This is a genomic window from Pseudomonas sp. GW456-12-1-14-TSB6 (assembly GCF_059424205.1).
Window position 1 is genome coordinate 71,384 of sequence record NZ_JBWKZE010000018.1, and the last position, 57,671, is coordinate 129,054.

Genomic DNA, 57,671 nt, shown 5'->3' on the forward strand with positions numbered 1-57,671 from the left:
CGCTGACTTCCCAGGTGCGGGCGAATTTCGGTGTGCCGAGCGGGTCGTCCAGCAAGGTCGGGCCCAGATAGAGGGTCTGGTTGAACGACAGCGTCCAGGCTTTGTTCGGCTGATCGGCGCGGATGAGCAATGACGGCATTCCATCGATATTCATCGGCAGATCGCATTGATCGCCGGACAGGCCCCAGCGGTTGTCGGTGACCAGATTCTTCAGGGCGGCGATCAGGTCACAGGCGGCAAACGCCGTGGCGGACAGCGCCGGAATGACTTGCAACGACAGCGTCAGCACATGGGCGATGCGCCCATTGGCGGCGCGCTCTCCCGGTGCATTTCGCTCGATGTCGATCAGCACCCAGGCCTTGTCGCCGGGGGCCGTGAAGTCATCGTGACTGCCGACCTGCACGTTCAGCTCGGAGCTGTTGCGCAAGGCTGTCGCCATCGCCATGAACAGTTGCGAAGGCTGCTGGATCGGTGCGGGCATGCTTGACCTCCTTTTTCTGATGTCCACGCGAAGTCCCGCCGCACGGCGTGCAGCGAGACAGGAAAGTGAGGGGTTATTGCGGATCGCGCGGCGGAACTTCGCAGACGCCGATGCGCTTGGCGGCCCAGCGTTCGTAAAGACCGATGGCCACGTCGGCACCGGCCATTGCGGTGAGACAACCAAATGCCCCAGCGGCCCAGATCGACAGCCCGGCGGCATACAGCAGCATGATCGCCGAGACACCGCAGATCATGCAGGCGCCGGAGCGCAAGGCCAGGCGCCGCAACAGTGACCAGCCGCGAGCGCCCTCCTTGTCGGCACGCCACATTTCGCCGGACACCCCGCCCACGACGGCCAGGAGGATGACCAGCCAGATCGGCATGTCCGCCAACGCTTGTTGCTCGTTTGTCATGTCACGCCTCCGTGGGTGATTGATGAGTGATGTGTGTGGGGTTCAATCGATTTCTCTTGAGGTAGGCATTCCAAAAAGCCCGGCAACTCGCCGGGCTTTTCAGTAATGCGCTCCTTCGCCTTCCTTCAATCCTGTGTACGAGAAGGAAGCTGACTTTTCGGCGCTACTGGCGCGGTACGAGTCCATTCAAATTGTTTTTCCGACCGCGGTCCCTGCCCGCCGGATAACTGCTTCTGGTGCTTTACGCTGCACACCCGGGTCAGTTGCCAACCCTCTGAACCGTTGAGGCCGGTTCATCGCTGCCTGTTCTTGTGGAACTAAAGAGCTGTTGTTGCCAGCCGCTTTGTCGAGCGGCTTGGTGGCAAGAATATGCATGGATGCATATACAGTCAATGCGTAAATGCATTTATTTATGCACAAGAAATGCGCGAATGCATGAAAGCCCCGCCATTCAAGGGTTAGCCGGTTTTCTACAGGCGAAAAAAAACCCGCCGAGGCGGGTTTTGTCAGCGAGGAATCCGGTTACCGGGCGTACATGCCCCACCAGAAGACGTGACCGAGGATGACGATCTGCTCTTCCTGCATGTCCTGAAAGCTGTAGTCCTCATCCGGGTGTTCATCGCGGTTGAAGCTGCGCAGACGGATACCGGTAGGCAGGCGATAGAGCTGCTTCACCCGAAGTTGACCGTTGTGGTTGATCGCATAAAGGTCGCCATCAATGATGTCGCCGATCCCGCATTTGCCGGCATTGACCCCGACCGTGGCGCCGTCGCGCAGCACCGGCAACATGCTGTTGCCCCGCACTGTCACGCATTTGGCCTGATCGAACTGCACACCGTTATGGCGCAGGCTGCGCTTGCCGAAGCGCAGGCTGGAGCGTTCGCTCTCTTCGATGACGAATCTTCCTGATCCAGCAGCCAATTCAACCTCGCGAAGAAAGGGCACCGACACCTCGTCGTCATCGACTGGCGTGTCGTCGTCCCACAGGCTTATGTCCTCGAGTTCGGAATGTAACTCGTCGCGTCCGCCGTTGGCGGCGGGCGCAACATCCGCGCGCCCGCGCAACTGATCGGTGCTCACGGCAAAGTACTCGGCGATCTTCGAGATGTGTTTATCCGAAGGATCGACGATCTTCCCGCTGAGAATCCGCGAGAGCGTGGATTGAGGCACGCCGGTGCGACGGTGGAGCTCCGTGGGGGAGATCCCGTGCTGGTCGAGCAGTGCTCTTAAGACGGTAGATACGTTGCGTTTTTGCATAACGCGCATAGTGCTTGAAGTTTTTCGCGAAGACAAATGCTGATTTGCATAAATCGTGCATGCTCGAGCTTTTGCGCCACATAGCTGTCACCCGGCCGCGATGCCTGCGTCCGACAGACCGCCCATGGTAACCTTGCGCCCATCGCGGAAAAGCCCGGCCACTGCCGCGCTTTTGCCCCACACCTTTGAACGAGTTGCCTGACAATCCGATGAATAAAGCCGTCTCCGACCTGTCCTCCCACACTCCGATGATGCAGCAGTACTGGCGCCTGAAGAATCAGCACCCGGACCAGCTGATGTTCTACCGCATGGGCGACTTCTACGAGATCTTCTACGAAGACGCGAAGAAGGCGGCCAAGTTGCTGGACATCACCCTGACCGCGCGCGGGCAGTCGGCGGGTCAGGCGATTCCGATGTGCGGGATTCCGTATCACGCGGCGGAAGGTTATCTGGCGAAGCTGGTCAAGCTCGGCGAGTCGGTGGTGATCTGCGAGCAGGTCGGTGATCCGGCCACCAGCAAGGGGCCGGTGGAACGCCAAGTGGTGCGGATCATCACCCCCGGTACGGTCAGCGACGAGGCGTTGCTGGATGAGCGTCGCGATAACCTGATCGCGGCGGTGCTGGGCGATGAGCGCCTGTTCGGCCTGGCTGTGCTGGACATCACCAGCGGCAACTTCACCGTACTGGAGATCAAAGGCTGGGAAAACCTGCTGGCAGAGCTGGAGCGGGTCAATCCGGTTGAGCTGTTGATCCCGGATGACTGGCCAAAGGATTTGCCGGCCGAAAAACGCCGTGGGGTACGTCGCCGTGCACCGTGGGATTTCGAGCGCGACTCGGCGCTGAAAAGTCTCTGTCAGCAATTCTCCACCCAAGACCTCAAAGGCTTCGGCTGCGAAACCCTGACCCTGGCCATCGGCGCCGCCGGTTGCCTGCTGGCGTATGCCAAGGAAACCCAGCGCACCGCCCTGCCCCATCTGCGCAGCCTGCGTCATGAACGGCTGGACGACACCGTGGTGCTGGACGGCGCCAGCCGCCGCAACCTGGAACTCGACACCAACCTGGCGGGTGGCCGCGACAACACCCTGCAATCGGTGGTCGACCGTTGCCAGACCGCCATGGGCAGCCGTTTGCTGACTCGCTGGCTCAACCGTCCGCTGCGCGACCTGACCGTGTTGCTTGCTCGTCAGACCTCGATCACTTGCCTGCTCGACCGCTATCGCTTTGAAAACCTGCAGCCGCAGCTCAAGGAAATCGGCGACATCGAGCGGATTCTGGCGCGGATCGGCCTGCGCAATGCCCGCCCTCGCGACCTCGCTCGCCTGCGTGATGCGCTCGGTGCGCTGCCTGAACTGCAAGTGGCGATGACCGATCTCGAGGCGCCGCACCTGCAACGTCTGGCGACCACCACCAGCACTTACCCGGAACTGGCGGCGCTGCTGGAAAAAGCCATCATCGACAACCCGCCGGCGGTAATCCGTGACGGCGGCGTGCTGAAAACCGGTTACGACAGCGAACTCGACGAGCTGCAATCGCTGAGCGAGAACGCCGGTCAGTTCCTGATCGATCTGGAAGCCCGGGAAAAGGCCCGCACAGGCCTCGCCAACCTGAAAGTCGGCTACAACCGTATCCACGGTTACTTCATCGAGTTGCCGAGCAAACAGGCTGAATCGGCGCCGGCAGATTACATCCGCCGCCAGACCCTCAAAGGCGCCGAGCGCTTTATCACCCCGGAGCTGAAAGAGTTTGAAGACAAGGCACTGTCGGCCAAAAGCCGTGCCCTGGCCCGCGAGAAGATGCTTTATGAAGCATTGCTGGAAGATCTGATCAGCCAGTTGCCCCCATTGCAGGACACCGCTTCGGCTCTCGCCGAACTGGACGTGCTGAGCAACCTCGCCGAGCGTGCACTGAATCTCGACCTGAATTGCCCGACGTTCGTCAGCGAACCGTGCATGCGTATCACCCAGGGCCGTCACCCGGTGGTCGAGCAAGTGCTGACCACGCCGTTCGTGGCCAACGACCTGAGCCTGGATGACAACACTCGCATGCTGGTGATCACCGGCCCGAACATGGGCGGTAAATCCACCTATATGCGCCAGACTGCACTGATTGTGCTGCTGGCGCACATCGGCAGCTTCGTGCCGGCAGCCAGTTGCGAACTGTCGCTGGTGGACCGGATCTTCACCCGGATCGGTTCCAGCGACGACCTCGCCGGCGGGCGCTCGACCTTCATGGTGGAAATGAGCGAAACCGCGAACATACTGCACAACGCCACCGAGCGCAGCCTGGTGCTGATGGACGAAGTCGGTCGCGGCACCAGCACCTTTGACGGTCTGTCCCTGGCGTGGGCGGCGGCGGAGCGTCTGGCGCAATTGCGGGCCTATACTCTGTTTGCGACGCACTATTTCGAACTGACCGTACTGCCGGAAGCCGAACCGCTGGTGGCCAACGTGCACCTCAACGCCACCGAGCACAACGAACGCATCGTGTTCCTGCACCACGTGTTGCCGGGGCCGGCAAGCCAGAGTTATGGCCTTGCGGTTGCGCAGCTGGCCGGTGTGCCAAGCGAAGTGATTGTGCGTGCTCGTGAGCACCTGAGCCGCCTGGAAGATACCGCGCTGCCGCATGAGGCGCCAAAACCGGCCGCCAAGGGCAAACCGGCGACACCGCAGCAGAGCGACATGTTTGCCAGCCTCCCGCATCCGGTGCTGGATGAATTGGCCAAACTGGATCTGGATGACGTCACACCGCGTCGTGCACTCGAAATGCTCTATGCACTAAAGAACCGGATCTAAGCACCGACGAACCGGATATAACGCAAACGGCTTCAAGCTGTTAGAATCTCGCGCGGTTTGGGATGCTGCTGGCTAATAGCCTGGCTGGCAGACATCGCTCCCGAACCTGGCGACCCCAACCGTGAAGGGGCAACGCTGCCGCCGCCTGAGGAGAAAATTAGAAATGACCTTCGTCGTCACCGACAACTGCATCAAGTGCAAGTACACCGACTGCGTAGAAGTCTGTCCGGTGGACTGCTTTTACGAAGGCCCGAACTTCCTGGTGATTCACCCGGACGAGTGCATCGACTGCGCCCTGTGCGAACCGGAATGCCCGGCCGTGGCCATTTTCTCCGAGGACGAAGTTCCGGAAGAAATGCAGGAATTCATTCAGCTGAACGTCGAGCTGGCCGAAATCTGGCCGAACATCACCGAGAAGAAAGAATCGCTGCCGGATGCCGAAGAGTGGGATGGCGTCAAAGGCAAGATCAAAGACCTCGAACGCTGATCTGTCCCGCGTTCGAATGAAAAGGCCCCTCGCGGGCCTTTTTGTTTTTGCGGGTTTGGCTTTTCTTCAGGCAAAAAAAGGGGCGGTTTGACCCGCCCACATTTTTTCCCTATTCCCTGTGTTCCTTTTCATCGTCCTGATGAATCGCGTCCTGCGATGTCCATTCCCCTCTTCCTTGAAGGGCGTGTCTATCCGTCGACACAACCCAGATACTAAAGAGTTCCCCGATACGGGCAACCGGTCGGATCCAGTAAAACCTCGTGTCATAAGCATTTAATAATTAAAAATATTCATATAAATCAAAATCTTATAAATGACTCAACAGACCAATGGATGTCTTCCGCAGTGTAAAAATAACGAACACTTACGAAAGAGTAAGCCAGGGCTTACACCGCGAGACTACAAAACCGGGAAATGACGACCGGTCGTCAGATCCCAGGCCGTACTCCAGAGCCGGGCAACAAAAAGCCCCGAACGGGTCGGGGCTTTTTATTGGTTGGCATGCAGAACGCTTACTGGAACAGCGACTCGCTCGACAGACCGTTTTTCTCGAGGATTTCCCGAAGGCGCTTGAGGCCCTCCACCTGGATCTGTCTCACCCGTTCCCGGGTCAGGCCGATCTCCAGACCTACATCTTCCAGCGTGCTGCTCTCGTGACCGCGCAGGCCGAAGCGACGTACCACCACTTCGCGTTGCTTGTCAGTCAGCTCCGAGAGCCACTGATCGATGCTCTGCGACAGGTCGTCATCCTGCAGCAGTTCGCACGGATCGGTCGGACGGTCATCCGTCAGAGTGTCCAGCAGGGTTTTATCCGAATCCGGACCCAGCGAGACGTCGACCGAAGAAACCCGCTCGTTCAGGCCCAGCATGCGCTTGACCTCGCCCACCGGTTTTTCCAGCAGGTTGGCGATTTCTTCGGGTGAAGGTTCGTGGTCGAGCTTTTGCGTCAGCTCCCGTGCAGCCCGCAGGTACACGTTGAGTTCCTTGACCACATGAATCGGCAACCGGATGGTCCGGGTCTGGTTCATGATCGCGCGTTCGATGGTCTGACGGATCCACCAGGTCGCGTAGGTCGAGAAGCGGAAGCCGCGCTCGGGATCGAACTTTTCCACCGCGCGGATCAGTCCGAGGTTGCCCTCTTCGATCAGATCCAGCAGCGACAGCCCCCGATTGACGTAACGCCGGGCGATTTTGACCACCAGCCGCAGGTTACTTTCGATCATGCGCTTGCGCCCGGCAGGATCGCCACTTTGCGACAAGCGCGCAAAATGAACTTCTTCTTCCGGGGAGAGCAGAGGGGAAAAGCCGATTTCGTTGAGGTACAGCTGCGTGGCATCGAGTGCCCGAGTGTAATCGATGTACTTATGTTGTTTAAGTGAAGCGGAGTGTTTGGATTTGGCACGAACGGAAGGTGGAGCAGCCCCTTCATCATTCGACATCGAATCCGAATCGATGCCGGTCTCCATCAGGAGAACCTCATCGTCGATGTCAAACTCCGGCACTTCTTTACTGAGAGCCATTGTTATAGTCCTTTGGTGAGTTCGACCCCAAGCTCAAGCGACGCCTTTATCCTTGGCAACGCTGGAGCCTGTCCCCTCTACGTGACGGAACAGGCTGGTCTGCAAATCAACGTCTTGGCAGGAACTGCAGCGGATCTACAGGTTTACCTTGTCGGCGAATCTCAAAATGCAGTTTCACCCGGTCTGTACCCGTTGACCCCATTTCGGCAATTGTCTGTCCGACCTTGACCTGCTGCCCCTCCCGTACCAACAGCCGACGGTTGTGTCCGTAAGCACTGACGTAGGTTTCGCTGTGTTTGATGATGACCAATTCGCCGTAGCCCCTTAAGCCACTCCCGGCGTATACCACCGTCCCATCAGACGCAGCTAAAACAGGCTGTCCCAAATCTCCGGCGATATCAATTCCTTTATTCAAACTACCGTTTGAAGAGAATTTTCCAATGAGAATGCCATTAGATGGCCATCCCCAGCCGGTCGGGGCCGGGCCCGCTGGAGGCAGTGGAGCGGGTGTTGGCTTGTTGGCGACGGACGGTACAACCGTCGTCGAAGCCGCACCGGAACCCGTGGTTGTGGTGGTGGTCGTGCCATTTGCCTGGCGCCGGATAACCGTGGTTTTGCTGGACGAAGACGCTGAGGAACCGGAGTTGCTGACGGCCGCCGTCGACGTTGAACCGGTGCGCCCGTCAAAGCGAATCGTCTGACCCGGATGTATCGTATATGGCGTAGGAATATTGTTCCGGGCGGCGAGGGCTTTGTAGTCCCAGCCGTAGCGAAAAGCGATGGAAAACAACGTATCGCCCGGACGGACTACATACTGCCCGGTCGTCACGACCGGACGCTGGGCCACCGTATTGTTGCGATCGACGACCCGAACGTTGCTCGATTTTGTGCTGGAGCAACCGACCAGCAAGGTGCTCAAGACAAGGCCAGTCACCAGGCGCTGAAAGCTCGTGTTACCCATACGCTGCGCAATGACTGTGAGACTCACCCGCCGCTCCCTTTGTGGTGGCTGAAAAATGTGGAATACCGATTCCGGCATGAAACTTCGCAAGTATAACGGGCGCAACCGGCTTTACCTTTATAGAAGCGCTATCGCTCGGCGCACACGTTTGCTTGTAGACGATCCATCCTGTTTAAACACTCGCTGCCGCTGTAAGACAGGCACGCGCGAAAGGAATTCAGCGGCCTCGAACAAATGCTCAGGCCAGCGGGCCATTAAGCAATGGCACGAAACGCACCGCCCCCAGAACGTGTCGGGAGAAGCCGTTTTCTTCACGCACGATCAGCATCAATTGCTGCACTTCGCCCGAACCGACCGGGATCACCATCCGCCCGCCCGGTGCCAGTTGATCAAGCAAAGCCTGAGGCACATCGGTGGCGACTGCCGTGACGATGATGCCGTTGTACGGCGCCAGCGCCGGCCAGCCTTCCCAGCCATCGCCCCAGCGAAACACCACATTGCGCAGGTTGAGCTCGACCAGGCGTTCCTTGGCCCGATCCTGAAGCACCTTGATGCGCTCGACCGAGAACACCCGCTCGACCAGTTGCGATAGCACCGCTGTCTGGTAACCGGAACCAGTGCCGATCTCCAGCACTTTATCCAGCGGCCCGGCCTCCAGCAGCAGCTCGCTCATGCGCGCCACCATATAAGGCTGGGAAATGGTCTGGTTGTTGCCGATCGGCAGCGCGGTGTCCTCATAGGCCCGGTGCGCCAGCGCTTCATCGACGAACAGGTGCCGCGGGGTGCGACGGATCACTTCCAGCACGCTGGCGTTGGAAACGCCCTCTTCATACAGACGCTGGATCAGGCGCTCACGGGTTCGCTGGGACGTCATCCCGATGCCGCTGCGCAGCCTGTCGTCTTGTTCACGAGCCATTAATTGAGCCCCTCCAGCCAGCCGTCGAGACTTCTGAAGGCATCATTGAAGGTGCGATCGAGCTGCAACGGAGTGATGGATACGTAACCCTGCATCACCGCGTGGAAATCGGTGCCCGGCCCGCCGTCTTCCGCATCACCTGCAGCAGCGATCCAGTAACCGGCCTTGCCGCGCGGATCCACGACCTTCATCGGTGCCGCCGCACGGGCGCGATGGCCGAGACGGGTCAATTGAATGCCGCGAATGTGATCGATCGGCAGATTGGGAATGTTCACGTTCAGCACCGTGCGCGGTGGCAGGTCGAGCCCGGAATGGGCTTCGACCAGTTTGCGCGCAAAGTAGGCGGCCGTAGGCAAGTTGTCGACCTGCCGCGAAGCCAGCGAGAAGGCAAACGACGGGCGCTCGAGAAAGCGGCCCTCGAGGGCGGCTGCCACCGTCCCGGAATACAGCACGTCATCACCCAGGTTGGCGCCCAGGTTGATCCCCGACACCACCATGTCCGGCTCGCGTTCAAGCAAACCGTTGAGGCCCAGATGAACGCAGTCGGTCGGCGTGCCATTGAGGCTGATAAAGCCGTTGGCCAGGTATTGCGGGTGCAATGGACGGTCGAGTGTCAGCGAACTGCTGGCACCACTCTTGTCCTGTTCCGGGGCGATAACCACGCACTCGGTGTAATCCGCCAGCGCAGCATAAAGCGCGGCAAGACCGGGCGCAGTCACCCCATCGTCGTTAGAAATCAGAATACGCATGGGCTGTCCGTCTGCCCCACCGGCACCAGATCAACGAGTTCGCGCACCAATACGGTGGCGAAGCATCCGGCCGGCAGGACGAATTCCAGTTGCAGAATGTCAGGCTCGGGATAATGCCACGTCAACCCGCCAATGGGCAGCCGCAGGATGCGACGTTCGTGGCTCATACCGGCATTAATCAACCAATCGCGCAGATCCGCCTCGCGTGCGGCAATCCCCTGCTCCAGATCATGGACAACCCCGGCCGCCGGCGAGTCACCTTCGCCCCACTGCGGACCGGTCGGGTGCAGGTCGAGAATCGCCAGACGCGGATCACTGCATTCGGCTTCCCCGGCCGGGAAAAAGCTGCGGCTATCGGTGAACGCCAGCAGATCGCCGACCTGGGCACGCTGCCAGGTGCCATCGGCGACCCGTGCTGCGAGCACCTGATTGAACAGAAAACTGCGCGCGGTCGACAGCAGTCGCGAACGCACATTGCGCTGCTCCGGCAGCGCCTTGCGCGCAGCCCACGAACGGGCATCGACCACGTTGCCACCGTCATGGCCAAAACGCTGGGCGCCGAAGTAATTCGGAATACCTTGTTTGGCGATCAGTTGCAGACGCTCGTCGATGGCAGCCTTGTCGCCTTTGAACTGGGTCAGGCGCAACGTGAAACCGTTGGCCGAATGCGCGCCACGTTGCAGCTTGCGCTTGTGGCGGGTGGTCTTGAGGATTTTCAGCGTGTCGTTTTCCGCCGCCGACAGATCCGGATCGGCCTTGCCCGGCAATTGCACGCTGAACCACTGGCGGGTCAGCGCCTGACGGTCTTTCAGACCGGCATAGCTCACCGTACGCAACGGTATACCGGCAGCCTTGGCGATACGGCGTGCAGCCTCTTCGGTATTCAGGCCGCGCTTTTCCACCCAGATCCACAAGTGCTCTCCGTCTCCGCTGAACGGAATGTCGAGCACTTCATCGACCTGAAAATCTTCGGCGATAGCTTTCAGTACCGCGGTGCCGAGGGCGTCACCATAGGCCCGCGGGCCGAGCAGTTGCAGTTCGTTCATGCGCGCAGCAACAAGGCAACGGAATGCACGGCGATGCCTTCTTCGCGACCGACGAAGCCGAGCTTCTCGGTGGTGGTGGCTTTCACGTTCACTTGATCCAGCTCTACTTGCAGATCCGCGGCAATCAGCGCGCGCATCGATTCGATATGGGGGGCCATTTTCGGGGCCTGGGCAACGATGGTGTTGTCGACATTGCCGACCTTCCAGCCCTTGGCGTGGATCAGACTGACCACATGACGCAGCAGCACACGGCTGTCAGCGCCCTTGAATTGCGGGTCGGTGTCCGGGAAATGCTTGCCGATATCACCCAGCGCAGCCGCGCCGAGCAAGGCATCGCTCAAGGCGTGCAGCAGGACGTCACCGTCGGAGTGAGCGAGCAGCCCGAAGCCGTGTGCGATTCGCACGCCGCCCAGAGTAATGAAATCGCCTTCAGCGAAACGGTGCACATCATAGCCGTGGCCAATACGCATAAAAAAACGCCCCGAATTTTGTCAGGGCGTGATTCTACCTGCATTAACCCGGGGGGTGTTCTCAATTAGTTTCCCCTCCGCGTTGTCGCCTTAAAGCGTGCCAGGCAAGGCGCAGGCCGCTGGGAATGGTTGTTCCCTTCCCAAGGCATGCAACGCAGCATGGCACGCTTTAAGGCACAACCCGAAGGGCCGGGCCTGCTGTTTTGCAGGGCTGCGTTGCTCGAAGCTTATTTGGAACAACCAAACCACGCTTCTCGCGCCTTGCCCTGCAAAACAGCAGACCCGGCGCGGAGTGGAAACTAACTGAGAACCCCCCCCAGAGCGCGTGCGTGATGCTGCAAGTGGTCGTCAATGAAGCTGGCGATGAAGAAATAGCTGTGGTCGTAGCCCGGTTGCAGACGCAACGTCAACGGATGACCCGCTTGTTTTGCCGCTTGTTGCAGGGCTTCGGGTTTTAGTTGGGTGGCGAGGAAGTCGTCGCGATCACCCTGATCGACCAGCAGTGGCAGTTTCTCGTCCGCTTCGGCGATCAGTGCACAGGCATCCCACTCGCGCCACTTCGAACGGTCTTCGCCCAGATAGCGGGAGAACGCTTTCTGGCCCCACGGACAATCCATTGGATTGTTGATCGGCGAAAACGCCGACACCGACTGATAACGCCCCGGATTGCGCAACGCACAGACCAGCGCACCGTGACCGCCCATCGAGTGGCCGCTGATACTGCGTTTGTCCGACGCCGGGAAATGCGCTTCAACCAGTGAAGGCAATTCCTGCACAACGTAGTCATGCATCCGATAGTGCCGCGACCAGGGTTCCTGCGTGGCATTCAGATAAAACCCGGCACCGAGACCGAAATCCCAGGCCCCGTCGGGATCACCCGGTACATCCGGGCCGCGCGGACTGGTGTCAGGTGCAACGATGATCAGCCCTAGTTCAGCCGCCATGCGCATGGCACCGGCCTTCTGCATGAAGTTCTCGTCCGTGCAGGTCAGGCCCGACAGCCAGTACAGCACCGGCAGCTTGCCGCCCTGCTCTGCCTGGGGCGGCAGGTACACGGCGAACACCATGTCGCAGCCCAGTACTTCGGAACGATGGCGATAGCGCTTGTGCCAACCGCCGAAACTTTTCTGACAGGAGATGTTTTCCAGACTCATGTAGGACTCCTACGCAACCACGGCCGCGCGGTGGCGGCCATGGCATCGGGATTGATCAGAAATGAATGACGGTACGGATGCTCTTGCCTTCATGCATCAGATCGAAGGCCTTGTTGATGTCTTCCAGGCCCATGGTGTGGGTGATAAAGGTATCCAGCGGGATTTCGCCGCTTTGCGCCATGTCGACATAGCTTGGCAGCTCGGTACGACCACGCACGCCACCGAACGCCGAACCGCGCCAGACGCGACCGGTCACCAGTTGGAATGGACGGGTGGCGATTTCCTGGCCGGCGCCGGCAACACCGATGATCACCGACTCGCCCCAGCCCTTGTGGCAGCACTCGAGGGCTGCGCGCATCAGCTGCACGTTGCCGATGCATTCGAAGGAGAAGTCGACGCCGCCATCGGTCATGTCGACGATCACTTCCTGGATCGGACGATCGAAATCTTTCGGGTTCACGCAGTCGGTGGCACCCAGTTGCTTGGCGATTTCGAACTTGGCCGGATTGATGTCGATGGCAATGATGCGCGAAGCCTTGGCTTTCACCGCACCAATCACGGCCGACAGACCGATGCCGCCGAGACCGAAGATGGCCACGGTGTCACCCGGCTTGACCTTGGCGGTGTTGATCACCGCACCGATACCGGTAGTCACGCCGCAACCGAGCAGGCAGACCTTTTCCAGCGGCGCATCCTTGGAGATCTTGGCCACGGAGATTTCCGGCAGCACGGTGTATTCGGAAAAGGTCGAAGTACCCATGTAGTGGAAAATCGCTTGGCCCTTGTAGGAAAAGCGCGAAGTGCCGTCCGGCATCAAGCCCTTGCCCTGGGTGGCGCGAATCGCCTGACACAGGTTGGTCTTGCCCGACTTACAGAATTTGCACTGACCGCATTCCGGGGTGTACAGCGGAATCACGTGGTCGCCGACGGCCACGGATGTCACGCCTTCGCCGATCGCTTCAACGATTGCGCCGCCTTCGTGGCCGAGGATCGACGGGAAGATACCTTCCGGGTCAGCGCCGGACAGCGTGTACGCATCGGTATGGCAAACGCCGGAAGCCACCACGCGCAGCAATACTTCACCGGCCTTGGGCATGGCGACATCGACTTCTACGATTTCCAGCGGCTTCTTGGCCTCGAAGGCAACGGCGGCGCGCGACTTGATCATGCTGACTCTCCAGTGAATCCAATGAATAAAAAACCAGACAGTCAGTGTAGTCCAGCGCTGCTTGATGAATAATCCGGGCAAAAGCAAAACATTATTGCCATACAGGGATAATCCCGATGTCCGAAAACCGCTGGGAAGGCATCGACGAGTTCGTCGCTGTTGCCGAATGCAGCCAGTTCACCGCGGCTGCCGAACGCCTCGGCGTTTCTTCCTCGCACATCAGTCGACAAATCGTACGACTGGAAGAGCGTTTGCAGACGCGACTGCTGTATCGCAGTACCCGACGCGTCACGCTGACCGAGGCCGGCCAGACCTTTCTGCAACATTGCCAGCGCCTGCAGGACGGTCGCGAAGAAGCGTTGCGTGCGGTCGGCGACCTGACCAGCGAACCCAAAGGCATGCTGCGCATGACCTGCGCCGTGGCCTATGGCGAGCGCTTCATCGTGCCGCTGGTGACGCGGTTCATGGGGCACTACCCGCAACTGCGCATCGACATTGAACTGACCAACCGCCAACTCGATCTGGTGCATGAAGGCCTGGACCTGGCGATCCGTCTTGGTCGGCTTCAGGATTCACGGCTCGTAGCGACTCGCCTGGCACCGCGGCGCATGTATCTGTGTGCGTCGCCGTCCTACCTGGAACGATACGGGCGCCCACACAGCTTGTCGGAACTGGGTCGGCACAATTGCCTGATCGGCAGCTCGGACATCTGGCAGCTTGAACAAAACGGGCGAGAATTTTCCCAGCGAGTACAAGGAAACTGGCGCTGCAACAGTGGGCAAGCGGTGCTGGATGCCGCACTGCAAGGCGTCGGGCTGTGTCAGTTGCCGGACTATTACGTGCTGGAGCATCTGCACAGCGGTGCGTTGATTTCTTTGCTGGAGGCGCATCAACCGCCGAATACGGCGGTGTGGGCGCTGTATCCGCAGCAACGGCACTTGTCGCCCAAGGTGCGCAAACTGGTGGATTTTCTCAAGGAAGGTTTGGCCGAACGGCCGGAATATCGGGCTTAACGGCGATTGGCCCAGCGCTGGCGCAACCATTCGAGGTCTTCGGGGCGGGTGACTTTTAGATTGTCCGCGCGGCCTTCGATCAGGCGCGGCGCCATGCCGGACCACTCCATTGCCGAGGCTTCATCGGTGATCACAGCATCAGCCACCAGACTGTCCGCCAGTGCGCGGTGCAAGGCACCGAGGCGGAACATCTGCGGCGTGTAGGCCTGCCAGATCACGCTGCGATCAACGGTTTCCACCACACGACCGTGTTTGTCGACCCGCTTCAGGGTGTCCTTCGCCGGTACGGCCAACAGGCCACCGACCGGATCGTTCGCCAGTTCAGTAAGCAATTTGTCGAGATCATCACGGCTCAGATTGGGCCGCGCCGCATCGTGCACCAGCACCCAGTCCTCGTCGTCCGCGCCTTGGGCGTGCAGATGAAGCAAGGCGTTGAGCACCGAGCCGGAACGCTCGGCACCACCGTCAACCCGTTGAATTCGCGGATCGCTGGCGCTGGCCAGGTTCGGCCAATAAGGATCATCGACAGCAAGACTGACCACCAGGCCCTTGAGGCTCGGGTGATCGAGGAAACAGCCGAGGCTGTGTTCGAGAATTGTGCGCCCGCCCAGTTGCAGGTATTGCTTGGGACGGTCCGCGGCCATTCGGGCACCGACGCCCGCGGCAGGAATCACGGCCCAGAAGGCCGGCAGGGAATCGATCATTGGGCCAACTGGTAAAGGGTTTCGCCGTCCTTGACCATGCCCAGTTCGTGACGAGCCCGCTCTTCAACGGTCTCCATGCCCTTCTTCAACTCGCTGACTTCAGCGTCCATCACCCGGTTGCGCTCCAACAAGGCTTCGTTCTCGGCGTGTTGATCAGCAATCTGCTGATTCAGTTCGGCGACTTGCGCCAGACTGCCATTGCCCACCCACAGGCGGTACTGCAGACCGGCCAGCAGCAAGAGCAAAACGAGAAACAACCAGTAAGGACTGCGCATCGAATATCAGGTATCCAGTGAAAAAAGACAGCCACGCCAAAACTTTGAAGCATCTGATAGCACGAAGCCTGGAATATCCAGGCTTGTGCATATAAGGCATCAGATTAGTGGCAAATCCATCGCTGTCACGACTTTTCCGACACAATCCGGTGTCTTTTTACCATTTACAACTTAGCCGCGGAACTCGGAGCGACCGTTGTACTTGGCCTTGCCATTCAACTGCTCTTCGATACGCAGCAGTTGGTTGTACTTGGAAACACGGTCGGAACGGCACAGCGAACCGGTCTTGATCTGGCCAGCCGAAGTACCCACGGCCAGGTCGGCAATGGTGGAATCTTCGGTTTCGCCCGAACGGTGCGAGATCACGGCGGTGTAACCGGCAGCCTTGGCCATCTGGATGGCTTCCAGGGTTTCGGTCAGGGTACCGATCTGGTTGAACTTGATCAGGATCGAGTTGGCGATCTTTTTATCGATGCCTTCTTTCAGGATCTTGGTGTTGGTCACGAACAGGTCGTCGCCGACCAGTTGGGTCTTCTCGCCGATCTTGTCGGTGAGGATCTTCCAGCCAGCCCAGTCGGACTCGTCCAGACCGTCTTCGATCGAGATGATCGGGTAACGCTCGGTCAGACCTTTGAGGTAGTCGGCGAAACCTTCAGCGGTGAACACTTGGCCTTCGCCGGACAGGTTGTACTTGCCGTCTTCGAAGAATTCGCTGGCCGCGCAGTCCAGAGCCAGGGTCACGTCGGTGCCCAGCTTGTAACCGGCGTTGGCGACTGCTTCGGAGATCACTTTCAGTGCGTCTTCGTTGGAAGCCAGGTTCGGCGCGAAACCGCCTTCGTCACCGACGGCAGTGCTCAGGCCACGGGCCTTCAGCACGGCTTTGAGGTGATGGAAAATCTCGGTGCCCATGCGCAGACCTTCCGAGAAAGACTTGGCGCCAACCGGCTGAACCATGAATTCCTGGATGTCGACGTTGTTGTCGGCGTGTTCGCCACCGTTGATGATGTTCATCATCGGAACCGGCATCGAGTACACACCCGGGGTGCCGTTCAGGTTGGCGATGTGTGCGTACAGCGGCAGGTCCTGATCCTGTGCAGCCGCCTTGGCCGCAGCCAGGGATACGGCGAGGATGGCGTTGGCGCCCAGGGTCGCTTTGTTTTCAGTACCGTCCAGCTTGATCATCGCGTGATCCAGCGCTTTCTGGTCGCTTGGGTCGGTGCCCAGCAGCAGATCGCGGATCGGACCGTTGATGTTGGCTACCGCCTTGAGCACGCCCTTGCCCAGGTAACGGCTCTTGTCGCCATCACGCAGCTCGAGCGCTTCACGCGAGCCAGTGGATGCACCGGACGGCGCACAGGCGCTGCCGATGATGCCGTTGTCGAGAAGCACGTCCGCTTCCACGGTGGGATTGCCACGGGAGTCGAGAACTTCACGACCTTTGATGTCGACGATTTTTGCCATTGTTGTAAACACTCCAAAGTTGACGAAAACGACGCAGCTAGAGGAAATCTTTTTACCGTCGGCAAGTGGTGTGCAGCGGGCAGCTTGCAGACGACAACGCTCATACCCGAGGGCATGAGCGACAAATCGTGCGGTACTTTACCGGAGAATTGAGGTTTACGCGGTTTCTACCGTCGGAAAACTCTTCACCAGTTCGTCCAGGGCTTTGAGCTGGGCCAGGAATGGCTCCAGTTTGTCCAGACGCAAGGCGCAAGGGCCGTCGCATTTGGCGTTGTCCGGATCCGGGTGCGCTTCGAGGAACAGGCCCGCCAGCGACTGGCTCATGCCAGCCTTGGCCAGGTCGGTGACCTGGGCGCGGCGACCGCCGGCAGAGTCGGAACGACCGCCAGGCATTTGCAGCGAATGGGTCACGTCGAAGAATACCGGGTACTCGAACTGCTTCATGATGCCGAAGCCGAGCATGTCGACCACGAGGTTGTTGTAGCCGAAGCTCGAACCGCGCTCGCAGAGGATCAACTGATCGTTACCCGCTTCCACGCACTTGTTCAGGATGTGTTTCATTTCCTGAGGCGCGAGGAACTGGGCTTTCTTGATGTTGATCACAGCGTTGGTCTTGGCCATCGCGACGACCAGATCGGTCTGGCGCGACAGGAAGGCCGGCAGCTGGATGATGTCGCAGACCTCGGCGACGACCGCGGCCTGGTCAGGCTCGTGGACGTCAGTGATGATCGGCACGCCGAAGGCTTGTTTGATGTCCTGGAAGATGCGCATGCCCTCTTCCAGGCCAGGACCGCGATAGGAGGTCACAGAAGAACGGTTGGCCTTGTCGAAGCTGGCCTTGAACACGTAAGGGATACCGAGTTTTTCGGTGACCTTCACGTACTCTTCGCAAACCTGCATGGCCATGTCACGGCTTTCCAGCACGTTCATGCCGCCGAACAGCACCATGGGTTTGTCGTTGGCAATCTCGATGTCGCCGACGCGGATGATCTTCTGTGCCATCGGGGTTACGCCTTCTTCTGGTGTTGAGCCAATGCCGCTTTGACGAAGCCGCTGAACAGCGGATGGCCATCGCGTGGCGTCGAGGTGAACTCAGGGTGGAACTGGCAAGCGACGAACCATGGATGATCCGGTGCTTCGACCACCTCAACCAGCGCTGCATCGGAAGAGCGACCGGAAATTTTCAGGCCGGCCTCGATGATTTGCGGCAGCAGGTTGTTGTTCACTTCGTAACGGTGACGGTGACGCTCGACAATCACATCCTTGCCGTAGCAGTCGTGCACCTTGGAGCCGGCTTCGAGCAGGCATTCCTGAGCGCCGAGGCGCATGGTGCCGCCCAGGTCGGACGCTTCGGTACGCACTTCAACGGCACCGGTGGCGTCTTCCCACTCGGTGATCAGACCGACAACCGGGTGGCCGCTGGCACGATCGAACTCGGTGGAGTTGGCGTCTTTCCAGCCCAGCACGTTACGGGCGAACTCGATGACCGCCACTTGCATGCCCAGGCAGATACCCAGGTAAGGAACCTTGTTTTCGCGAGCGTATTGAACGGCGGTGATTTTGCCTTCCACGCCACGCAGACCGAAGCCGCCCGGTACGAGGATCGCGTCGACGCCTTCCAGCAGCGCGGTGCCCTGGTTCTCGATGTCTTCGGAATCGATGTAGCGCAGGTTGACCTTGGTGCGGTTGGTGATGCCGGCGTGACTCATCGCTTCGATCAGCGACTTGTAGGCGTCCAGCAGTTCCATGTACTTGCCGACCATCGCGATGGTGACTTCGTGCTCTGGATTCAGTTTGGCATCGACGACCTTTTCCCACTCGGACAGGTCGGCGCCATTGCATTGCAGGCCGAAACGCTCGACGACGAAATCGTCCAGACCCTGGGCGTGCAGCACGGCCGGGATCTTGTAGATGGTGTCGACGTCTTCCAGGGAGATCACCGCACGTTCTTCAACGTTGGTGAACAGCGCGATCTTGCGACGCGACGACACATCCACCGGATGGTCGGAGCGGCAGATCAGCACGTCTGGCTGCAGGCCGATCGAACGCAGTTCCTTCACGGAGTGCTGGGTCGGCTTGGTCTTGGTCTCGCCAGCGGTGGCGATGTACGGAACCAGGGTCAGGTGCATCAGCATCGCGCGCTTGGAGCCGACTTCCACACGCAGCTGGCGGATGGCTTCGAGGAACGGTTGCGACTCGATGTCACCCACGGTACCGCCGATTTCCACCAGCGCCACGTCGGCATCGCCGGCGCCCTTGATGATGCGACGCTTGATTTCGTCGGTGATGTGCGGAATCACCTGGATGGTTGCACCCAGGTAGTCACCACGGCGCTCTTTGCGCAGCACGTGCTCGTAGACACGGCCGGTGGTGAAGTTGTTGTTCTGGGTCATGGTCGTGCGGATGAACCGCTCGTAGTGGCCCAGGTCCAGGTCGGTCTCGGCGCCGTCGTGGGTGACGAACACTTCACCGTGCTGGAACGGGCTCATGGTGCCCGGGTCGACGTTGATGTACGGATCCAGCTTCAGCATGGTGACCTTAAGCCCCCGCGCCTCCAGGATGGCCGCCAATGAAGCCGATGCAATGCCTTTCCCCAAAGAAGAAACAACACCGCCCGTGACGAATATGTAGCGCGTCATGAAAAACCCTAGAAGTCTGCGTTAAAGCGGTCCGAGCCGCCGGGGAAAGCGAAGGAAGGCCGAAGCCCCCGATCACCTGCATTAATCACAGTGCACCTTTCAAAAAAACCGCCGCGTTGGGACAGACCGGAAGTGAAAACACCGGTACGTTGCTCGCTACACATTTTTTGGAATCGCCCAGCAAAGACTGCTTGGTAATCGGCAACTCCTGCAATTCAGGCGAATCCACAGAAGTTGTATCAAGAAGGGAGCGTAGTCTACCGGAATGCCCCCTTCATCTCAAACCTTGATCTTCGTCCAAAGGCTGCCAATGCAATCGCCAGCCTTCCAATGCATTGCCGTCGAGCCCCGGCAGGTTCGCCACGGCGAGCAATTCTTCACCGCGAAACAGCAGCGGCAATCTGCCACGCACAAAGCCCGGCACCGCGCGCTCATTGAGCAGGCGCTTGAGATCGCGATGGCCGCGACCCGCCAGTTCCATCACCTCGCCGCCCTGCCGGTAGCGGATGTGCAGCGGCCCGGCGGGAGTCTGACCGCTGAACATGACACGTCCGTTATCGGGCAAGCGTAGCGCCAGTGATGGCTCGTGCCAGTCGCCGCTGACTACCGGCGCGCGCAACCATTGCCCGCTGAGCCACCACAGGCGACCGGCGCTTCGGTGCAGCTCGCCATCCGCCAGACGCCAGATCGGCGAGGCATCGTTGCCGGCGTCACGCACATCGACCCAACCCGACCAATGGTCGGTATCCGGCAGTCGGGTCAAAGGTTCAAGCCAGTGGCTGAGTGCATTTCGCTGACGGGCATCGGACAACCCCGCAACGGCCGCAAACTCCAACGATGGCAATCCCGCCCACTCGAACTCAGCGGGCAAGCTCGCTTGAGCCAGGTCGATTTGCGCCAGTTCATCTAGCAAGCACTGCGCCTCACTCAGATGCGCCGCACTGCGGGCCATGCTGGCGTGTGCCTGGGGCCAGCGGCCGGTCAGTAGCGGCAGGACCTGATGGCGCAGATAGTTGCGCGAGAACTGCAGATCCTGATTCGACGGGTCCTCGATCCAACGCAGACCATGATCCTGCGCATAGGCTTCCAGCTCGGCACGTGTGACGTCGAGCAACGGCCGAACCAGACTGCCCTGCCCCAGCGCTCGCGTGGCCGGCATTCCGGACAACCCACGCACGCCGGCGCCACGCAGCAGACGGAACAACAGCGTTTCAGCCTGATCGTCGCGATGCTGCCCGGTCAGCAGCACATCATTGGCCTGAGTCGCCGCACTGAACGCCGCATAGCGCGCATCCCGTGCCGCGCGCTCTACACTCGCCCCCGGCTGCACCTGCACACGCACCACTTGCAACGACACCGCCAGTTCATCGCAAACAGCCTGACAATGCGCAGGCCATGCGTCGGCCGCAGCCTGAAGGCCGTGATGAACATGAATGGCGCTTAGCGCCGGAAGGGATTCGGTTTTGGCGAGATTGGCCAGGAGGTGCAGCAGAACGGTGGAGTCAAGGCCGCCGGAGAAGGCGATGCGCCAATGGGAAGCACCGAGCCAGGGCTTGAGATTGCGCAGAAGCCTGGAAGGCAAATCAATCGTCGACTGATCCATTTCTTTCCCTTGGCACAAATCAAATGTGGGAGCGAGCCTGCTCGCGATAGCGGTGCAACAGCCAACTCAATGGTTGAATGTTACCCCTCATCGCGAGCAGGCTCGCTCCCACATCGGGTATTGCGCGGTCGACTTAGAGACCGTAGCTCATCAGACGATCATAACGACGCTTGAGCAGCGCTTCGTTGTCGAACTTCTTCAGCATCGCGAGTTGCGAGCTCAGCTCGGCGCGGATCGAGGCAGCGGCAGCGGCCGGATCACGGTGGGCGCCGCCCAGAGGCTCGCTGATCACCTTGTCGACGATGCCCAGGCCTTTCAGACGCTCGGCGGTGATGCCCATCGCTTCAGCAGCATCCGGCGCCTTCTCTGCGGTTTTCCATAGAATCGAAGCGCAGCCTTCCGGCGAGATCACCGCGTAGGTCGAGTACTGCAGCATGTTCAACTGGTCGCACACGCCGATCGCCAGTGCACCGCCGGAACCACCTTCACCAATCACGGTGGCGATGATCGGGGTTTTCAGGCGGGCCATGACGCGCAGGTTCCAGGCAATCGCTTCGCTCTGGTTGCGCTCTTCAGCATCGATACCAGGGTACGCGCCCGGGGTGTCGATAAAGGTCAGGATCGGCATCTTGAAACGCTCGGCCATTTCCATCAGGCGGCAGGCCTTGCGGTAGCCTTCCGGACGCGGCATGCCGAAGTTGCGGCGTACCTTTTCACGCACTTCACGGCCCTTCTGGTGACCGATCACCATCACTGGCTGGTCTTCCAGACGTGCCACGCCGCCCACAATGGCCGCGTCGTCGGAGAAGTGACGATCACCGTGCAGTTCGTCGAACTCGGTGAAGATGTGCTCGATGTAGTCCAGGGTGTAAGGACGTTTCGGGTGACGCGCCAGACGTGCGATCTGCCAGCTGGTCAGCTTGCCGAAGATGTCTTCGGTGAGCGTCTTGCTCTTGTCCTGCAGGCGGGAGATCTCATCGCCGATATTCAGCGAATTGTCATTACCGACCAAGCGCAACTCTTCGATCTTGGCTTGCAGGTCGGCGATCGGCTGTTCGAAATCTAGAAAATTCGGGTTCATAGGCGTCCGTCTTGGGTCGTGTCCCAAATGAGCTTGGGCCGGCCGGTTGTCTATTCGCGCCCTACCTTAAGGGAGAGGCGCGCTGAGGTCGAGATTAAAAATTCAGGTTGTGGGCAGGCGCTTTGATGGCACCTCCCGGTCAACGGTATTGGAGGAAGACGTTGTCTCGCCCGAACTGGTCACGCAGGGCTTGAATCAAGGCATCCGCCGGGTCAATCCGCCAGGTCTCGCCAAACTGCAGCAAGGTCTTCGCATCGGGACTGGTGTATTCCATGGTGATCGGGCACGCACCGCGATGACGCTTGAGCAAATCACCCAACCAGCGTAGCTGATCGCCTTTCAGGTCCTGGGTCTGCAACTTCAGGCGCAGGCTCTCGGCGAGGTTGGTGCGTGCATCTTCCATGCTCATCACCCGCTTGACCCGCAGGCGCAGGCCGCCGGAGAAGTCATCGTTGCTGACCTCGCCTTCGACCACCACCATTGCGTCGGTCTGCAGCAGCGACTGCGCGGAGTGGAACGCATCGGCGAACAGCGACGCCTCGATCCGCCCGGATCGGTCGTCGAGGGTGATGAAGCCCATCTTGTCGCCCTTTTTGTTCTTCATCACCCGCAGGGCGATGATCATGCCCGCCACGGTCTGGGTGTCCCGTGCCGGTTTCAGGTCGATGATGCGCTGGCGGGCGAAACGGCGGATTTCACCTTCGTATTCGTCGATCGGGTGACCGGTCAGGTACAGGCCCAAGGTGTCTTTTTCACCTTTGAGCCGCTCTTTGAGCGTCAGCTCTTTCGCCTTGCGGTGAATCGCGTAAACGTCCGCGTCCTCCTCAACGAACAGCCCGCCGAACAGGTCGGCGTGGCCGCTGTCACGGGTGCGCGCGGTCTGCTCGGCCGACTTGATCGCCTCTTCCATCGCCGCCAGCAGCACGGCGCGGTTGCGGTCGATGTTGGCCTGATAGGCCTTCTGCTCGTCATGGAAGTACGGACCGAGGCGATCCAGCGCGCCGCTGCGGATCAGACCGTCCAGCGTGCGCTTGTTGATGCGCTTGAGGTCGACCCGGGCGCAGAAGTCGAACAGATCCTTGAACGGGCCGGCCTGACGGGCCTCGGTGATCGCTTCCACCGGACCTTCACCGACACCTTTGATCGCGCCCAGGCCGTATACGATGCGGCCTTCGTCGTTCACCGTGAACTTGAACTCCGAAGTGTTCACGTCCGGCGCGTCGAGGCGCAGCTTCATCGTGCGCACTTCCTCGATCAAGGTCACGACCTTGTCGGTGTTGTGCATGTCCGCCGACAGTACCGCGGCCATGAACGGCGCCGGGTAGTGGGCTTTCAGCCAGGCGGTCTGGTACGACACCAGGCCGTAGGCGGCGGAGTGGGATTTGTTGAAGCCGTAGCCGGCGAATTTTTCCACCAGGTCGAAAATGTTACCGGCCAGATCCGCGTCGATATTGTTCGACGCACAACCCTCAATGAAACCGCCGCGCTGCTTGGCCATTTCCTCGGGTTTCTTCTTGCCCATCGCCCGACGCAGCATGTCCGCACCACCGAGGGTGTAACCGGCCATGACCTGGGCGATCTGCATCACCTGTTCCTGATACAGGATGATGCCGTACGTCGGCGCCAGCACCGGTTGCAAACCTTCGTACTGGTAATCCGGGTGCGGATACGCAAGTTCAGCGCGACCGTGTTTACGGTTGATGAAGTCATCCACCATGCCCGACTGCAGCGGGCCCGGACGGAACAGGGCCACCAGTGCGATCAGGTCTTCGAGGCAGTCGGGCTTGAGCTTTTTGATCAGTTCTTTCATGCCGCGGGATTCGAGCTGGAACACCGCGGTGGTTTCAGCTTTTTGCAGCAGTTGATAAGTCGGCTTGTCATCCAGCGGGATGAACGCGATGTCCAGCGGCGGCTCGTTGACCTTGGCGCGGTCACGGTTGATGGTCTTCAGCGCCCAGTCGATGATCGTCAGGGTCCGCAGGCCGAGGAAGTCGAACTTCACCAGACCGGCCGCCTCGACGTCGTCCTTGTCGAACTGGGTCACCAGACCGTCGCCGGCCTCGTCGCAATAGATCGGCGAGAAGTCGGTCAGCTTGGTCGGCGCGATCACCACACCACCGGCGTGTTTACCGACGTTACGCACCACACCTTCGAGCTTGCGCGCCATCTCCCAGATTTCCGCCGCTTCTTCATCGACCTTGATGAAGTCGCGCAGGATTTCTTCCTGCTCGTAGGCTTTTTCCAGGGTCATGCCGACTTCGAACGGAATCATCTTCGACAGGCGATCGGCCAGGCCGAACGACTTGCCCTGGGCCCGCGCCACGTCGCGGACCACAGCCTTCGCCGCCATGGAACCGAAGGTGATGATCTGGCTTACGGCATTGCGGCCGTACTTTTCGGCCACGTAATCGATCACCCGGTCGCGACCATCCATGCAGAAGTCGACGTCGAAGTCGGGCATCGATACCCGTTCCGGGTTGAGGAAACGTTCGAACAGCAGGTCATATTCCAGCGGGTCGAGGTCGGTGATCTTCTGCACATAGGCCACCAGCGATCCGGCACCCGACCCCCGGCCCGGGCCCACCGGCACACCGTTGTTCTTGGCCCACTGGATAAAGTCCATCACGATCAGGAAGTAACCGGGGAACCCCATCTGGATGATGATATCCAGTTCGAAATTCAGCCGGTCAACGTAGACCTGACGCTTGGCCTCGTAGTCCTCGGTGGTGTCCTTGGGCAGCAGCACGCTGAGGCGCTCTTCCAGGCCATCGAAAGAGACCTTGCGGAAATACTCGTCGATGGTCATGCCATCGGGAATCGGGTAATCCGGCAGGAAGTGCTTGCCCAGCTTCACATCAATGTTGCAACGCTTGGCGATCTCGACGGTGTTCTCGATCGCATCCGGCAGGTCGCTGAACAGCTCGGCCATTTCCTCGGCGCTTTTCAGATACTGCTGGTCGCTGTAGTTCTTCGAACGCCGCGGATCGTCGAGGGCCCGGCCCTCACCGATGCAGACGCGGGTTTCGTGAGCGGCGAAGTCTTCCTGCTTGATGAAGCGCACGTCGTTGGTGGCTACCAGCGGCGCACCAAGCTTGTCGGCCAGGGCCACGGCACCGTGCAACTGTTCTTCGTCGTTCGGACGATTGGTACGCTGAATTTCCAGATAGAAGCGATCCGGGAACACTGCCATCCATTCGCGGGCAAGCGCCTCGGCTTCGGCGGGGTTGCCGCCGATCATGGCCATGCCGATCTCGCCTTCCTTCGCGGCGGACAGCATGATCAGGCCTTCGTTGGCCTCGGCGACCCACTCGCGCTCGATGATGACCATGCCGTTGCGCTGACCGTCGATGAAGCCACGGGAAATCAATTCGGTCAGGTTGCGATAGCCCTGGGCATTCATGACCAGCAGGCTGATGCGGCTCAGCGGACCATCCGGGTCCTTGTTCGACAGCCACAGGTCGGCGCCGCAGATCGGCTTGATCCCGGCACCCATGGTGTTTTTATAGAATTTGACCAGCGAACACATGTTGTTCTGGTCGGTCACCGCAACGGCCGGCATGCCCATGCCGGTCAGGGCCTTGACCAGCGGCTTGATCCGCACGAGCCCATCGACCAGGGAGTATTCAGTGTGCAGGCGTAGATGAACGAATGAAGCCGGCATAGTGATCCTGTCCAGTTACATAGAGACAACAAGGCCCGGATTGTACCGGGCCCCGAACAAAACATCAGCCTTGCCGCTAAACCTGCGTCAAGCCTTCCAGCGCTTCGTAAGCCTGACGCACCGGGGCAAACGAACGCCGGTGAATCGGCGTCGGCCCGAGGCGTGACAGCGCTTCCAGATGAACGGGGGTCGGATAGCCTTTATGGCCGCCGATGCCGTAACCCGGGTAGATCAATTCAAACGCCGCCATCTCGCGGTCGCGGCTGACCTTGGCCAGAATCGATGCCGCTGCAATCGCCGGCACCTTGCCGTCGCCCTGCACCACCGCTTCGGAACGCATCGGCAGTTTCGGGCAGCGGTTGCCGTCGATCATCGCCAGTTTCGGCTGGATGTGCAGGCCAGCGACTGCGCGTTGCATCGCCAGCATGGTGGCGTGAAGGATGTTCAGCTCGTCGATTTCTTCGACCTCGGCGCGGGCGATGCACCAGCTGAGCGCCTTCTCGCAGATTTCATCGTAGAGCTTTTCGCGCTTGGCTTCGGTGAGTTTTTTCGAGTCGTTCAGACCGAGGATCGGCCGATTCGGATCGAGGATCACCGCTGCGGTGACGACCGCTCCGCACAACGGACCGCGACCGACTTCATCCACGCCGGCCACCAGCTCTTCGACTTCGGCGACCAGTGTGAAATCCAGGCCCATCTGCATGCTTGTCTTGCTCATCGTGTTTGCCCGATCAGGTTCAGAACGGCGTCAGCCGCCTGATTGGAAGCGTCCAGGCGCAGGGTGCGATGGATCTCGTCGAAGCCACGGGTCTGCTCTTCGCCACCGTCGATCAATGGCGACAGGGTCTGGGCAAGCGCCTCGACCGTCGCATCATCCTGCAACAATTCCGGCACCAGCAGTCGCTGGGCCAGTAGGTTCGGCAGTGAGACGTACGGACTCTTGACCATACGTTTGAGAATCCAGAACGTCAGCGGCGCAAGACGGTACGCCACGACCATCGGGCGCTTGTACAGCAGCGCTTCGAGGGTCGCTGTACCCGACGCGATCAGGACCGCATTGCACGCCGCCAGGGCCAGGTGGGATTTGCCATCGAGCAGGGTCACTGGCAGATCGCGGCCAGCCAGCAATTCTTCAAGCTGGGCACGACGCTCGGGGCTGGCGCACGGGATGACGAAACGCACACCCGGGCGCATGGCCCGCAAGCGTTCGGCGGTATCAAGGAACAACGCACCCAGACGGCTGACTTCGCCGCCCCGGCTGCCAGGCATCAATGCCACCAGCGGACCGTCCGGCAGACCGAGTTCGGCCCGCGCAGCAGAGCGATCGGCCTCCAGTGGAATGGTGTCGGCCAGTGTATGGCCGACGAACCGCACCGGTACGCCCTTCTCTTCGTAGAATCTGGCTTCGAACGGCAGCAGCGTGAGCATCAGGTCGCAGCCTTCGCGGATCTTCAGCACCCGCTTCTGCCGCCACGCCCACACCGACGGGCTGACGTAGTGCACGGTCTTGATTCCGGCCTGACGCAGCTTGAGTTCGATATTGAGGTTGAAATCCGGTGCGTCGATGCCGATGAACACATCCGGTTTTTCAGCGATAAGCGTGGCGATCAGGTCTTTGCGGCGCTTGAGCAGTTCACGCAAGCGTCCCAGGACCTCCACCAGGCCCATGACCGACAGACGCTCCATCGGAAAATAGGAAGTCAGGCCTTCGGCCTGCATCAGCGGGCCACCGACACCGATGAACTCCACCGCAGGGTGCTGTGCCTTGAGGGCCCGCATGAGGCCTGCGCCCAGAATGTCACCGGAAGCCTCCCCCGCCACCAGCGCAATACGCAGATTGGCCATGGTCAGCGGGTGATGCCGCGGGTCGACGACTGGATGGAGTCACGAAACATCGCGACCTCCGGGAACTGGGCGGACGGCTCGGCCAGTTCGGCCAGCGCCTGCTCGACGGTCAGGCCCTGGCGATACACCGTTTTGTACGCACGTCGCAGCGCGTGAATGGCGTCTTCGCTGAAACCGCGACGACGCATGCCCTCGAAGTTCATGCTGCGCGCTTCGGCCGGGTTGCCGAATACGGTGACGAACGCCGGGACGTCCTTGCCGATCGCAGTGCCCATGCCGGAAAAGCTGTGGGCGCCGATGTGGCAATACTGATGCACCAGGGTGAAACCGGACAGGATTGCCCAGTCATCAACGTGCACATGGCCGGCCAGCGCGGTGTTGTTGACCAGAATGCAGTGGTTGCCGATGACGCTGTCATGTCCAATGTGGGCATAGGCCATGATCAGGTTGTGATCACCCAGGGTCGTTTCGGAACGATCCTGAACGGTACCACGGTGAATCGTCACCCCTTCGCGAATGACGTTGTGGTCACCGATCACCAGACGGGTTTCTTCGCCCTTGTATTTCAGGTCCGGCGTGTCTTCGCCTACCGAGGAAAACTGGTAGATGCGGTTGTGCTTGCCAATACGGGTCGGACCTTTGAGGATCACGTGTGGCCCGATGACCGTACCCTCGCCGATTTCCACACCTGCACCGATGATCGACCACGGGCCGACCTCGACGCCTTCAGCCAGGACGGCCGACGGATCGATGATTGCGCGAGGGTCAATCAAACTCATAGCTTGCGTTCCGCACAGATGATTTCAGCAGAGCAGACCGGTTTGCCGTCGACCGAAGCCTGGCATTCGAACTTCCAGATCTGACGCTTGCAGCTGATGAACTTGGCTTCGAGGATCAGCTGATCACCCGGCAGCACTGGCTGGCGGAAGCGCAGCTTGTCGGAGCCGACGAAGTAATAAAGGGTGCCATCGGCCGGTTTCACGTCAAGCATCTTGAAACCGAGGATCCCGGCAGCCTGAGCCATGGCTTCGATGATCAGCACGCCCGGCATGATCGGGTGCGCAGGGAAGTGACCATTGAAGAACGGTTCGTTGATGCTGACATTCTTGTAGGCGCGAATGCGCTTGCCTTCCGTATCCAGCTCCACTACCCGGTCCACCAGCAGGAACGGGTAACGGTGAGGCAGGTATTCGCGAATCTCGTTGATGTCCATCATTTCGGGGGGAAGCCTATGTAAAGATTGGGAGCGCGACTGACGCGCACTCCTCTAGCAAATCAAGGAGGCAGTCCAGAGGCTGTGCACACTTGATATGGAAATGGTATCAGCCTTCAGATGAAGCATTACCGTCGGGGGTCACTTCCCCGGACCGCTTTTCCAGCTGTTTCAAACGTCGCGCGATGTCATCGAGCTGACGAATACGGGCCGCGCTTTTGCGCCATTCGGCCGCGGGTTGCATAGCTGTGCCGGAAGAATAGGCACCCGGCTCGGTAATCGAGTGGGTCACCATGGTCATCCCGGTCAGGAATACGTTGTCGCAAATATCGATATGCCCTACCAGGCCAACACCCCCGGCGAGCATGCAGTGCTTGCCGATTTTGGTGCTGCCGGAAATCCCCACGCACGCGGCCATGGCGGTGTGGTCACCGACCTGCACGTTGTGGGCGATCTGAATCTGGTTGTCGAGCTTCACGCCATTGCCGATCACGGTATCGGCCAACGCACCGCGGTCGATGGCGGTATTCACGCCGATCTCCACATCGTCACCGATGGTCACGCCGCCGATCTGGGCGATCTTCTGCCAGACACCCTTCTCGTTGGCAAAACCGAAGCCTTCACCACCAAGTACGGCGCCGGACTGGATCACCACCCGCTTGCCGATCCGCACATCGTGATACAGCGTGACTCGCGGGGCCAGCCAGCCGCCCTCGCCGATTTCACTGCGCGCACCGACGACGCAATGCGCGCCGAGTGTCACGCCAGCACCGATTCGCGCACCCGCTTCGATCACCACGAAGGGACCAACACTGGCGCTCGGATCGACCACGGCGTCCTCGGCGATCACGGCAGTCGGATGAACGCCGGCAACAGCCTTGGGTTTCGGATCGAACAGATGGGAAATGCGTGCGTAAGCCAGGTAAGGATCCGGCACCACCAGCGCATTACCGGCATAACCTTCCGCGTCGGCAGCCTTGAGCAACAGGGCTGCGGCCTGCGAGCCAGCCAGGTATTTACGGTATTGGGGGTTTGCCAGAAAGCTCAACTGAGCTGGGCCAGCCTCCTGCAAGGTGGCTAGCCCAGTAATTTGCTTCTCGGGGTCGCCACTCAAGGTGGCGCCGAGGAACTCGGCCAACTGGCCGAGCTTGATAGTCACGGTCATGGGTTACTTCAGCTGATTCATGCGCTCGATAACCTGGCGCGTGATGTCGTACTGAGGTTTGACATCGATCACTGCGCCACGCTCGAACACCAGGTCAAAACCACCTTTCTTGATGACTTCTTCCACTGCGCTATCCAGTTTCGGCTTCAGTTGCTTGAGCATTTCACGGTCGGCAACAGCCTTGGCTTCGTTCAGCTCCTTGGACTGGAACTGGAAGTCACGAGCCTTTTGCTTGAACTCAAGCTCCAGACGCTCGCGCTCGCCCTGCTGCATCTTGTCGCCACCGGCCATCAGACGATCCTGAATGCCCTTGGCGCTGCTTTCCAGGGTCTTGAGTTTGGTCAGTTGCGGGCCGAACTTCTTCTCGGCGTCCACGGCGTATTTCTTGGCTGCGTCGGATTCCAGCAGGGCCATCTGATAGTTCAGAACGGCGATTTTCATGTCGGCAAATGCCGGGCCTGCCACCAGTACGGAGGCCAGGAGAACCAATTGAGTCAACTTACGCACGATGCACTCCTACAAAATCCATTGTCGTTGTCTTGGGTCAGACGCTTAGAACGTCTGGCCCAGGGAGAATTGGAACACTTGAGTTTCAGCTTCATCCGGTTTCTTGATCGGCATCGCCAGTGCAAAGCTCAGCGGGCCCAGTGCGGTGACCCAGGTCACACCGACACCGACGGAGCTGGCCATGTTGCTGAGGCTGATGTCGTTGCACTGAGTGGAAGAAGTCGAACCGACAGTCGCGTTGGTAGTCTTCTCGCACTTGGAGTCAAATACGTTACCCACGTCCCAGAATACCGAAGTACGCAGGGAACGCTGATCCTTGACGAATGGCAGCGGGAACAACACCTCGACACCACCCTGGATCAACACGTTGCCACCGAACGGCAGCGGATCCTGATCCGGGTCGGCAAGCGTACCGGCGTTACCGGTTACAGCCTGACCACGGCTTGGGGTACTGCGAGGACCCAGTGTGCTGTCTTTAAAGCCGCGAACCGAGTTGAAACCACCAGCATAGTAGTTTTCATAGAACGGCAAGCCATCGGTCGAACCGTAACCGTCGCCATAGCCCAGCTCGGTGTGCAGGCGCATGGTGTAGTTTTCGCTCAGTGGCTGGAACAACTGACCACGGTAGTCGAGCTTGAAGAACGACAGGTCGCTGCCCGGAATGGTAGTTTCCAGGGTCAGGCTCTGGGAACGACCACGGGTTGGCAGCACACCCTTGTTCAGGGTCGACTCGGACCAGCCGGCCGAAGCCTTGAAGTTCAGGTAGTTGTCGCCTTCACGCTTAACGAAGTCGAAAATCTCGTCAACGGTGTACTGGCCGGTCTTGATCTTGTCCTGCTGAGCGGACAGGCCGAAGGTCAGACGCGAAGTCTCGCTGATCGGGTAGCCCACGTTCACGCCGGCACCCAGGCTGTCTACCGCATAGCTCGCTACGTCGACGTCGAGGTCTTTGTAGTCGGTGGTGCGATAGAAAGCGTTGTAACCCAGGCTCACGCCATCGGCGGTCCAGTACGGGTCAACGTAGCCGAAGTTGTAGCGGCTCTGGTATTCGCTGCGGGTCAGGCCGACGCTGACGCGATTACCGGTACCAAGGAAGTTGTTCTGGGTGATCGAACCACCGAGGATCAGACCGGCGCTCTGGGCGAAACCCACGCTGGCGGTGATCGAACCGGAAGCCTGCTCTTCCACGCTGTAGTTCACGTCAACCTGGTCGTCGACACCTGGCACGGCCGGGGTCTCGACGTTGACTTCTTTAAAGAAGCCCAGACGCTCCAGACGGGTCTTGGACTGGTCGATCAGGTAGGTAGAAGCCCAGCCACCTTCCATCTGACGCATTTCACGACGCAGCACTTCGTCCTCGGACTTGGTGTTGCCACGGAAGTTGATGCGGTTGACGTAGGCACGCTTGCCCGGATCGACAGCGAACAGGATGTCGACGGTGTGATCTTCGTCGTGCGGTTGTGGCACGCCGTTGACGTTGGCGAAGGTGTAACCCTCGTTACCCAGACGACGGGTGATCAGTTCGGAAGTGGTGGTCATCAGCTTGCGCGAGAACACCTGCCCCTTCTGCACCAGCAACAGCGACTTGACCTGGTCCTCAGGGACTTTCAGGTCACCGCTGAGCTTGACGTCACGAACGGTGTACTTCTCGCCTTCATTGACGTTGACGGTGATGTAGACGTGCTTCTTGTCTGGGGTGATGGACACCTGGGTCGAAGCGATATCCATGTTGATATAGCCACGGTCCAGGTAGTAGGAACGCAGACGCTCCAGGTCACCGGACAGTTTTTCACGGGCATACTTGTCGTCGTTCTTGAAGAACGACAGCCAGTTGGTGGTTTTCAGTTCGAACAGGTCGGTCAGGTCTTCCTCGGGGAAAACCGTGTTGCCCACCACGTTGATGTGCTGAATGGCGGCGACGGTGCCTTCGTTGATCTTCACTTTCAGGCCGACGCGGTTGCGCGGCTGCGAGACCACTTCGGTATCGACGGTGGCCGAGTAACGACCTTGTGCAACGTATTGACGTTGCAGCTCGTTACGCACGCCTTCGAGGGTCGCACGCTGGAAGATCTCGCCTTCGGCCAGACCGGATTGCTTGAGGCCTTTCATCAGGTCCTCGGTGGAGATCGCCTTGTTGCCTTCGATCTCGATGCTGGCGACCGAGGGACGCTCGACGACAGTGATCACCAGAACGTTGCCTTCGCGGCCCAGCTGGATATCTTGAAAGAAACCGGTTTTGAACAGCGCACGAGTGGATTCCACCAGGCGACGGTCATCCGCCTGCTCGCCGACGTTCAACGGCAAGGCACCAAAGACGCTACCCGCGGAGACCCGCTGGAGGCCATTGACGCGAATATCAGAGATAGTGAAGGACTCGGCGTGAACTTCGGCGATCATCAATACGGTGAGAACCGCAGTTAGCAGCAGACGTTTCATGAAGTCCTTTCTTATTCCAACTGGCAATAAACAAACTGCCGCAAAATGCGGCAGATTCGCAATTCAGCGAAGCGTTACAGACGACCCAGATCGTTGACCAGAGCAAGCAACATCACTCCGACCACCAAGCTGATACCGATCTGTATCCCCCAACCTTGCACCCGATCCGACAAGGGACGACCACGCGCCCACTCGATCAGATAAAACAACAAATGCCCCCCATCCAGTACAGGAATGGGCAGCAAATTCAGAACCCCCAGGCTAATACTCAGATAAGCAAGGAAATTCAGGAAATCAGCGACGCCCGACTGGGCAGAAGCGCCCGCCACTTTAGCAATGGTTATCGGTCCACTCAAGTTTTTTACCGAGAGCTCGCCGAAGAGCATTTTCTTCAGTGAATCCAGCGTCAGAACGCTCATGGTCCAGGTACGACGGGCACCCTCGCCAATCGCCGCCAAAGGCCCGTAGCTGACCTCGCGGATCATTTCCGGCGGCCAGTCGACAGCCTTGACACCTGCCCCCAGGTAACCGCTTGGCGACTTCCTATCGCCACGCGCGGCCAGCGTCACAGGGACGTCGATTTGAACACCGTCGCGCTCGACGCGCAGCACGATTTTGGTATCAGGACGCGTACGAACGGTATCGACCACCTGCTGCCAGTCATCCAGCGCCTTGCCATCCAGTGTCAGCAGGCGATCGCCGGTTTTCAGCCCGGCTGTCTGGGCCGGGCCTTTCGGATCAAGTTCGGCCAGCACCGGCGGCAATGCCGGGCGCCAAGGGCGAATGCCGAGGGAGCGAATCGGATCGGGCTCGTCGGCCCCCTTGAGCCATTTATCGAGTGCCAGTTCACGAGGCGTATCAGCCGTAGAGCCCTGCTCGCGCACCAGTACCTGCAAGGAACCGCTTTCGCCGAGACGTCGCACCAGCTGGAGGTTGACTGCAGCCCAGCCCGAGGTCGGCTCGCCGTCGATCGCGACAATTTCCTGACCAGCGCTCAGCCCCGCTGTCGCAGCGATGCTGCCGGACTCCACCGAACCGATAACCGGACGAATCTGCTCGCTGCCGAGCATCGCCAGCACCCAGAAGAACACCAGCGCCAGCAGAAAGTTAGCCACAGGGCCGGCCGCGACGATGGCGATCCGCTGACGAACAGACTTGCGATTGAATGACTGATGAAGCTGATCGGCCGGCACTTCGCCTTCGCGCTCGTCGAGCATCTTGACGTAGCCACCCAGCGGAATCGCGGCGACTACGAACTCGGTACCCTGCTTGTCATGCCAGCGCAGCAGCGGCATGCCGAAGCCCACGGAGAAACGCAGAACCTTGACGCCACAGCGACGCGCGACCCAGAAGTGGCCGAATTCGTGAAAGGTGACCAGCACACCCAGAGCGATCAGGGTGCCGGCAATCATATAGAGCGCGCTCATCTACTTTCTCCGCAATCCTGTCCAGTGCCGCGTGAAGCCATGTGTTGCAAGACCTATCGGCCGTGACGACTCAACCATTGCCCGGCCAATGTCCGGGCGGTTGCATCAGCGGCGAACACCGCATCGAGATCATTCAGCGCCACCACAGGCTCGAGATTCAAGACTTCCTCGATGATACTCGCGATTTCCAGGTAGCGAACCCGTCCGTCGAGAAACGCGGCAACCGCCACTTCATTCGCCGCGTTGAGCATGGCCGGGGCACTGTTTCCCGCCTCGGCGGCCTGCCGCGCCAGGCGCAGGCACGGGAAACGCTCTTCGTCGGGAGCTTCGAAATCCAGGCGCGCCACAGCGAACAGATCCAGCGGCGCCACGCCCGAGTCAATGCGCTCTGGCCAGGCCAGGGCGTTGGCAATCGGCGTGCGCATATCGGGATTGCCCAACTGCGCCAGCACCGAACCATCCACGTAATCGACCAGCGAATGGATCACACTCTGTGGATGAATCACCACTTCGACTTGCGATGGCTTGGCATCGAACAACCAGCAGGCCTCGATCAGTTCGAGCCCCTTGTTCATCATGCTGGCCGAATCCACCGAGATCTTGCGCCCCATGGACCAGTTCGGGTGCGCACAGGCCTGATCCGGTGAAACATGCGCCAGTTCGGCCATCGGCGTCTGCCGGAAAGGACCACCGGAGGCCGTCAGCAAAATCCGACGGACCCCAACGTTACTCAGCCCGCGAGCAAAGTCCTGCGGCATGCACTGGAAAATCGCGTTGTGTTCGCTGTCGATCGGCAACAGGACCGAACCGCTCTTGCGCACCGCCTGCATGAACAAGGCGCCGGACATGACCAGCGCTTCCTTGTTGGCCAGAAGAATCTTCTTTCCCGCCTCGACTGCCGCGAGAGTCGGGCGCAGGCCGGCAGCGCCGACGATGGCGGCCATGACGGCATCCACCTCGGGTGCCGCAGCGACCTGACACAATCCTTCCTCGCCGACCAGCACCTGCGTCGGCAGACCCGCAGCTCGTAAATCGTCCTGCAGGTTGCGAGCGGCGCCGGCCTCCGGCACTACTGCATATTTAGGAAGATGACGGACACACAGGGCAAACAGTTCGCTCAGGCGGGTAAAACCGCTCAGGGCGAAAGCCTGATAACGCTCCGGATGCCGGGCGATGACGTCCAGAGTGCTCAGACCGATCGAACCGGTCGCCCCCAATACGGTTATCTGCTGCGGGCAACTCACGACGCCGCCATCCACAACAGCACCGCAAAGACCGGAATCGCCGCCGTCAGGCTGTCGATGCGATCCAGTACACCACCATGACCGGGCAGCAGGTTACTGCTGTCCTTGATGCCGGACTGCCGCTTGAACATGCTTTCGGTCAGGTCGCCCACCACCGAGATGAAGACGATCACCGCAGCACCGATCAGGCCCTTGAACAGCTGCGCCACCGTCCAGTCACGGAACAGCGCGACCAGGGTGGTGATGACCAGGCTCAGCGCCAGACCGCCATACACGCCCTCCCAGCTTTTGCCGGGACTGACTTGCGGCGCCAGCTTGCGCTTGCCGAACGCACGACCGGAGAAGTACGCCCCGATATCAGCCCCCCAGACCAGCACCATCACCGCCATGATCAACCAGTTACCGAGCGGGTATTGCTTGATCAGCACCAACCCTTGCCAGGCAGGCAACAGAATCAGCAAACCGATTACCAGCTTGGCGGCGGCGCTGGACCAATGCTCACTGGAGCGCGGATACGTCAGCACCAGCCAGGTCGCCAGCACCCACCAGATCACCGACGCGCCCAGCACCCATGGCGCCAGCCCCGGCAGGATGTACATGACGAACAGCATCAGCGCGACCAACGCCGCGTAGCCAACACGGAATGCCTGCGCGGTGAAGCCGGCCAGGCGTGCCCACTCCCAGGCACCCAGACTTACGACCAGCCCGATGAACAGGGCAAAACCGGACCCTTCGAGCAGGAAAAAACCACCCAGGGCGATCGGCAACAGAATCAGTGCAGTGATGATGCGTTGTTTAAGCATTAAACCCGGGCTCCAGCTTCGACCTGCTCGCTCGTTTTACCGAAGCGACGCTGGCGCAAAGCGAAATCGGCCAGCGCATTGCGCATGGCTTCGTGTTTGAAGTCCGGCCAGAACAGGTCGGAGAAGTACAACTCGGCGTACGCCAGCTGCCACAAGAGGAAGTTGCTGATGCGATGCTCGCCGCCGGTGCGGATGCACAAGTCGGGCAACGGCAGATCACCAGTGACCAGACAGGTCTGCAGCAGATCCGGGGTGATATCTTCCGGGCGCAAATGCCCGGCCTGAACCTCACGCGCCAGACGCTGCGCCGCTTGCGCAATGTCCCACTGACCGCCGTAGTTGGCAGCGATCTGCAGGATGAAACGGTTGGCACCGGCGGTCATCGCCTCAGCTTCACGCATCGCTGCCTGAAGCTCGGGATGAAACCGCGTGCGATCACCGATGATGCGCAGACTGATGTTGTTGTCGTTAAGGCGCTTTGCCTCACGACGCAACGCCTTGAAGAACAGATCCATCAAGGCACTGACCTCATCGGCCGGGCGCTGCCAGTTTTCACTGGAAAAAGCGAACAGGGTGAGCACCTCGACCTTGGCCTCGGCACACACCTCGATCACCGCCCGCACAGCGTCCACGCCCGCTTTATGCCCGGCAACACCTGGCATGAAGCGTTTTTTCGCCCAGCGATTGTTGCCATCCATGATGATCGCGACATGGCGCGGCACCGCGGACGGCGCAGTCTGCTTGGTCTTGTCCATTTAAAGCTCGACCCTTATACGGCCATCAGGTCTTTTTCTTTCTCGGCCAGCTTGGCGTCGATTTCAGCCACGAACTTCTTGGTCAGATCGTCGATCTCGCCGGCTGCGCGACGCTCTTCGTCTTCACTGATTTCCTTTTCCTTGACCAGATCCTTCAGGGAGCTGTTGGCATCGCGACGGATGTTGCGCACGGCAACACGAGCGTCTTCAGCCACATCACGCGCCTGCTTGGTGAAACCGCGACGGGTTTCTTCAGTCAGAGCCGGCATGCTGATCAGCAGCAACTCACCCAGGTTGGTCGGGTTCAGGTTCAGACCTGCACTGCCGATGGCCTTGTCCACGGCGCCCAGCATGTTGCGCTCGAACGCAACGACTTGCAGGGTACGGGCATCCTTGACGGTGATGTTGGCCACTTGCTTGATCGGGGTATCAGCGCCGTAGTAAGGCACCATCACGCCTTCCAGGATGCTCGGGTGCGCCTGACCGGTGCGGATACGGCCGAAGTTGTGAGCCAGGGACTCAACGGACTTCGTCATGCGCTCTTTAGCGTCTTTCTTGATTTCGTTGATCATTGTTGGACTTCCTCGATCAGAGTGCCTTCGGCGCCACCATGCACGATGTTCAGCAGGGCGCCCGGCTTGTTCATGTTAAATACGCGCAGCGGCATCTTGTGATCGCGGCACAGGCAGATAGCCGTCAGATCCATTACACCCAGCTTGCGATCCAGTACTTCATCGTATGTCAGATGATCGAACTTCTCGGCATGCGGGTCTTTGAACGGGTCAGCGGTGTAGACGCCATCGACCTTGGTCGCCTTGAGCACGACATCGGCGTCGATTTCAATGGCGCGCAGGCAGGCTGCCGAATCCGTGGTAAAGAACGGATTGCCGGTACCGGCCGCGAAAATCACCACGTCCTTGGAGTTCAGGTGGCGCATGGCCTTGCGACGGTCATAGTGATCGGTCACACCGACCATGGAGATGGCCGACATCACGATGGCGGAGATATTGGCACGTTCCAGCGCGTCGCGCATGGCCAAGGCGTTCATCACAGTGGCCAGCATGCCCATGTGGTCGCCCGTGACCCGATCCATGCCGGCCTTGCTCAGCGCTTCACCGCGGAACAGGTTGCCACCGCCGATCACCAGACCGACCTGAACGCCGATGCCGACCAACTGGCCGACTTCCAGCGCCATGCGATCCAGCACTTTCGGATCGATCCCGAACTCTTCCGAGCCCATCAGGGCCTCGCCGCTAAGCTTGAGTAGAATGCGTTTATAGCGAGCCTGATAACCACTGCCCTGCTGAGCCATTGCGAATCTCTCCTGCGGCGTATTTTAAAAATTCTTTGCGAGCTGTTTACAGCTGGCGTTCACTCTAGCTTGGCGCTGCTTCAGCGCCATCGGAACATGGCTTTGTAAGTCAGTTCCAAGGGGAAACCAATTAAAAATTGGTAACCCTATCTGAAAAGAGGCTGCGCGCGTGAGCGGGCAGCCTCTTTCGGGCGACAGTTGAAAAACCGTCTTATTGCTTGGCGGCAGCCAGCTGGGCAGCAACTTCTTCAGCGAAGTTGTCGACCGGCTTCTCGATGCCCTCGCCTACTTTGAAGTAGGTGAAGGAAACGATTTCAGCGCCGCCTTTCTTGGCCAGCTCACCAACCTTGATTTCAGGGTTCTTGACGAACGCCTGCTCAACCAGGCTCGCTTCTGCCAGGAACTTGCTGATACGGCCCTTGACCATGTTCTCAACAATGTTTTCTGGCTTGCCTTTGATTTTTTCTTCGTTCAGCTGCAGGAACACAGCCTTTTCACGCTCGATCGCTTCGTCGGAGACTTGCGAAGGCAGCAGGAACTCAGGGTTGCTTGCAGCAACGTGCATCGCGATGTCTTTGGCCAGCTCGACGTCGCCGCCTTTCAGGACAACAGCAACACCGATCTTGTTGCCGTGCAGGTAGGTACCGACTACGTCGCCCTCTACGCGCACCAGGCGACGGATGTTGACGTTCTCGCCTACTTTGGCAACCAGTGCTTCGCGAGCGGCTTCTTGAGAAGCGATCAGCGGAGCTGCATCGGTCAGCTTGTCAGCGAATGCTTTGTCAACGCTGGCAGCAACGAAGTTTTTGAAGTCGTCCTGCAGAGCCAGGAAGTCGGTCTGCGAGTTGACTTCGATCAGAACGGCAGCCTTGCCGTCGTCCTTGATGGCGATAGCGCCTTCAGCGGCAACGTTGCCAGCTTTCTTGGCAGCCTTGATGGCGCCCGAAGCGCGCATGTCATCAATGGCTTTTTCGATGTCGCCGCCAGCCTTTTCCAGGGCTTTCTTGCAATCCATCATGCCTTCGCCGGTACGCTCGCGCAGTTCTTTGACCAACGCTGCAGTAATTGCTGCCATTTTCAAATTCCTCTTGGATAGGTTTTCAACCATTCCACCCGATCGAACGGGCGTTCAATTCTTCCCGAACCTGTTTGTAGCTGCTGCACGTTACAGATGCTGTAGCTGCGCTGCCGACAGATGGTTTTCGAGGTGGCAAAAAGGGGGCCAAGCCCCCTTTTTGCTTACTGAGTCAACGCCAGGGCGTCGATTACTCAGCTGCAGCCTGAGTTTCTTCAGCTGCGAATTCTACAGTGCCGCCAGCAACGTTGTTGCGACCGCGGATCACTGCGTCAGCCATCGAACCCATGTACAGCTGGATAGCGCGGATTGCGTCATCGTTGCCTGGGATGATGTAGTCAACGCCTTCCGGGCTGCTGTTGGTATCGACAACGCCGATGACCGGGATGCCCAGCTTGTTGGCTTCGGTGATCGCGATGCGCTCGTGGTCAACGTCGATCACGAACAGTGCGTCTGGCAGACCGCCCATGTCCTTGATGCCGCCCAGGGAGCGATCCAGCTTCTCAAGATCACGAGTGCGCATCAGCGCTTCTTTCTTGGTCAGCTTGGCGAAAGTACCGTCTTCGGCTTGAACTTCAAGGTCACGCAGACGCTTGATGGAAGCACGGATGGTCTTGAAGTTGGTCAGCATGCCGCCCAACCAGCGGTGATCGACGTACGGCGAACCGCAACGTGCTGCTTCTTCAGCAACGATCTTGCCAGCGGAACGCTTGGTGCCGACGAACAGAATCTTGTTTTTGCCCTGGGCCAGACGCTCTACGAAAGTCAGAGCTTCGTTGAACATTGGCAGGGTTTTTTCAAGGTTGATGATGTGAATCTTGTTACGCGCGCCGAAAATGTATTTACCCATTTTCGGATTCCAGTAACGGGTTTGGTGACCGAAGTGCACACCGGCCTTCAGCATATCGCGCATGTTGACTTGGGACATGATAGTTCCTTGATAAGTCGGGTTGGGCCTCCACGTATCCCAATGACCAACCATTGATCCGAGGATCAAAGGCACCCAGGCCATCGTGTCGACACGTGTGTGGGTTAATGCTCCCGGAGCTATCCCCGGAAAGCGGCGCATTTTATACCACAGGGGCGACGCAAACGGAACCCGGAATCTGCAATCGCGTCAGGGACATGCGCGCCAGCCCCTTGGAATCGGGACAATGCGCCGCATTGTATAGACAGAAGCGATACACGCAGGCGCGGATTTGCGCCTTTGGTCTGTTAGAATCGCGTTTTTCGGGGCCGCCAAATCAACAGCCGCGCCCCTGTTCGTATCAGCAAGCGCCGTCGAGCGCAGAGAGAGCCTGTATGACCGTCACCCTCAAAACCCCCGAGGACATCGCTGGCATGCGTGTCGCCGGCAAACTGGCCGCCGATGTGCTGGAAATGATTGCCGAGCACGTCAAGCCTGGCGTGACCACCGATGAGCTGAACCAGATCTGCCACGACTACATCGTCAACGTGCAGCAGGCCATCCCTGCCCCGCTCAACTACAAGGGCTACCCGAAGTCGATTTGCACCTCGATCAACCACGTGGTCTGCCACGGCATCCCGAACGACAAGCCGCTGAAAAATGGCGACACCCTGAACATCGACGTCACGGTGATCAAGGACGGCTACCACGGCGACACCAGCCGCATGTTCCACGTCGGCACCGTGCCGGTCTGGGCAGAGCGCCTGTCGCAGGTCACCCAGGAATGCATGTACAAGGCGATCGAAATCGTCAAACCCGGCTGCCGCCTCGGTGACATTGGCGAAATCATCCAGAAGCACGCGGAAAAGAACGGTTTCTCGGTCGTACGCGAGTTCTGCGGCCACGGCATCGGCAAGGTGTTCCACGAAGAACCGCAGATTCTGCACTATGGCCGCGCCGGCACCGGCATGGAACTGAAGGCAGGCATGACCTTCACCATCGAGCCGATGATCAACCAGGGCAAGGCCGACACCAAAGTACTGGGCGACGGCTGGACCGCGATCACCAAGGATCGCAAGCTGTCGGCGCAGTGGGAACACACCTTGCTTGTCACCGACACCGGCTACGAGATCTTCACCCTGCGCAGCGACGACACGATCCCGCGCATCTCGGCCTGACCCAGACACCGTTCCCAGCCTATAGAAGGAAAGCCAATCGATGCCGCAGGTGGATCCCGAACTCTTCGACCGCGGTCAGTTCCAGGCTGAACTGGCCCTGAAAGCGAGTCCTATCGCGGCGTTCAAGAAGGCGATCCGCCAGGCCCGCGAGGTGCTCGATGCACGTTTTCGGGCCGGTCGCGATATACGCAGGCTGATCGAAGATCGGGCGTGGTTCGTCGATAACATCCTGCAAAAGGCCTGGGACCAGTTCGACTGGAGCGAAGACGCCGACATCGCGCTGGTCGCGGTCGGCGGCTACGGTCGCGGTGAATTGCACCCCTATTCCGACATCGATCTGCTGATCCTGCTGGACAGCGCCGATCACGAAATTTTCCGCGATTCCATCGAGCGTTTTCTGACGCTGCTGTGGGACATCGGCCTGGAAGTCGGTCAGAGCGTTCGCTCGGTCGACGAATGCGCCGAAGAGGCGCGCGCCGACCTGACGGTGGTCACCAACCTGATGGAAAGCCGCACCATCTGCGGCCCCGAGCGCCTGCGCCAGCGCATGCTCGACGTCACCAGCACTGCACACATGTGGCCGAGCAAGGATTTCTTCCTGGCCAAGCGCGCCGAGCAGAAGGCTCGCCACCACAAGTACAACGACACCGAATACAATCTGGAGCCCAACGTCAAAGGCTCGCCCGGCGGACTACGGGATATCCAGACCATTCTGTGGGTGGCCCGCCGTCAGTACGGCACCCTGAACCTGCGCGCCCTGGCCGGCGAAGGCTTTCTGGTCGAGAGTGAAAACGCCCTGCTGGCGTCCTCTCAGGAATTCCTCTGGAAAGTGCGTTACGCCCTGCACATGCTCGCCGGTCGCTCCGAAGACCGCCTGCTGTTCGATCATCAGCGCACCATTGCCGGGCTGCTGGGTTTTGAAGGCGACGACGCCAAACAGGCCGTCGAAAACTTCATGCAGCAGTATTTCCGGGTGGTGATGAGCATTGCCCAGCTCAGCGACCTGATCATCCAGCACTTCGAGGAAGTCATCCTCGCCCCGGAAGACGAAGCGCCACCACAGCCGATCAACTCGCGCTTCCAGCTGCACGACGGCTACATCGAGGCACGCAACGACAACGTGTTCCGCCGTACGCCGTTCGCCATGCTCGAGATCTTCGTGCTGATGGCCCAGCAGCCGGAAATCAAAGGCGTACGCGCCGACACCATTCGTCTGCTGCGGGAAAACCGTCACCTGATCGACGACAACTTCCGCAACGACATCCGCAACACCAGCCTGTTCATCGAGCTGTTCAAGTGCAAGATCGGCATTCACCGCAACCTGCGGCGGATGAACCGCTACGGCATTCTCGGACGCTATCTGCCGGAATTCGGCTTCATTGTCGGGCAGATGCAGCACGACCTGTTTCACATCTATACGGTCGATGCGCACACGCTGAACCTGATCAAGCACCTGCGCAAATTGCAGTACACCCAGGTGTCGGAAAAATTCCCGCTGGCCGCCAAGCTCATGGCCAAACTGCCCAAGCCTGAACTCATTTATATGGCCGGCCTGTACCACGACATCGGCAAGGGCCGGCATGGCGATCACTCGGAGATTGGCGCGGTGGATGCCGAGGCGTTCTGCCAGCGTCACCAACTGCCGGTCTGGGACAGCCGCCTGATCGTCTGGCTGGTGCAGAACCACCTGGTGATGTCGACCACCGCCCAGCGCAAAGACTTGTCCGACCCGCAGGTAATCCATGACTTCGCCCTGGCGGTCGGTGACGAAACCCGTCTCGACTACCTGTACGTGCTGACCGTGGCCGACATCAACGCGACCAACCCGACGCTGTGGAACTCGTGGCGTGCCAGCCTGTTGCGCCAGCTCTACACCGAGACCAAGCGCGCCCTGCGCCGCGGCCTGGAGAACCCGGTGGATCGCGAAGAACAGATCCGCCAGACCCAGAGCGCAGCACTGGACATTCTGGTGCGCGGCGGCACCGATCCGGATGACGTCGAGCAATTGTGGGCGCAACTGGGCGATGACTACTTCCTGCGCCACACCGCCGGCGACGTGGCCTGGCACACCGACGCGATCCTTCAGCAACCGGCCGACGGCGGTCCGCTGGTGCTGATCAAGGAAACCACCCAGCGCGAGTTCGAGGGCGGCACGCAGATTTTCATCTACGCGCCGGACCAGCACGACTTCTTCGCCGTGACCGTGGCGGCGATGGACCAGCTCAACCTGAATATTCACGACGCCCGGGTCATCACGTCCAGCAGCCAGTTCACCCTCGACACCTACATCGTGCTCGACACCGATGGCGATTCGATCGGCGACAATCCGGTCCGGGTCAAACAGATTCGCGAGGGACTGACCGAAGCCCTGCGCAACCCGGCCGACTACCCGACGATCATCCAGCGTCGGGTGCCGCGCCAGCTCAAGCATTTTGCGTTCGCCCCGCAGGTGACGATCCACAACGACGCCCAGCGTCCGGTAACCGTACTGGAACTCACTGCGCCGGATCGGCCGGGCCTGCTGGCACGGGTCGGCGGGATTTTCCTCGAGTTCGACCTGTCGCTGCAGAACGCCAAGATCGCCACCCTGGGCGAGCGGGTGGAAGACGTGTTCTTCATCACCGACGCCCACAATCAACCGCTGTCCGACCCGCTGCTGTGCAGCCGTTTGCAGGATGCCATCGTCGAACAGCTGAGCGTCAATCAGGAACCCGATATCAAACTGTCGCGCATCAGCATTTGATTGCGCGCCCGGATTCAACCGCTTTGCACGAGATCCCGCACCGATGAACAACGCTCTGTCCCAGCTTCAGCCCTACCCGTTCGAAAAGCTCCGCGCCCTGCTCGGCAGCGTCACGCCAAACCCGGACAAGCGCCCGATCGCGCTGTCCATCGGCGAACCGAAGCATCGCTCGCCAAGCTTTGTCGCCGAGGCGCTGGCCAACAATCTGGATCAGATGGCGGTGTACCCGACCACCCTCGGCATTCCGGCCCTGCGCGAAGCCATCGCGGCCTGGTGCGAACGTCGTTTCAACATGCCGAGCGGCTGGATCGACCCGGCGCGCAACGTGCTGCCGGTCAACGGCACCCGTGAAGCGCTGTTCGCCTTCACCCAGACCGTGGTCAACCGTGGCGACGACGCGCTGGTGGTCAGCCCGAACCCGTTCTATCAGATTTACGAAGGCGCGGCGTTCCTCGCCGGGGCCAAGCCGCACTACCTGCCATGCCTGGACGAGAACGGCTTCAACCCGGACTTCGACGCGGTATCGCCTGACATCTGGAAACGCTGCCAGATCCTGTTCCTGTGCTCGCCGGGCAACCCGACCGGCGCGCTGATTCCGGTCGACGTGCTGAAAAAGCTGATCGCCCTGGCCGACGAATACGACTTCGTAATCGCCGCCGACGAGTGCTACAGCGAACTGTACTTCGACGAACAGACGCCGCCGCCAGGCCTGCTCAGCGCCTGCGCCGAACTGGGTCGCCAGGACTTCAAGCGCTGCGTGGTGTTCCACAGCCTGTCCAAGCGCTCGAACCTGCCGGGCCTGCGCTCCGGTTTTGTCGCCGGCGATGCCGACATCCTCAAGGGCTTCCTGCTGTACCGCACCTACCACGGCTGCGCGATGCCGGTTCAGACCCAACTGGCCAGCGTCGCTGCGTGGAATGACGAAGTGCATGTACGCGCCAACCGTGCGCTGTATCGCGAAAAGTTCGACGCCGTGCTGGCGATTCTCAGCCCGGTGATGGACGTGCAGCGCCCGGATGGCAGCTTCTACCTGTGGCCGAATGTGCAAGGTGACGATGCCGCGTTCTGCCGGGATCTGTTTGCCGAAGAGCACGTGACCGTGGTGCCGGGTTCGTACCTGTCCCGTGACGTCGATGGCGTCAATCCGGGCGCCGGGCGCGTGCGCATGGCGCTGGTTGCGCCGCTGGCCGAGTGCGTCGAGGCTGCCGAGCGCATCCGCGATTTCGTCCTGCGCCACAAGTAATGTCTGAACGCCCGTGCCGGGCAATCCGGCACGGGCAATCAAATATCACGTAACAGTTGCCCTCCTGTTTCTACCTCACTCTCCTATTGGCCAGACGTTAGTCTTGGGCGGCGCCGCTCGCTGCGCACCACCAAAAACCGACCTTTGACTTCATGGAAGAAGTGAAAAAAATGACAGAACTGCTCGATTGCCAACTTCATCAATGGCCCGACGATCAGGCGGCCTACACAGCCGCCATCAATGAAAACCCGGCCAACGCCGGCAACGCGACCGGCACTCGCCGCAAGCGCTCCGTCGTCAACTATTCAAAGCTGTGGGCCAACGGCCGCACACTGAAAGTCGCCTTCATGGACGCGCCCGATGCCGAGCACAGGACCAAGATCATCGACGCCGCCAGCCAGTGGTTGCCGTACATCAACCTCAAGTTCGAATTCGTCGATGACCGGCAAGGCGATATCCGCATTGCCACTAACAACAATGACAACAGCTCAATGCTGGGCACCGATGCGCTGTTGATTCATCCGGACTATCCGACCATGAATCTGGGCGTGAAGCCGGACCACCAGGACTTTGAAGTGATCGTGATTCACGAGTTCGGGCATGCGTTGGGCGCGCTGCATGAACACCAACACCCACAGGCAAAAATTCCGTGGGATAAACCGAAGGTGTATGAGTTCTACAAAAATCGCGAAATGAACCCGCTGACCGAGGCGCAGGTCGACCGAAACCTGTTCGCCTCCTTCGACACGCTGGATGCGATCTACACCTCCTACGACCGCAGGTCGATCATGCACCACCCCGTGGCCAACACCTTGACGGTGGGCAACTGGGAGGTGCCGATCAACCGCAAGATCAGCAAGAAAGACAAACGCCTGATGAGGTTGCTTTATCCCAAGTAACGTTTTGCCTATTTGACCTGGCCCAGGTTGGCCTCACTCAAGTCGAGTTCGCCCAACACCTCGCGCAGCACGTCATCACCGATCTGGTGCTGACGACTGAGGCTGTACAACTCAAGGCGCTGCGCGCGCAGCGCCTTGAGGCGCAAGCGGCGTTCCAGCAGATCCATCTGGAACGCCAGCGCCTGGGCTTCGGCCGAATCGTTGAACACCTCCAGTTGGTGGCGGTACTCGGACATGATGCGCGCCTTGAGCTCGGCCGCCAGTGCGGCTTGCGCGGCGTCCTGCGGGCTGACCTCTTCGATCTCCAGCGCGTGAATCGCCGCTTCCGCCGTCTTGCGCCAGGCGTCGCGCACTTCCTGCCGGCGTTTGTCATCCGGACTCTTTTCGATGCCGCGCAACAGCAACGGCAGCGCAATACAGGCCGCCACCAGCGACAACAGGATCACCCCGGCGGCGATGAAGATCAGCAAATCACGCTCGGGGAACGCCTCGCTGCCCATCAGCATCGGCACCGACATCACACCCGCCAGGGTCACCGCACCGCGTACGCCACCAACGGTCAGCAGCCAGCAGGAACGGGCAGTCGGCACTTGCGTCAGATCCCCCTTGCCGCGCAGACGGCGCAGCAGCACCGACAGACGCCAGATGCTCTGCACCCAGATGAAACGCAACAGCACCAGCGCCAGGAAAATCGCCACCACATCGAGACAGCGATAGAACAGGGTCGGCCATAACGATGTCTCGTGGCTGACCACCGCTTTAACGATGTCCGGAAGTTGCAGGCCGAGCAGCAGGAAGATCAAACCGTTGAAGGCAAACTCCAGCAACGACCAGACGCTGCGGTTGAGCAACCGGGTGCTGGTCTGGCGCGGCAGCAGATCGAGCCAGCTCTGCATCATCCCCGCCGCCACTGCCGAAAGAATGCCCGATGCGCCGAGCCGTTCGGCCAGAACGTAAGCGGCAAACGGCAGCAGCAACATGAACACCACATGGGTCGCCGGATCGTCCCAGCCCCGGGCGATCATCCAGGCGCGCAACCGGCCGACCAGCCAACTCAGCGCCACACCGACCGCCAGCCCGCCGACCGCCACCAGCACGAAGGTCAGACTGGCATTGGCCAGGGAAAACGCACCGGTAACCGCCGCGACCAGGGCGAACTTGAACGTCACCAGGCCCGATGCATCGTTCATCAACGCCTCGCCCTGCAGCATGTGCATCAGCGGCGTGGGCAAGCGGTTCTGCGAAATGGCCGAGACCGCCACGGCATCCGTTGGCGACAGCACCGCCGCCAGCGCAAAGGCCACCGGCAAGGGAATCGTCGGCAGCAGCCAATGAATGAAGTAGCCCGCCCCGACCACGGTAAACAGCACCAACCCGACCGCCAGTGTCAGCACCGGCCCGCGCAGACGCCACAATTCCCGCTTGGGCATGCGCCAGCCATCGGAAAACAGCAGCGGTGGCAGGAACAGAAACAGGAACAGCTCCGGATCAAGAGCCACGTGCAGGCCGAGGGTCGGCCAGGCCAGCAAGGCACCGGCGGCGATCTGCACCAGTGGCAGCGGCAGCGGAATCACCCGTCCAATCAGGCGCGAGACACTGACCAGCATCAGCAGAATCAGGACGGTATAAGCGGTTTGCATAGAGCGGAAATCCCGGACAATCGACAGCGTTGAACTGCCATATTAGCCGCTTAGGCTGTGCGTGACCGTTGCACCTATGTCGCAGCCCTCTCAGCAAAAGCAACCTCGGCGCCGCGAAACCGTCTGGTCATGGCATAATCCGACACCATTTTTTTCCAGCACCTGTAAAGGGGGCAATTCCTTGACCGTTTCAAGCAAAACGTTGCACCTTTTCGGCATCAAAGCCTGCGACACCATGAAAAAGGCGCGCACCTGGCTCGATGAACACGCTGTCAGCTATGACTTCCACGATTACAAGACCGCCGGCATTGACCGCGAGCACCTGACCCAATGGTGCGACGAGCATGGCTGGCAAACGGTGTTGAACCGCGCAGGCACGACCTTTCGCAAACTCGACGACGAACGCAAAGCCGATCTCGACCAGTCGAAAGCCATCGAACTGATGCTCGCTCAACCCTCGATGATCAAGCGCCCGGTGCTCGATCTCGGTGACCGAACCCTGATTGGCTTCAAGCCAGACATCTACGCGGCCGCGCTCAAGTAAGCAGCCCGTCACTTTTTGTAGAGGTATTCACATGTCCAACTCCCTGTTCAGTATTGCCTTCGGTGTCGGCACCCAGAACCGTCAAGGCGCATGGCTGGAAGTGTTCTACGCCCAGCCGCTGTTGAACCCTTCGGCTGAGCTGGTCGCCGCTGTTGCACCGATCCTCGGCTACACCGAAGGCAACCAGGCCATCACCTTCACCACCGCACAAGCCGCCCAACTGGCTGAAGCCGTGAAAGGCATCGACGCGGTGCAAGGCAAGCTGCTGACCCGCCTGGCCGAAAGCCACAAGCCGCTGGTCGCGACCCTGCTGGCCGAAGACGCGCAACTGACTTCGACTCCTGAGGCATATCTGAAGCTGCACCTGCTGTCCCATCGCCTGGTCAAGCCGCACGGCGTGAGCCTGGCCGGGATCTTCCCGCTGCTGCCGAACGTGGCCTGGACCAGCCAGGGCGCGATCGACCTGAGCGAACTGGCCGAGCTGCAACTCGAAGCCCGTCTGCGCGGCGAACTGCTGGAAGTGTTCTCGGTGGACAAGTTCCCGAAAATGACCGACTACGTGGTACCGGCCGGCGTGCGTATCGCTGACGCCGCACGTCTGCGTCTGGGCGCCTACGTGGGCGAAGGCACCACCGTGATGCACGAAGGTTTCATCAACTTCAACGCCGGCACCGAAGGCCCGGGCATGATCGAAGGCCGCGTCTCCGCTGGCGTCTTCGTCGGCAAGGGTTCGGACCTGGGCGGCGGCTGCTCGACCATGGGCACCCTGTCGGGCGGCGGCAACATCGTGATCAAGGTCGGCGAAGGCTGCCTGATCGGCGCTAACGCCGGTATCGGTATCCCCCTGGGCGACCGCAACACCGTCGAGTCGGGCCTGTACGTGACCGCCGGCACCAAGGTCGCGCTGCTGGACGAGCACAACAACCTGGTCAAAGTGGTCAAGGCCCGTGAACTGGCCGGTCAGACCGACCTGCTGTTCCGTCGCAATTCGGAAACCGGCGCTGTGGAATGTAAAACCCACAAATCGGCGATCGAACTGAACGAAGCGCTGCACGCTCACAACTAAGCAGCACATTGACCTATGTGGGAGCGAGCCTGCTCGCGAAGCTTTTGGCGTCCATAAGGACGCCTTCGCGAGCAGGCTCGCTCCCACAAGGTTCGGTGTACACCCGCCCAAGTTCACAGGGCTGAACAGATGATGATTCCCTCCCCCTGGCGCGCCGATTTCCCGGCCATCGCCGCCCTGCAACGGCAAGACCAGACTTACCTGGACAACGCCGCCACCACGCAAAAACCCCAGGCCCTGCTCGACGCGCTGGCGCATTACTACGCCAATGGCGCGGCCAACGTTCATCGTGCGCAACATCTGCCCGGCGCCCACGCCACGCAGGCGTTCGAGGACAGCCGCCTGAAGGTTGCCCAGTGGCTGAATGCCGGTGACAGCGGGCAGATCATCTTCACCCACGGCGCCACCAGTGCGCTGAATCTCCTGGCTTATGGCCTGGAACATCTTTTCCATCCGGGCGATGAAATTGTCATCAGCGCCCTGGAGCATCACGCCAATCTGCTGCCGTGGCAGCAACTGGCGCAACGTCGCGATTTGAAACTGGTGATCCTGCCGCTGGACGATGACGGCGTGATCGACCTCGCTGCTGCCGTTCACCTGATCGGCCCGCGCACTCGCTTGCTGGCGGTCAGCCAGTTGTCCAACGTACTCGGCGCCTGGCAACCGTTGCCGGCATTGCTGGCAATGGCCAAGGCGCACAACGCCCTGACCGTGGTCGATGGCGCTCAAGGCGTGGTCCATGGCCGGCATGACGTGCAGGCGCTGGGTTGCGACTTTTACGTGTTTTCCAGCCACAAGCTGTACGGCCCCGATGGCCTTGGCGTGCTGTTCGGAAGCAACGCAGCGCTCGAACAACTGCGCCCGTGGCAGTTCGGTGGCGAGATGGTGCTGGAAGCCAACTATCACGACGCGCGCTTCCGCCCTGCCCCATTGGGCTTCGAGGCGGGAACACCGCCGATTGCCAGTGTGATCGGCCTCGGTGCGACCCTCGACTACCTCGCGGGTCTGGATCAGGACGCCGTGTCCGCCCACGAAGCCGCGCTGCACGATTACCTTTTGCGAGGCCTCGCCGCCCGCAATGGCATCCGTCTGCTGGGCAAGCCGCAACTGGCGCTGGCCAGTTTTGTCGTCGAAGGCGTGCACAACGCCGATCTGGCGCATTTGCTGACCGAACAGGGCATCGCCGTGCGCGCCGGGCACCACTGCGCCATGCCGCTGCTCAAGCGCTTCGAACTGGCCGGGGCGATTCGCGTGTCGCTGGCGCTGTACAACGATTCCGAAGATCTGGAGCGGTTCTTTGAAGCGCTGGATCAGGCGCTGGAGCTGTTGCGATGAGCCTGCCGATCGAGGCCGCCGAAGCGCTGCAAACTTTTCAGAACGCCGCCGGCTGGGAACAGCGGGCGCGATTGTTGATGCAGTTCGGGGATCGTCTGCCACCGTTGAGCGATGCGGACAAGTGCGACGCCAATCGGGTACACGGCTGTGAAAGTCAGGTGTGGCTGGTTGGCGAATTGCGCGACGGCCACTGGCAGTTCGCGGCGAGCAGCGATGCACGGATGATTCGCGGGTTGGTGGCGTTGCTGCTGTTGCGGGTCAACGGCTTGACCGCGGGCGAGCTGCAGCAGGTGGATCTGCCGGACTGGTTCAATCAGTTGGGACTGTCGCGGCAGTTGTCGCCGTCGCGCAGCAATGGTTTGAATGCCGTGTTGCAGCGGATGCGTGAACTCGCCCCGAACTGATCGTTCCCACGCTCCGCGTGGGAATGCAGCCCGGGACGCTCTGCGTCCCATGCCGAAGCGGACGCAGAGCGTCCAATGAGGCATTCCCACGCAGACGGTTCGACGCCTCGACGTGGGAACGATCGGCGACGTAGAGCGTGGGAACGATCGGTCACTGGTCAGGCCTGAGGCTTGACCCGATCCGCCGGGCGCCGCACGCCCGCCACAATCTTGTCCACAGCCTTGGTCGCCGCGACCATGCCGAACGTCGCCGTCACCATCATCACCGCGCCAAACCCGCCGGCGCAGTCCAGCTTCACGCCGTCGCCGACAAAACTCTTCTGCAGGCAAATGCTGCCGTCCGGCTTCGGATAGCGCAGCTGTTCGGTGGAGAACACGCACGGCACGCTGTAATGGCGGGTCACGGTGCGCGAAAAACCATAATCGCGGCGCAACGTTGAACGCACTTTCGAGGCCAGTGGGTCGTTGAAGGTGCGGTTGAGGTCGCAGACCTGAATCAGCGTCGGATCGATCTGCCCGCCAGCTCCACCGGTGGTGATGATCTGAATCTTGCGGCGCTTGCACCAGGCAATCAGCGCAGCCTTGGCGTTGACCGCGTCGATGCAGTCGATCACGCAGTCGATGTTCGGCGTGATGTATTCGGCCATGGTGTCGCGGGTGACGAAATCCGCCACGGCGTGCACCTTGCAGTCCGGGTTGATCCCGCGCAGACGCTCGGCCATCACCTCGACCTTGGGTTTGCCGACGGTGCTGTCGAGCGCGTGCAACTGGCGGTTGGCGTTGCTGACGCAGACGTCGTCGAGGTCGAACAGCGAAATCTCGCCCACCCCGCAACGGGCCATGGCTTCCGCCGCCCAGGAACCGACGCCGCCAACGCCGACAATCGCCACGTGGGCTGCACGCAGGCGCTCGAGGCCCTCGATGCCATACAAACGGGCGATGCCTGCAAACCGCGGATCTTCTGTACTCATGACCATTACCCTGAAAACCGGCGCGCATTATAGGACTACGCAGCGACAAGTTTTAAGCTTCAAGCTACAAGTGTAAGAACTTAAGTCAAAGTCGATTGCCCAACATCCGGCATTTTCCTGTCTCTTGTAGGACTCAGCGAACTGCCGGTGTAGGATGCGCGCCCTCTTGGCGTCAACCAGCCGACCCTTCGTTCCACAGCCTTTGGAACCCGACACAGCTATGTCATCGCGTAAATTTGGACTCAACCTGGTGGTGGTTCTGGCAATCGCCGCCCTGTTCACCGGTTTCTGGGCGCTGATCAACCGCCCCGTCTCCGCGCCGAACTGGCCGGAGCAGATCTCCGGTTTCTCCTATTCACCGTTCCAGCAAGGACAGTTCCCACAGAAGGATCAGTATCCGTCCGACGATGAAATGCGCCGCGACCTGGAGATCATGAGCAAGCTGACGGACAACATCCGCATCTACTCGGTCGACGGTTCCCTGCAGGACATCCCGAAACTGGCGGAAGAGTTCGGTCTGCGCGTGACCCTGGGGATCTGGATCAGCCCCGACCAGGAGCGCAACGAGCGGGAAATCACCCGCGCCATCGAACTGGCCAACACTTCGCGCAGCGTGGTTCGCGTAGTGGTCGGCAACGAAGCGATCTTCCGCAAGGAAATCACCGCCGAACAACTCAGCGTGCTGCTCGACCGCGTGCGCGCAGCGGTGAAAGTGCCGGTGACCACCTCCGAACAGTGGCACGTCTGGGAAGAACACCCGGAACTGGCCAAGCACGTCGACCTGATCGCCGCCCACGTTCTGCCCTACTGGGAATTCATTCCGGTGGACAAGGCCGGGCAGTTTGTTTTCGACCGCGCCCGCGACCTGAAAAAGATGTTCCCGAAAAAGCCGCTGCTGCTGTCCGAAGTGGGCTGGCCGAGCAACGGCCGCATGCGCGGTGGCGCCGATGCGTCGCCGGCGGATCAGGCGATCTACCTGCGCACGCTGGTCAACAAACTCAACCGCCAGGGCTTCAACTACTTCGTGATCGAAGCGTTTGACCAGCCGTGGAAGGCCAGCGACGAAGGTTCGGTCGGCGCCTACTGGGGCGTGTTCAACGCCGCGCGCCAGCAGAAATTCAACTTCGAAGGCCCGGTGGTGGCGATCCCGCAATGGCGCGTGCTGGCCATCGGCTCGGTGGTGCTGGCGCTGTTGTCGCTGACCCTGCTGATGATCGACGGCTCGGCCCTGCGTCAGCGCGGCCGTACCTTCCTGACCTTTATCGCGTTTCTGTGCGGTTCGGTGCTGGTGTGGATCGGTTACGACTACAGCCAGCAATACAGCACGTGGTTCAGCCTGACGGTGGGCTTCCTGCTGGCGCTCGGTGCGCTCGGGGTGTTCATCGTGTTGCTGACCGAGGCCCATGAACTGGCCGAAGCGGTGTGGATCCACAAACGCCGGCGTGAATTCCTGCCGGTGGTCGGCGATTCCGACTACCGCCCGAAAGTCTCGATCCACGTGCCCTGCTACAACGAGCCGCCGGAGATGGTCAAACAGACCCTCAACGCCCTGGCCAACCTCGACTACCCGGACTTCGAAGTCCTGATCATCGACAACAACACCAAGGACCCGGCGGTCTGGGAACCGGTGCGCGACTACTGCGAAACCCTCGGCCCGCGCTTCAAGTTCTTCCACGTCTCGCCCCTGGCCGGTTTCAAGGGCGGTGCGCTGAACTACCTGATCCCGCACACCGCCAAAGACGCCGAAGTGATCGCGGTGATCGACTCCGACTACTGCGTGCACCCGAACTGGCTCAAGCACATGGTGCCGCACTTCGCCGACCCGAAAATCGCCGTGGTGCAGTCGCCGCAGGATTACCGCGACCAGAACGAGAGCACCTTCAAGAAGCTCTGCTACGCCGAATACAAAGGCTTCTTCCACATCGGCATGGTCACCCGCAACGACCGCGACGCGATCATCCAGCACGGCACCATGACCATGACCCGTCGTTCGGTTCTGGAAGAACTGGGCTGGGCCGACTGGTGCATCTGTGAAGACGCCGAACTCGGTCTGCGGGTATTCGAGAAAGGCCTGTCGGCGGCGTACTACCACGACAGTTACGGCAAGGGCCTGATGCCGGACACCTTCATCGACTTCAAGAAGCAGCGTTTCCGCTGGGCCTACGGTGCGATCCAGATCATCAAGCGCCACACCCGCAGCCTGCTGCGCGGCAAGGACACCGAACTGACGCGCGGCCAGCGTTACCACTTCCTCGCGGGCTGGCTGCCGTGGGTGGCAGATGGCATGAACATCTTCTTCACTGTCGGCGCACTGTTGTGGTCGGCGGCGATGATCATCGTGCCGCAACGGGTCGATCCGCCGCTGCTGATCTTCGCGATCCCGCCGCTGGCGCTGTTCGTGTTCAAGGTCGGCAAGATCATCTTCCTCTACCGTCGCGCCGTGGGCGTGAACCTCAAGGATGCGTTCTGCGCCGCACTGGCCGGTCTGGCGTTGTCGCACACCATCGCCAAAGCGGTGCTGTACGGCTTCTTCACCAGCAGCATTCCGTTCTTCCGCACCCCGAAAAACGCCGACAACCATGGTTTCTGGGTGGCGATTTCCGAGGCCCGGGAAGAGCTGTTCATCATGCTGCTGTTGTGGGGCGCGGCACTGGGGATCTTCCTGGTGCAGGGCATTCCGAGCAACGACATGCGCTTCTGGGTGGCCATGCTGCTGGTGCAGTCGCTGCCGTACGTGGCGGCGCTGATCATGGCGTTCCTGTCGTCGCTGCCAAAACCTTCGGCGGCGCCTGAACCGGCACCGGTGGTCTAAATCCTCACCGATGCACTAAACGGCGGCCAATGGTCGCCGTTTTGCTTTAAGATAACCGCCATTTTGCGCGCCTTGCCCCCCAGCTTTCGGAGTTTTCCATGACGGCCCACGCCGACCTTTCGCCGACCCTTCAACTCGCCATCGACCTGATCCGCCGTCCGTCCGTGACGCCGGTCGACGCCGATTGCCAGAAGCAGATGATGCAGCGCCTGGGCGATGCCGGTTTCCAGCTGGAACCGATGCGCATCGAAGATGTGGATAACTTCTGGGCGACGCACGGCAAAGACGACGGCCCGGTGCTGTGCTTCGCCGGCCACACCGACGTGGTGCCAACCGGTCCGGTTACTGCGTGGCAGATCGACCCGTTCAACGCAATGATCGACGAGCACGGCATGCTCTGCGGCCGTGGCGCGGCGGACATGAAAGGCAGCCTGGCCTCGATGACCGTAGCGGCCGAGCGTTTCGTCACCGCCTACCCGGATCACAAGGGCAAGGTCGCGTTCCTGATCACCAGCGACGAAGAAGGCCCGGCGCATCACGGCACCAAGGCAGTGGTCGAGCGCCTGGCAGCCCGTAACGAGCGTCTGGACTGGTGCATCGTCGGTGAACCGTCGAGCACCACGCTGGTGGGCGACGTGGTGAAGAACGGTCGTCGCGGCTCCCTCGGCGCCAAACTGACCGTACGCGGTGTGCAGGGCCACGTGGCCTATCCGCACCTGGCGAAGAACCCGATCCACCTCGCTGCCCCGGCTCTGGCCGAGCTGGCAGCCGAGCATTGGGATCACGGCAACGACTTCTTCCCGCCGACCAGTTTTCAGATTTCCAACGTCAACTCCGGCACCGGCGCGACCAACGTGATTCCGGGCGATCTGGTGGCGGTGTTCAACTTCCGCTTCTCCACCGAATCGACGGTCGAAGGCCTGCAGAAACGCGTCGCCGACATCCTCGACAAGCACGGCCTGGACTGGCACATCGACTGGGCGCTGTCCGGTCTGCCATTCCTCACCGAGCCGGGTGCGCTGCTCGACGCGGTGTCGTCGAGCATCAAGGACATCACCGGCCGCGAGACCAAGGCGTCCACCAGCGGCGGCACCTCCGACGGTCGTTTCATCGCGACCATGGGTACGCAGGTTGTTGAACTGGGCCCGGTCAACGCAACCATCCACCAGGTCAACGAGCGCGTGCTGGCGGCCGATCTCGACGTGCTGACCGAGATCTACTACCAGACCCTGATCAAGTTGCTCGCCTGATGCTCGCGTGCCCGATCTGCAGTGAACCGCTGAACGCGGTGGACAACGGCGTGGTCTGCCCCGCCGGCCACCGCTTCGACCGCGCGCGCCAGGGTTACCTGAACCTGCTGCCGGTGCAACACAAGAACAGCCGCGATCCCGGCGACAATCAGGCGATGGTCGAGGCCCGCCGCGACTTTCTGAACGCCGGGCATTACGCGCCGGTGGCCAAGCGTCTGGCGGAGCTGGCGGCGAGTTATGCGCCGGCGCGCTGGGTCGATATCGGTTGTGGCGAGGGTTACTACACCGCGCAGATCGCCGAGGCTTTGCCCGACGCCGACGGTTACGCGCTGGACATCTCGAAGGAAGCGGTCAAACGCGCCTGCAAACGCAATCCGGCGCTGACCTGGTTGATCGCCAGCATGGCCCGGGTGCCACTGGCCTCCGGCAGTTGCCAGTTTCTGGCCAGCGTCTTCAGTCCACTGGACTGGGAAGAAGCCAAACGCCTGCTCAGCGTCGGCGGCGGTCTGATGAAAGTCGGCCCGACCAGCGGCCACCTGATGGAACTGCGCGAACGCCTGTACGACGAAGTGCGCGAATACACCGACGACAAGCACCTGGCCCTGGTACCGGAAGGCATGGCGCTGGCGCACAGTGAAACCCTGGAATTCAAACTGACGCTGGACAAGCCCGAGGATCGCGCCAACCTGCTGGCGATGACGCCCCACGGCTGGCGCGCCAGTGCCGAGCGCCGCGCGGCGGTGATCGAACAGCCCGAGCCGTTCGTGACCACGGTCTCGATGCGCTACGATTATTTCGTTCTTCAATAACTTTTGGTCTCGGGCAACGACCCGGGGCCGGCTAAATCCGCGAATGGATTTTTCAGACCCGCAGTGAGGATATCCATGCGCCAACCGGACATCGAGATTTACCTGAAAGACGCCGACGTCGACCACAAGGCCATTTCCGCCTGGCTGGGCGCCGCTCTCGGCCCGTGCAGCGACTGGGTACAGAAAGGTCAGACGTACAAGTGCAAGGCCGGCAACATCCCGGTGACCTGGCTGCCCA

51 protein-coding genes (2 of these 51 running past the window's edge) are annotated in these 57,671 nt (G+C 60.4%); 15 read left to right on the forward strand and 36 right to left on the reverse strand.

The window, feature by feature from the left end; translation table 11 throughout:
• The 3 genes from AC07Y2_RS17950 to AC07Y2_RS17960 all read right to left on the reverse strand — a co-directional run.
• Nucleotides 1–481, reverse strand: partial view of a hypothetical protein gene (locus AC07Y2_RS17950; RefSeq protein WP_103386547.1) — the 5' portion only. Its footprint begins 41 nt before the window's first position; 481 of the gene's 522 nt are visible here — the first part of the coding sequence; the start codon lies at nt 479–481; its stop codon lies off the left edge, out of view.
• Between the two features lie 73 nt (nt 482–554).
• The gene (locus AC07Y2_RS17955; RefSeq protein ID WP_039771226.1) at nt 555–893 is read right to left on the reverse strand and encodes a phage holin family protein; all 339 of its coding nucleotides are present in this window, start codon (nt 891–893) and stop codon (nt 555–557) included.
• Between the two features lie 522 nt (nt 894–1,415).
• Nucleotides 1,416–2,150: a LexA family transcriptional regulator gene (locus AC07Y2_RS17960; RefSeq protein ID WP_103386548.1), complete on the reverse strand. Its 735-nt coding sequence runs from the start codon at nt 2,148–2,150 to the stop codon at nt 1,416–1,418.
• A 209-nt stretch (nt 2,151–2,359) separates the two neighbouring features.
• Here AC07Y2_RS17960 and mutS point away from each other — a divergent pair, with 209 nt between their 5' ends.
• Together mutS and fdxA are read left to right on the forward strand one after the other, a co-directional pair.
• Complete coding sequence (gene mutS, locus AC07Y2_RS17965; RefSeq protein WP_103386549.1) at nt 2,360–4,942, forward strand: DNA mismatch repair protein MutS; 2,583 nt, start codon at nt 2,360–2,362, stop codon at nt 4,940–4,942.
• A 163-nt stretch (nt 4,943–5,105) separates the two neighbouring features.
• The gene (gene fdxA, locus AC07Y2_RS17970) at nt 5,106–5,429 is read left to right on the forward strand and encodes a ferredoxin FdxA (RefSeq protein WP_007908827.1); all 324 of its coding nucleotides are present in this window, start codon (nt 5,106–5,108) and stop codon (nt 5,427–5,429) included.
• Nucleotides 5,430–5,941: 512 nt separating this feature from the next.
• Here fdxA and rpoS read toward each other — a convergent pair.
• The 8 genes from rpoS to AC07Y2_RS18010 form a co-directional block, all read right to left on the reverse strand.
• Nucleotides 5,942–6,949 carry an RNA polymerase sigma factor RpoS gene (gene rpoS, locus AC07Y2_RS17975; RefSeq protein ID WP_007954831.1) on the reverse strand — a complete coding sequence of 336 codons (1,008 nt, stop codon included), beginning with the start codon at nt 6,947–6,949 and terminating at the stop codon, nt 5,942–5,944.
• A gap of 106 nt (nt 6,950–7,055) precedes the next feature.
• On the reverse strand, nt 7,056–7,937 hold the full coding sequence (locus AC07Y2_RS17980; protein ID WP_103386550.1) for a peptidoglycan DD-metalloendopeptidase family protein: 882 nt from the start codon (nt 7,935–7,937) through the stop codon (nt 7,056–7,058).
• 211 nt (nt 7,938–8,148) lie between these two features.
• Nucleotides 8,149–8,784 carry a protein-L-isoaspartate(D-aspartate) O-methyltransferase gene (locus AC07Y2_RS17985; protein WP_170844894.1) on the reverse strand — a complete coding sequence of 212 codons (636 nt, stop codon included), beginning with the start codon at nt 8,782–8,784 and terminating at the stop codon, nt 8,149–8,151.
• 41 nt (nt 8,785–8,825) lie between these two features.
• On the reverse strand, nt 8,826–9,575 hold the full coding sequence (gene surE, locus AC07Y2_RS17990) for a 5'/3'-nucleotidase SurE (RefSeq protein WP_039769691.1): 750 nt from the start codon (nt 9,573–9,575) through the stop codon (nt 8,826–8,828).
• On the reverse strand, nt 9,563–10,621 hold the full coding sequence (gene truD / locus AC07Y2_RS17995) for a tRNA pseudouridine(13) synthase TruD (RefSeq protein ID WP_103386551.1): 1,059 nt from the start codon (nt 10,619–10,621) through the stop codon (nt 9,563–9,565). The genes surE and truD overlap by 13 nt, the downstream gene beginning before the upstream one ends.
• Entirely contained in the window at nt 10,618–11,091 is a 474-nt protein-coding gene (gene ispF / locus AC07Y2_RS18000) for a 2-C-methyl-D-erythritol 2,4-cyclodiphosphate synthase (RefSeq protein ID WP_007954821.1), read from the reverse strand. The genes truD and ispF overlap by 4 nt, the downstream gene beginning before the upstream one ends.
• Before the next feature lie 299 nt (nt 11,092–11,390).
• Nucleotides 11,391–12,245 (reverse strand): S-formylglutathione hydrolase, encoded by an 855-nt coding sequence (gene fghA / locus AC07Y2_RS18005; RefSeq protein ID WP_039769689.1) that lies wholly within the window; start codon nt 12,243–12,245, stop codon nt 11,391–11,393.
• A gap of 55 nt (nt 12,246–12,300) precedes the next feature.
• On the reverse strand, nt 12,301–13,413 hold the full coding sequence (locus AC07Y2_RS18010) for an S-(hydroxymethyl)glutathione dehydrogenase/class III alcohol dehydrogenase (protein WP_103386552.1): 1,113 nt from the start codon (nt 13,411–13,413) through the stop codon (nt 12,301–12,303).
• Between the two features lie 116 nt (nt 13,414–13,529).
• Between AC07Y2_RS18010 and AC07Y2_RS18015 the strand changes: the two genes are divergently transcribed.
• Nucleotides 13,530–14,426, forward strand: a complete 897-nt coding sequence (locus AC07Y2_RS18015) for a LysR family transcriptional regulator (protein ID WP_103386553.1) — start codon at nt 13,530–13,532, stop codon at nt 14,424–14,426.
• Here AC07Y2_RS18015 and ispD read toward each other — a convergent pair.
• The 23 genes from ispD to rpsB form a co-directional block, all read right to left on the reverse strand.
• The gene (gene ispD, locus AC07Y2_RS18020) at nt 14,423–15,130 is read right to left on the reverse strand and encodes a 2-C-methyl-D-erythritol 4-phosphate cytidylyltransferase (RefSeq protein ID WP_103386554.1); all 708 of its coding nucleotides are present in this window, start codon (nt 15,128–15,130) and stop codon (nt 14,423–14,425) included. The two genes, AC07Y2_RS18015 and ispD, sit on opposite strands and share 4 nt — an antisense overlap.
• Nucleotides 15,127–15,405 carry a cell division protein FtsB gene (gene ftsB / locus AC07Y2_RS18025; protein WP_003222158.1) on the reverse strand — a complete coding sequence of 93 codons (279 nt, stop codon included), beginning with the start codon at nt 15,403–15,405 and terminating at the stop codon, nt 15,127–15,129. Before ftsB ends, ispD begins: the two co-directional genes overlap by 4 nt.
• Before the next feature lie 171 nt (nt 15,406–15,576).
• The gene (gene eno, locus AC07Y2_RS18030) at nt 15,577–16,866 is read right to left on the reverse strand and encodes a phosphopyruvate hydratase (RefSeq protein WP_007954808.1); all 1,290 of its coding nucleotides are present in this window, start codon (nt 16,864–16,866) and stop codon (nt 15,577–15,579) included.
• Between the two features lie 156 nt (nt 16,867–17,022).
• Nucleotides 17,023–17,868, reverse strand: a complete 846-nt coding sequence (gene kdsA, locus AC07Y2_RS18035) for a 3-deoxy-8-phosphooctulonate synthase (RefSeq protein WP_007954807.1) — start codon at nt 17,866–17,868, stop codon at nt 17,023–17,025.
• A gap of 5 nt (nt 17,869–17,873) precedes the next feature.
• Nucleotides 17,874–19,505, reverse strand: coding sequence for a CTP synthase (pyrG, locus tag AC07Y2_RS18040; protein ID WP_011332696.1), 1,632 nt, complete (start codon nt 19,503–19,505; stop codon nt 17,874–17,876).
• A 274-nt stretch (nt 19,506–19,779) separates the two neighbouring features.
• Nucleotides 19,780–21,108: a tRNA lysidine(34) synthetase TilS gene (tilS, locus tag AC07Y2_RS18045; protein WP_103386555.1), complete on the reverse strand. Its 1,329-nt coding sequence runs from the start codon at nt 21,106–21,108 to the stop codon at nt 19,780–19,782.
• 133 nt (nt 21,109–21,241) lie between these two features.
• Nucleotides 21,242–22,189, reverse strand: coding sequence for an acetyl-CoA carboxylase carboxyltransferase subunit alpha (locus tag AC07Y2_RS18050; protein ID WP_011332694.1), 948 nt, complete (start codon nt 22,187–22,189; stop codon nt 21,242–21,244).
• Nucleotides 22,190–22,328: 139 nt separating this feature from the next.
• Complete coding sequence (dnaE, locus tag AC07Y2_RS18055) at nt 22,329–25,850, reverse strand: DNA polymerase III subunit alpha (RefSeq protein ID WP_085748115.1); 3,522 nt, start codon at nt 25,848–25,850, stop codon at nt 22,329–22,331.
• A gap of 76 nt (nt 25,851–25,926) precedes the next feature.
• Nucleotides 25,927–26,553 carry a ribonuclease HII gene (gene rnhB / locus AC07Y2_RS18060; RefSeq protein WP_064379016.1) on the reverse strand — a complete coding sequence of 209 codons (627 nt, stop codon included), beginning with the start codon at nt 26,551–26,553 and terminating at the stop codon, nt 25,927–25,929.
• Between the two features lie 11 nt (nt 26,554–26,564).
• A complete protein-coding gene (lpxB, locus tag AC07Y2_RS18065) occupies nt 26,565–27,695 on the reverse strand; it encodes a lipid-A-disaccharide synthase (RefSeq protein WP_039769681.1) in 1,131 nt (376 codons plus the stop codon).
• 2 nt (nt 27,696–27,697) lie between these two features.
• Nucleotides 27,698–28,474, reverse strand: coding sequence for an acyl-ACP--UDP-N-acetylglucosamine O-acyltransferase (gene lpxA / locus AC07Y2_RS18070; RefSeq protein ID WP_039769679.1), 777 nt, complete (start codon nt 28,472–28,474; stop codon nt 27,698–27,700).
• Nucleotides 28,471–28,911 carry a 3-hydroxyacyl-ACP dehydratase FabZ gene (fabZ, locus tag AC07Y2_RS18075; protein WP_003222142.1) on the reverse strand — a complete coding sequence of 147 codons (441 nt, stop codon included), beginning with the start codon at nt 28,909–28,911 and terminating at the stop codon, nt 28,471–28,473. Before fabZ ends, lpxA begins: the two co-directional genes overlap by 4 nt.
• A 106-nt stretch (nt 28,912–29,017) precedes the next feature.
• Entirely contained in the window at nt 29,018–30,073 is a 1,056-nt protein-coding gene (gene lpxD / locus AC07Y2_RS18080; RefSeq protein ID WP_039769677.1) for a UDP-3-O-(3-hydroxymyristoyl)glucosamine N-acyltransferase, read from the reverse strand.
• Nucleotides 30,074–30,076: 3 nt separating this feature from the next.
• Nucleotides 30,077–30,580: an OmpH/Skp family outer membrane protein gene (locus AC07Y2_RS18085; RefSeq protein WP_003222140.1), complete on the reverse strand. Its 504-nt coding sequence runs from the start codon at nt 30,578–30,580 to the stop codon at nt 30,077–30,079.
• Between the two features lie 45 nt (nt 30,581–30,625).
• On the reverse strand, nt 30,626–33,016 hold the full coding sequence (bamA, locus tag AC07Y2_RS18090) for an outer membrane protein assembly factor BamA (RefSeq protein WP_103386556.1): 2,391 nt from the start codon (nt 33,014–33,016) through the stop codon (nt 30,626–30,628).
• A gap of 74 nt (nt 33,017–33,090) precedes the next feature.
• Nucleotides 33,091–34,443 (reverse strand): sigma E protease regulator RseP, encoded by a 1,353-nt coding sequence (gene rseP / locus AC07Y2_RS18095; protein ID WP_103386557.1) that lies wholly within the window; start codon nt 34,441–34,443, stop codon nt 33,091–33,093.
• Between the two features lie 53 nt (nt 34,444–34,496).
• Nucleotides 34,497–35,687 carry a 1-deoxy-D-xylulose-5-phosphate reductoisomerase gene (gene ispC / locus AC07Y2_RS18100; RefSeq protein ID WP_103386558.1) on the reverse strand — a complete coding sequence of 397 codons (1,191 nt, stop codon included), beginning with the start codon at nt 35,685–35,687 and terminating at the stop codon, nt 34,497–34,499.
• Nucleotides 35,684–36,490 carry a phosphatidate cytidylyltransferase gene (locus tag AC07Y2_RS18105; protein WP_103386559.1) on the reverse strand — a complete coding sequence of 269 codons (807 nt, stop codon included), beginning with the start codon at nt 36,488–36,490 and terminating at the stop codon, nt 35,684–35,686. Before AC07Y2_RS18105 ends, ispC begins: the two co-directional genes overlap by 4 nt.
• Complete coding sequence (gene uppS, locus AC07Y2_RS18110; RefSeq protein ID WP_007954779.1) at nt 36,490–37,245, reverse strand: polyprenyl diphosphate synthase; 756 nt, start codon at nt 37,243–37,245, stop codon at nt 36,490–36,492. Before uppS ends, AC07Y2_RS18105 begins: the two co-directional genes overlap by 1 nt.
• A gap of 14 nt (nt 37,246–37,259) precedes the next feature.
• A complete protein-coding gene (gene frr, locus AC07Y2_RS18115) occupies nt 37,260–37,817 on the reverse strand; it encodes a ribosome recycling factor (protein WP_011332684.1) in 558 nt (185 codons plus the stop codon).
• Nucleotides 37,814–38,557 carry a UMP kinase gene (pyrH, locus tag AC07Y2_RS18120; RefSeq protein ID WP_011332683.1) on the reverse strand — a complete coding sequence of 248 codons (744 nt, stop codon included), beginning with the start codon at nt 38,555–38,557 and terminating at the stop codon, nt 37,814–37,816. Before pyrH ends, frr begins: the two co-directional genes overlap by 4 nt.
• A 211-nt stretch (nt 38,558–38,768) precedes the next feature.
• Nucleotides 38,769–39,632 (reverse strand): translation elongation factor Ts, encoded by an 864-nt coding sequence (gene tsf / locus AC07Y2_RS18125; protein ID WP_064593783.1) that lies wholly within the window; start codon nt 39,630–39,632, stop codon nt 38,769–38,771.
• Between the two features lie 190 nt (nt 39,633–39,822).
• Nucleotides 39,823–40,560, reverse strand: a complete 738-nt coding sequence (gene rpsB / locus AC07Y2_RS18130; protein WP_008052780.1) for a 30S ribosomal protein S2 — start codon at nt 40,558–40,560, stop codon at nt 39,823–39,825.
• Between the two features lie 374 nt (nt 40,561–40,934).
• Between rpsB and map the strand changes: the two genes are divergently transcribed.
• The 4 genes from map (at nt 40,935) to AC07Y2_RS18150 (ending at nt 46,602) form a co-directional block, all read left to right on the forward strand.
• Nucleotides 40,935–41,717 (forward strand): type I methionyl aminopeptidase, encoded by a 783-nt coding sequence (gene map, locus AC07Y2_RS18135; protein WP_039769663.1) that lies wholly within the window; start codon nt 40,935–40,937, stop codon nt 41,715–41,717.
• Nucleotides 41,718–41,757: 40 nt separating this feature from the next.
• Nucleotides 41,758–44,460, forward strand: a complete 2,703-nt coding sequence (locus AC07Y2_RS18140) for a [protein-PII] uridylyltransferase (protein ID WP_039769661.1) — start codon at nt 41,758–41,760, stop codon at nt 44,458–44,460.
• A gap of 43 nt (nt 44,461–44,503) precedes the next feature.
• On the forward strand, nt 44,504–45,703 hold the full coding sequence (gene dapC / locus AC07Y2_RS18145; RefSeq protein WP_103386560.1) for a succinyldiaminopimelate transaminase: 1,200 nt from the start codon (nt 44,504–44,506) through the stop codon (nt 45,701–45,703).
• A 170-nt stretch (nt 45,704–45,873) separates the two neighbouring features.
• Nucleotides 45,874–46,602, forward strand: coding sequence for a M12 family metallopeptidase (locus tag AC07Y2_RS18150; RefSeq protein WP_039769720.1), 729 nt, complete (start codon nt 45,874–45,876; stop codon nt 46,600–46,602).
• A gap of 8 nt (nt 46,603–46,610) precedes the next feature.
• Here the strand turns inward: AC07Y2_RS18150 and AC07Y2_RS18155 are convergent, their stop codons facing one another.
• Entirely contained in the window at nt 46,611–48,242 is a 1,632-nt protein-coding gene (locus tag AC07Y2_RS18155; protein WP_103386561.1) for a Na+/H+ antiporter, read from the reverse strand.
• Between the two features lie 181 nt (nt 48,243–48,423).
• Between AC07Y2_RS18155 and AC07Y2_RS18160 the strand changes: the two genes are divergently transcribed.
• From AC07Y2_RS18160 to AC07Y2_RS18175, 4 genes are all read left to right on the forward strand, one after another.
• Entirely contained in the window at nt 48,424–48,786 is a 363-nt protein-coding gene (locus AC07Y2_RS18160; RefSeq protein ID WP_003222107.1) for an ArsC family reductase, read from the forward strand.
• A 31-nt stretch (nt 48,787–48,817) separates the two neighbouring features.
• The gene (gene dapD, locus AC07Y2_RS18165) at nt 48,818–49,852 is read left to right on the forward strand and encodes a 2,3,4,5-tetrahydropyridine-2,6-dicarboxylate N-succinyltransferase (RefSeq protein ID WP_007954762.1); all 1,035 of its coding nucleotides are present in this window, start codon (nt 48,818–48,820) and stop codon (nt 49,850–49,852) included.
• 129 nt (nt 49,853–49,981) lie between these two features.
• A complete protein-coding gene (locus AC07Y2_RS18170) occupies nt 49,982–51,187 on the forward strand; it encodes an aminotransferase class V-fold PLP-dependent enzyme (RefSeq protein ID WP_085666849.1) in 1,206 nt (401 codons plus the stop codon).
• On the forward strand, nt 51,184–51,591 hold the full coding sequence (locus AC07Y2_RS18175; RefSeq protein WP_074691290.1) for a SufE family protein: 408 nt from the start codon (nt 51,184–51,186) through the stop codon (nt 51,589–51,591). The genes AC07Y2_RS18170 and AC07Y2_RS18175 overlap by 4 nt, the downstream gene beginning before the upstream one ends.
• A 158-nt stretch (nt 51,592–51,749) precedes the next feature.
• On the opposite strand, the gene tcdA is transcribed toward AC07Y2_RS18175, so the two are convergent.
• The gene (tcdA, locus tag AC07Y2_RS18180) at nt 51,750–52,568 is read right to left on the reverse strand and encodes a tRNA cyclic N6-threonylcarbamoyladenosine(37) synthase TcdA (protein ID WP_039769652.1); all 819 of its coding nucleotides are present in this window, start codon (nt 52,566–52,568) and stop codon (nt 51,750–51,752) included.
• A gap of 214 nt (nt 52,569–52,782) precedes the next feature.
• Between tcdA and AC07Y2_RS18185 the strand changes: the two genes are divergently transcribed.
• The 4 genes from AC07Y2_RS18185 to AC07Y2_RS18200 all read left to right on the forward strand — a co-directional run.
• On the forward strand, nt 52,783–55,374 hold the full coding sequence (locus tag AC07Y2_RS18185; RefSeq protein ID WP_074691288.1) for a glycosyltransferase: 2,592 nt from the start codon (nt 52,783–52,785) through the stop codon (nt 55,372–55,374).
• A gap of 98 nt (nt 55,375–55,472) precedes the next feature.
• Entirely contained in the window at nt 55,473–56,624 is a 1,152-nt protein-coding gene (gene dapE / locus AC07Y2_RS18190) for a succinyl-diaminopimelate desuccinylase (RefSeq protein ID WP_039769650.1), read from the forward strand.
• Nucleotides 56,624–57,433, forward strand: coding sequence for a putative RNA methyltransferase (locus AC07Y2_RS18195; RefSeq protein WP_096819640.1), 810 nt, complete (start codon nt 56,624–56,626; stop codon nt 57,431–57,433). The genes dapE and AC07Y2_RS18195 overlap by 1 nt, the downstream gene beginning before the upstream one ends.
• A 75-nt stretch (nt 57,434–57,508) precedes the next feature.
• Nucleotides 57,509–57,671, forward strand: partial view of a hypothetical protein gene (locus AC07Y2_RS18200; RefSeq protein ID WP_039769649.1) — the start only. The gene runs 215 nt beyond the window's last position; only the first 163 of its 378 coding nucleotides appear in the window; its start codon is at nt 57,509–57,511; the stop codon falls past the right edge of the window.

What these genes read in the sequence shown, in the direction of transcription:
- AC07Y2_RS17955 (WP_039771226.1), bottom strand. Translation starts at nt 893, where the DNA reads ATGACAAACGAGCAACAAGCGTTGGCGGACATGCCGATCTGGCTGGTC.
- AC07Y2_RS17960 (WP_103386548.1), bottom strand. Translation starts at nt 2,150, where the DNA reads ATGCAAAAACGCAACGTATCTACCGTCTTAAGAGCACTGCTCGACCAG.
- mutS (WP_103386549.1), top strand. Translation starts at nt 2,360, where the DNA reads ATGAATAAAGCCGTCTCCGACCTGTCCTCCCACACTCCGATGATGCAG.
- fdxA (WP_007908827.1), top strand. Translation starts at nt 5,106, where the DNA reads ATGACCTTCGTCGTCACCGACAACTGCATCAAGTGCAAGTACACCGAC.
- rpoS (WP_007954831.1), bottom strand. Translation starts at nt 6,949, where the DNA reads ATGGCTCTCAGTAAAGAAGTGCCGGAGTTTGACATCGACGATGAGGTT.
- AC07Y2_RS17985 (WP_170844894.1), bottom strand. Translation starts at nt 8,784, where the DNA reads ATGACGTCCCAGCGAACCCGTGAGCGCCTGATCCAGCGTCTGTATGAA.
- surE (WP_039769691.1), bottom strand. Translation starts at nt 9,575, where the DNA reads ATGCGTATTCTGATTTCTAACGACGATGGGGTGACTGCGCCCGGTCTT.
- truD (WP_103386551.1), bottom strand. Translation starts at nt 10,621, where the DNA reads ATGAACGAACTGCAACTGCTCGGCCCGCGGGCCTATGGTGACGCCCTC.
- ispF (WP_007954821.1), bottom strand. Translation starts at nt 11,091, where the DNA reads ATGCGTATTGGCCACGGCTATGATGTGCACCGTTTCGCTGAAGGCGAT.
- fghA (WP_039769689.1), bottom strand. Translation starts at nt 12,245, where the DNA reads ATGAGTCTGGAAAACATCTCCTGTCAGAAAAGTTTCGGCGGTTGGCAC.
- AC07Y2_RS18010 (WP_103386552.1), bottom strand. Translation starts at nt 13,413, where the DNA reads ATGATCAAGTCGCGCGCCGCCGTTGCCTTCGAGGCCAAGAAGCCGCTG.
- AC07Y2_RS18015 (WP_103386553.1), top strand. Translation starts at nt 13,530, where the DNA reads ATGTCCGAAAACCGCTGGGAAGGCATCGACGAGTTCGTCGCTGTTGCC.
- ispD (WP_103386554.1), bottom strand. Translation starts at nt 15,130, where the DNA reads ATGATCGATTCCCTGCCGGCCTTCTGGGCCGTGATTCCTGCCGCGGGC.
- ftsB (WP_003222158.1), bottom strand. Translation starts at nt 15,405, where the DNA reads ATGCGCAGTCCTTACTGGTTGTTTCTCGTTTTGCTCTTGCTGCTGGCC.
- eno (WP_007954808.1), bottom strand. Translation starts at nt 16,866, where the DNA reads ATGGCAAAAATCGTCGACATCAAAGGTCGTGAAGTTCTCGACTCCCGT.
- kdsA (WP_007954807.1), bottom strand. Translation starts at nt 17,868, where the DNA reads ATGGCACAGAAGATCATCCGCGTCGGCGACATCGAGATTGCCAACGAC.
- pyrG (WP_011332696.1), bottom strand. Translation starts at nt 19,505, where the DNA reads ATGACGCGCTACATATTCGTCACGGGCGGTGTTGTTTCTTCTTTGGGG.
- tilS (WP_103386555.1), bottom strand. Translation starts at nt 21,108, where the DNA reads ATGGATCAGTCGACGATTGATTTGCCTTCCAGGCTTCTGCGCAATCTC.
- AC07Y2_RS18050 (WP_011332694.1), bottom strand. Translation starts at nt 22,189, where the DNA reads ATGAACCCGAATTTTCTAGATTTCGAACAGCCGATCGCCGACCTGCAA.
- dnaE (WP_085748115.1), bottom strand. Translation starts at nt 25,850, where the DNA reads ATGCCGGCTTCATTCGTTCATCTACGCCTGCACACTGAATACTCCCTG.
- rnhB (WP_064379016.1), bottom strand. Translation starts at nt 26,553, where the DNA reads ATGCAGATGGGCCTGGATTTCACACTGGTCGCCGAAGTCGAAGAGCTG.
- lpxB (WP_039769681.1), bottom strand. Translation starts at nt 27,695, where the DNA reads ATGGCCAATCTGCGTATTGCGCTGGTGGCGGGGGAGGCTTCCGGTGAC.
- lpxA (WP_039769679.1), bottom strand. Translation starts at nt 28,474, where the DNA reads ATGAGTTTGATTGACCCTCGCGCAATCATCGATCCGTCGGCCGTCCTG.
- fabZ (WP_003222142.1), bottom strand. Translation starts at nt 28,911, where the DNA reads ATGATGGACATCAACGAGATTCGCGAATACCTGCCTCACCGTTACCCG.
- lpxD (WP_039769677.1), bottom strand. Translation starts at nt 30,073, where the DNA reads ATGACCGTGACTATCAAGCTCGGCCAGTTGGCCGAGTTCCTCGGCGCC.
- bamA (WP_103386556.1), bottom strand. Translation starts at nt 33,016, where the DNA reads ATGAAACGTCTGCTGCTAACTGCGGTTCTCACCGTATTGATGATCGCC.
- rseP (WP_103386557.1), bottom strand. Translation starts at nt 34,443, where the DNA reads ATGAGCGCGCTCTATATGATTGCCGGCACCCTGATCGCTCTGGGTGTG.
- AC07Y2_RS18105 (WP_103386559.1), bottom strand. Translation starts at nt 36,490, where the DNA reads ATGCTTAAACAACGCATCATCACTGCACTGATTCTGTTGCCGATCGCC.
- uppS (WP_007954779.1), bottom strand. Translation starts at nt 37,245, where the DNA reads ATGGACAAGACCAAGCAGACTGCGCCGTCCGCGGTGCCGCGCCATGTC.
- frr (WP_011332684.1), bottom strand. Translation starts at nt 37,817, where the DNA reads ATGATCAACGAAATCAAGAAAGACGCTAAAGAGCGCATGACGAAGTCC.
- pyrH (WP_011332683.1), bottom strand. Translation starts at nt 38,557, where the DNA reads ATGGCTCAGCAGGGCAGTGGTTATCAGGCTCGCTATAAACGCATTCTA.
- tsf (WP_064593783.1), bottom strand. Translation starts at nt 39,632, where the DNA reads ATGGCAGCAATTACTGCAGCGTTGGTCAAAGAACTGCGCGAGCGTACC.
- rpsB (WP_008052780.1), bottom strand. Translation starts at nt 40,560, where the DNA reads ATGTCCCAAGTCAACATGCGCGATATGCTGAAGGCCGGTGTGCACTTC.
- map (WP_039769663.1), top strand. Translation starts at nt 40,935, where the DNA reads ATGACCGTCACCCTCAAAACCCCCGAGGACATCGCTGGCATGCGTGTC.
- AC07Y2_RS18140 (WP_039769661.1), top strand. Translation starts at nt 41,758, where the DNA reads ATGCCGCAGGTGGATCCCGAACTCTTCGACCGCGGTCAGTTCCAGGCT.
- dapC (WP_103386560.1), top strand. Translation starts at nt 44,504, where the DNA reads ATGAACAACGCTCTGTCCCAGCTTCAGCCCTACCCGTTCGAAAAGCTC.
- AC07Y2_RS18150 (WP_039769720.1), top strand. Translation starts at nt 45,874, where the DNA reads ATGACAGAACTGCTCGATTGCCAACTTCATCAATGGCCCGACGATCAG.
- AC07Y2_RS18155 (WP_103386561.1), bottom strand. Translation starts at nt 48,242, where the DNA reads ATGCAAACCGCTTATACCGTCCTGATTCTGCTGATGCTGGTCAGTGTC.
- dapD (WP_007954762.1), top strand. Translation starts at nt 48,818, where the DNA reads ATGTCCAACTCCCTGTTCAGTATTGCCTTCGGTGTCGGCACCCAGAAC.
- AC07Y2_RS18170 (WP_085666849.1), top strand. Translation starts at nt 49,982, where the DNA reads ATGATGATTCCCTCCCCCTGGCGCGCCGATTTCCCGGCCATCGCCGCC.
- AC07Y2_RS18175 (WP_074691290.1), top strand. Translation starts at nt 51,184, where the DNA reads ATGAGCCTGCCGATCGAGGCCGCCGAAGCGCTGCAAACTTTTCAGAAC.
- tcdA (WP_039769652.1), bottom strand. Translation starts at nt 52,568, where the DNA reads ATGGTCATGAGTACAGAAGATCCGCGGTTTGCAGGCATCGCCCGTTTG.
- AC07Y2_RS18185 (WP_074691288.1), top strand. Translation starts at nt 52,783, where the DNA reads ATGTCATCGCGTAAATTTGGACTCAACCTGGTGGTGGTTCTGGCAATC.
- dapE (WP_039769650.1), top strand. Translation starts at nt 55,473, where the DNA reads ATGACGGCCCACGCCGACCTTTCGCCGACCCTTCAACTCGCCATCGAC.
- AC07Y2_RS18195 (WP_096819640.1), top strand. Translation starts at nt 56,624, where the DNA reads ATGCTCGCGTGCCCGATCTGCAGTGAACCGCTGAACGCGGTGGACAAC.